This window comes from Kitasatospora albolonga (genome assembly GCF_039535905.1).
Lineage (GTDB): Bacteria > Actinomycetota > Actinomycetes > Streptomycetales > Streptomycetaceae > Kitasatospora > Kitasatospora albolonga.
The window spans coordinates 1-54,027 of the sequence record NZ_BAAAYB010000007.1 but is presented as its reverse complement, the minus strand read 5'-3'; the positions used below and the strand labels follow the sequence as shown (position 1 = coordinate 54,027).

Annotated in this window: 45 protein-coding genes and 4 pseudogenes; 28 read left to right on the top strand and 21 right to left on the bottom strand. The window is 73.2% G+C overall.

The annotated features are described in order from the left end of the window. A pseudogene (locus ABD946_RS02400) lies at positions 1 to 1,822 on the top strand (hypothetical protein); the annotation flags it as partial. On the opposite strand, the gene ABD946_RS02395 reads toward ABD946_RS02400, so the two are convergent. After that, positions 1,808 to 2,713, bottom strand: coding sequence for a LysR family transcriptional regulator (locus ABD946_RS02395; protein ID WP_345279569.1), 906 nt, complete (start codon positions 2,711 to 2,713; stop codon positions 1,808 to 1,810). The pseudogene ABD946_RS02400 and the gene ABD946_RS02395 overlap by 15 nt on opposite strands. Positions 2,714 to 2,778: 65 nt before the next feature. Between ABD946_RS02395 and ABD946_RS02390 the strand changes: the two genes are divergently transcribed. Beyond that, positions 2,779 to 3,585 (top strand): NAD(P)-dependent oxidoreductase, encoded by an 807-nt coding sequence (locus ABD946_RS02390; RefSeq protein WP_345279567.1) that lies wholly within the window; start codon positions 2,779 to 2,781, stop codon positions 3,583 to 3,585. A gap of 77 nt (positions 3,586 to 3,662) precedes the next feature. Here the strand turns inward: ABD946_RS02390 and ABD946_RS02385 are convergent, their stop codons facing one another. Both ABD946_RS02385 and ABD946_RS02380 read right to left on the bottom strand, forming a co-directional pair. After that, complete coding sequence (locus ABD946_RS02385) at positions 3,663 to 4,358, bottom strand: ABC transporter ATP-binding protein (protein ID WP_345279565.1); 696 nt, start codon at positions 4,356 to 4,358, stop codon at positions 3,663 to 3,665. After that, entirely contained in the window at positions 4,355 to 5,368 is a 1,014-nt protein-coding gene (locus ABD946_RS02380) for an ABC transporter permease (protein ID WP_345279563.1), read from the bottom strand. Before ABD946_RS02380 ends, ABD946_RS02385 begins: the two co-directional genes overlap by 4 nt. A 242-nt stretch (positions 5,369 to 5,610) precedes the next feature. Here ABD946_RS02380 and ABD946_RS02375 point away from each other — a divergent pair, with 242 nt between their 5' ends. The 3 genes from ABD946_RS02375 (at position 5,611) to ABD946_RS02365 (ending at position 8,593) form a co-directional block, all read left to right on the top strand. Then, positions 5,611 to 6,819, top strand: coding sequence for a sensor histidine kinase (locus ABD946_RS02375; protein ID WP_345279561.1), 1,209 nt, complete (start codon positions 5,611 to 5,613; stop codon positions 6,817 to 6,819). Further along, on the top strand, positions 6,816 to 7,445 hold the full coding sequence (locus tag ABD946_RS02370; RefSeq protein ID WP_345279559.1) for a response regulator: 630 nt from the start codon (positions 6,816 to 6,818) through the stop codon (positions 7,443 to 7,445). Before ABD946_RS02375 ends, ABD946_RS02370 begins: the two co-directional genes overlap by 4 nt. Positions 7,446 to 7,582: 137 nt before the next feature. Beyond that, positions 7,583 to 8,593: a nitronate monooxygenase gene (locus tag ABD946_RS02365; RefSeq protein ID WP_345279556.1), complete on the top strand. Its 1,011-nt coding sequence runs from the start codon at positions 7,583 to 7,585 to the stop codon at positions 8,591 to 8,593. Positions 8,594 to 8,600: 7 nt separating this feature from the next. Here the strand turns inward: ABD946_RS02365 and ABD946_RS02360 are convergent, their stop codons facing one another. Continuing rightward, entirely contained in the window at positions 8,601 to 8,972 is a 372-nt protein-coding gene (locus ABD946_RS02360) for a MerR family transcriptional regulator (RefSeq protein ID WP_345279554.1), read from the bottom strand. Between the two features lie 22 nt (positions 8,973 to 8,994). After that, complete coding sequence (locus tag ABD946_RS02355; protein WP_345279552.1) at positions 8,995 to 10,428, bottom strand: aminopeptidase P family protein; 1,434 nt, start codon at positions 10,426 to 10,428, stop codon at positions 8,995 to 8,997. A gap of 278 nt (positions 10,429 to 10,706) precedes the next feature. Between ABD946_RS02355 and ABD946_RS02350 the strand changes: the two genes are divergently transcribed. The 7 genes from ABD946_RS02350 (at position 10,707) to ABD946_RS02320 (ending at position 21,023) form a co-directional block, all read left to right on the top strand. Then, positions 10,707 to 12,440, top strand: coding sequence for an ABC transporter substrate-binding protein (locus tag ABD946_RS02350; protein ID WP_345279551.1), 1,734 nt, complete (start codon positions 10,707 to 10,709; stop codon positions 12,438 to 12,440). A 13-nt stretch (positions 12,441 to 12,453) separates the two neighbouring features. Beyond that, positions 12,454 to 13,461 carry an ABC transporter permease gene (locus ABD946_RS02345; protein ID WP_345279549.1) on the top strand — a complete coding sequence of 336 codons (1,008 nt, stop codon included), beginning with the start codon at positions 12,454 to 12,456 and terminating at the stop codon, positions 13,459 to 13,461. Continuing rightward, complete coding sequence (locus ABD946_RS02340; protein ID WP_345279547.1) at positions 13,458 to 14,447, top strand: ABC transporter permease; 990 nt, start codon at positions 13,458 to 13,460, stop codon at positions 14,445 to 14,447. Before ABD946_RS02345 ends, ABD946_RS02340 begins: the two co-directional genes overlap by 4 nt. Continuing rightward, complete coding sequence (locus ABD946_RS02335; protein ID WP_345279545.1) at positions 14,444 to 15,439, top strand: ABC transporter ATP-binding protein; 996 nt, start codon at positions 14,444 to 14,446, stop codon at positions 15,437 to 15,439. Before ABD946_RS02340 ends, ABD946_RS02335 begins: the two co-directional genes overlap by 4 nt. Next, a complete protein-coding gene (locus ABD946_RS02330; RefSeq protein WP_345279543.1) occupies positions 15,436 to 16,449 on the top strand; it encodes an ABC transporter ATP-binding protein in 1,014 nt (337 codons plus the stop codon). The genes ABD946_RS02335 and ABD946_RS02330 overlap by 4 nt, the downstream gene beginning before the upstream one ends. 250 nt (positions 16,450 to 16,699) lie before the next feature. Continuing rightward, on the top strand, positions 16,700 to 19,084 hold the full coding sequence (locus ABD946_RS02325) for a collagenase (RefSeq protein WP_345279541.1): 2,385 nt from the start codon (positions 16,700 to 16,702) through the stop codon (positions 19,082 to 19,084). A gap of 142 nt (positions 19,085 to 19,226) precedes the next feature. Beyond that, positions 19,227 to 21,023, top strand: coding sequence for a glycoside hydrolase family 36 protein (locus ABD946_RS02320; RefSeq protein WP_345279539.1), 1,797 nt, complete (start codon positions 19,227 to 19,229; stop codon positions 21,021 to 21,023). Positions 21,024 to 21,258: 235 nt separating this feature from the next. Here ABD946_RS02320 and ABD946_RS02315 read toward each other — a convergent pair whose 3' ends face one another. The 4 genes from ABD946_RS02315 to ABD946_RS02300 all read right to left on the bottom strand — a co-directional run bounded on the left by ABD946_RS02315 (position 21,259) and on the right by ABD946_RS02300 (position 28,645). Next, positions 21,259 to 23,037 (bottom strand): helix-turn-helix domain-containing protein, encoded by a 1,779-nt coding sequence (locus ABD946_RS02315; protein WP_345279537.1) that lies wholly within the window; start codon positions 23,035 to 23,037, stop codon positions 21,259 to 21,261. A gap of 274 nt (positions 23,038 to 23,311) precedes the next feature. Next, the gene (locus ABD946_RS02310; protein WP_345279577.1) at positions 23,312 to 25,681 is read right to left on the bottom strand and encodes an immune inhibitor A domain-containing protein; all 2,370 of its coding nucleotides are present in this window, start codon (positions 25,679 to 25,681) and stop codon (positions 23,312 to 23,314) included. A 167-nt stretch (positions 25,682 to 25,848) separates the two neighbouring features. Beyond that, on the bottom strand, positions 25,849 to 26,505 hold the full coding sequence (locus ABD946_RS02305; RefSeq protein WP_345279535.1) for an HAD family hydrolase: 657 nt from the start codon (positions 26,503 to 26,505) through the stop codon (positions 25,849 to 25,851). Positions 26,506 to 26,572: 67 nt separating this feature from the next. Continuing rightward, a complete protein-coding gene (locus ABD946_RS02300; protein ID WP_345279533.1) occupies positions 26,573 to 28,645 on the bottom strand; it encodes a S9 family peptidase in 2,073 nt (690 codons plus the stop codon). A gap of 83 nt (positions 28,646 to 28,728) precedes the next feature. Here ABD946_RS02300 and ABD946_RS02295 point away from each other — a divergent pair, with 83 nt between their 5' ends. Then, entirely contained in the window at positions 28,729 to 29,898 is a 1,170-nt protein-coding gene (locus ABD946_RS02295) for an aminotransferase class V-fold PLP-dependent enzyme (RefSeq protein WP_345279531.1), read from the top strand. Positions 29,899 to 30,040: 142 nt separating this feature from the next. Here the strand turns inward: ABD946_RS02295 and ABD946_RS02290 are convergent, their stop codons facing one another. The 4 genes from ABD946_RS02290 to ABD946_RS02275 form a co-directional block, all read right to left on the bottom strand. Then, positions 30,041 to 30,373: an ArsR/SmtB family transcription factor gene (locus tag ABD946_RS02290; protein ID WP_345279529.1), complete on the bottom strand. Its 333-nt coding sequence runs from the start codon at positions 30,371 to 30,373 to the stop codon at positions 30,041 to 30,043. Positions 30,374 to 30,398: 25 nt separating this feature from the next. Next, positions 30,399 to 30,743, bottom strand: a complete 345-nt coding sequence (locus ABD946_RS02285; protein WP_380150385.1) for a hypothetical protein — start codon at positions 30,741 to 30,743, stop codon at positions 30,399 to 30,401. 246 nt (positions 30,744 to 30,989) lie between these two features. Further along, a complete protein-coding gene (locus ABD946_RS02280) occupies positions 30,990 to 31,937 on the bottom strand; it encodes a hypothetical protein (protein ID WP_345279525.1) in 948 nt (315 codons plus the stop codon). 36 nt (positions 31,938 to 31,973) lie between these two features. Further along, positions 31,974 to 32,375: a peptidase inhibitor family I36 protein gene (locus ABD946_RS02275; protein WP_345279524.1), complete on the bottom strand. Its 402-nt coding sequence runs from the start codon at positions 32,373 to 32,375 to the stop codon at positions 31,974 to 31,976. 420 nt (positions 32,376 to 32,795) lie between these two features. Here ABD946_RS02275 and ABD946_RS02270 point away from each other — a divergent pair, with 420 nt between their 5' ends. Next, entirely contained in the window at positions 32,796 to 35,669 is a 2,874-nt protein-coding gene (locus tag ABD946_RS02270; protein WP_345279522.1) for a DEAD/DEAH box helicase, read from the top strand. Positions 35,670 to 35,729: 60 nt separating this feature from the next. On the opposite strand, the gene ABD946_RS02265 is transcribed toward ABD946_RS02270, so the two are convergent. Together ABD946_RS02265 and ABD946_RS02260 are read right to left on the bottom strand one after the other, a co-directional pair. Beyond that, entirely contained in the window at positions 35,730 to 36,647 is a 918-nt protein-coding gene (locus ABD946_RS02265) for a 5'-3' exonuclease (RefSeq protein WP_345279520.1), read from the bottom strand. Positions 36,648 to 36,695: 48 nt separating this feature from the next. Beyond that, positions 36,696 to 37,727, bottom strand: coding sequence for a cation diffusion facilitator family transporter (locus ABD946_RS02260; RefSeq protein ID WP_345279518.1), 1,032 nt, complete (start codon positions 37,725 to 37,727; stop codon positions 36,696 to 36,698). 116 nt (positions 37,728 to 37,843) lie between these two features. Here ABD946_RS02260 and ABD946_RS02255 point away from each other — a divergent pair, with 116 nt between their 5' ends. After that, the gene (locus ABD946_RS02255) at positions 37,844 to 39,001 is read left to right on the top strand and encodes a chromate transporter (RefSeq protein ID WP_345279516.1); all 1,158 of its coding nucleotides are present in this window, start codon (positions 37,844 to 37,846) and stop codon (positions 38,999 to 39,001) included. 37 nt (positions 39,002 to 39,038) lie between these two features. Here ABD946_RS02255 and ABD946_RS02250 read toward each other — a convergent pair whose 3' ends face one another. Further along, on the bottom strand, positions 39,039 to 39,746 hold the full coding sequence (locus ABD946_RS02250; protein ID WP_345279514.1) for a gamma-glutamyl-gamma-aminobutyrate hydrolase family protein: 708 nt from the start codon (positions 39,744 to 39,746) through the stop codon (positions 39,039 to 39,041). 189 nt (positions 39,747 to 39,935) lie between these two features. Between ABD946_RS02250 and ABD946_RS02245 the strand changes: the two genes are divergently transcribed. Continuing rightward, positions 39,936 to 41,009 carry a DUF2510 domain-containing protein gene (locus ABD946_RS02245; protein ID WP_345279512.1) on the top strand — a complete coding sequence of 358 codons (1,074 nt, stop codon included), beginning with the start codon at positions 39,936 to 39,938 and terminating at the stop codon, positions 41,007 to 41,009. A gap of 62 nt (positions 41,010 to 41,071) precedes the next feature. Here the strand turns inward: ABD946_RS02245 and ABD946_RS02240 are convergent, their stop codons facing one another. Genes ABD946_RS02240 through ABD946_RS02230 form a run of 3 tightly spaced genes read right to left on the bottom strand, consistent with a single transcriptional unit; the run spans position 41,072 to position 43,661 of the window. Continuing rightward, on the bottom strand, positions 41,072 to 41,437 hold the full coding sequence (locus ABD946_RS02240) for a hypothetical protein (RefSeq protein ID WP_345279510.1): 366 nt from the start codon (positions 41,435 to 41,437) through the stop codon (positions 41,072 to 41,074). Positions 41,438 to 41,497: 60 nt separating this feature from the next. Then, positions 41,498 to 42,709 carry an amino acid deaminase/aldolase gene (locus ABD946_RS02235; protein ID WP_345279508.1) on the bottom strand — a complete coding sequence of 404 codons (1,212 nt, stop codon included), beginning with the start codon at positions 42,707 to 42,709 and terminating at the stop codon, positions 41,498 to 41,500. Between the two features lie 43 nt (positions 42,710 to 42,752). Continuing rightward, positions 42,753 to 43,661, bottom strand: a complete 909-nt coding sequence (locus ABD946_RS02230) for a serine hydrolase (RefSeq protein ID WP_345279506.1) — start codon at positions 43,659 to 43,661, stop codon at positions 42,753 to 42,755. 95 nt (positions 43,662 to 43,756) lie between these two features. Between ABD946_RS02230 and ABD946_RS02225 the strand changes: the two genes are divergently transcribed. Next, positions 43,757 to 44,455, top strand: a complete 699-nt coding sequence (locus ABD946_RS02225; protein ID WP_345279504.1) for an SseB family protein — start codon at positions 43,757 to 43,759, stop codon at positions 44,453 to 44,455. Between the two features lie 161 nt (positions 44,456 to 44,616). Here ABD946_RS02225 and ABD946_RS02220 read toward each other — a convergent pair whose 3' ends face one another. Next, positions 44,617 to 44,982 (bottom strand): DUF1844 domain-containing protein, encoded by a 366-nt coding sequence (locus ABD946_RS02220; RefSeq protein ID WP_345279502.1) that lies wholly within the window; start codon positions 44,980 to 44,982, stop codon positions 44,617 to 44,619. A 468-nt stretch (positions 44,983 to 45,450) separates the two neighbouring features. On the opposite strand from ABD946_RS02220, the gene infC reads away from it, so the two are divergent. The 9 genes and pseudogenes from infC to ABD946_RS02175 form a co-directional block, all read left to right on the top strand. Then, positions 45,451 to 46,200, top strand: a complete 750-nt coding sequence (infC, locus tag ABD946_RS02215) for a translation initiation factor IF-3 (protein WP_345279575.1) — start codon at positions 45,451 to 45,453, stop codon at positions 46,198 to 46,200. A gap of 115 nt (positions 46,201 to 46,315) precedes the next feature. Continuing rightward, on the top strand, positions 46,316 to 46,510 hold the full coding sequence (rpmI, locus tag ABD946_RS02210; RefSeq protein ID WP_030286227.1) for a 50S ribosomal protein L35: 195 nt from the start codon (positions 46,316 to 46,318) through the stop codon (positions 46,508 to 46,510). A gap of 104 nt (positions 46,511 to 46,614) precedes the next feature. Next, positions 46,615 to 47,001: a 50S ribosomal protein L20 gene (gene rplT, locus ABD946_RS02205; RefSeq protein ID WP_345279500.1), complete on the top strand. Its 387-nt coding sequence runs from the start codon at positions 46,615 to 46,617 to the stop codon at positions 46,999 to 47,001. A 125-nt stretch (positions 47,002 to 47,126) separates the two neighbouring features. After that, on the top strand, positions 47,127 to 47,993 hold the full coding sequence (locus ABD946_RS02200; RefSeq protein WP_345279498.1) for a TrmH family RNA methyltransferase: 867 nt from the start codon (positions 47,127 to 47,129) through the stop codon (positions 47,991 to 47,993). Between the two features lie 58 nt (positions 47,994 to 48,051). Next, positions 48,052 to 49,137, top strand: a complete 1,086-nt coding sequence (locus ABD946_RS02195) for a sensor histidine kinase (protein ID WP_345279496.1) — start codon at positions 48,052 to 48,054, stop codon at positions 49,135 to 49,137. A 227-nt stretch (positions 49,138 to 49,364) separates the two neighbouring features. After that, complete coding sequence (gene pheS / locus ABD946_RS02190; protein ID WP_345279494.1) at positions 49,365 to 50,486, top strand: phenylalanine--tRNA ligase subunit alpha; 1,122 nt, start codon at positions 49,365 to 49,367, stop codon at positions 50,484 to 50,486. Then, positions 50,486 to 51,001, top strand: a pseudogene (locus ABD946_RS02185) (phenylalanine--tRNA ligase subunit beta); the annotation flags it as partial. The gene pheS and the pseudogene ABD946_RS02185, both read left to right, overlap by 1 nt. 338 nt (positions 51,002 to 51,339) lie before the next feature. Then, positions 51,340 to 51,522: a hypothetical protein gene (locus ABD946_RS02180; RefSeq protein WP_345279492.1), complete on the top strand. Its 183-nt coding sequence runs from the start codon at positions 51,340 to 51,342 to the stop codon at positions 51,520 to 51,522. A 42-nt stretch (positions 51,523 to 51,564) separates the two neighbouring features. Next, positions 51,565 to 51,750: pseudogene (locus ABD946_RS02175) on the top strand (DUF4267 domain-containing protein); the annotation flags it as partial. 16 nt (positions 51,751 to 51,766) lie between these two features. Here the strand turns inward: ABD946_RS02175 and ABD946_RS02170 are convergent. After that, complete coding sequence (locus ABD946_RS02170; RefSeq protein WP_345279490.1) at positions 51,767 to 52,984, bottom strand: MFS transporter; 1,218 nt, start codon at positions 52,982 to 52,984, stop codon at positions 51,767 to 51,769. Positions 52,985 to 53,185: 201 nt separating this feature from the next. Between ABD946_RS02170 and ABD946_RS02165 the strand changes: the two are divergent. Beyond that, a pseudogene (locus ABD946_RS02165) lies at positions 53,186 to 53,389 on the top strand (FAD-dependent oxidoreductase); the annotation flags it as partial. A 202-nt stretch (positions 53,390 to 53,591) separates the two neighbouring features. Further along, positions 53,592 to 54,027: FAD-dependent monooxygenase (locus ABD946_RS02160; RefSeq protein WP_345279573.1), on the top strand; the 436-nt coding region annotated here is incomplete at its 3' end.

Sequence of the window (54,027 nt, the reverse complement as noted above, 5' to 3'; positions counted from 1 at the left end):
CCTCTCGCTCACGGTCCAGGGCAACGCGGTCATCGACGCGCTGGTCCTGGCGGCCTTTCAACGCGAGTTCCGGACGACCGGTGAGACGGACGTCGCCCTCCGGTCGGTCAGCCGCTACTGGGGCGGGCGGGCACGGTACCTGAGGTGGTATCACGCCGTGGCCTGCGACACCGACCGTGACGGGAGCGACATGGCGGGCATCGCCAGCCTGCTCGCGCGAGACCTGGACGAACTCCGCTTCCAGACGAGCGTTCCGTGGGACTCTGCGCTCCGGGAGGCAGCCATCGGGCGGTTGGGTGACCAATGGCCGGACAGCGAAGACGTGTTCACCGATTTCCTTGCCGACGCCACCGACCGGACCCGTCCCGCCGGCACTCGGGAGGGTGCCCTCGCTGCTCTCGCGCGTGACTGGGCTGACCGGGATGAGGTGTTCGCCGTGATGCGCGAGGCCGCGATCGACTCCGAGCCCGGCGTCCACCGGACCGCGCTCTACTACCTTGCCTACCGGTGGAGGGCCCGCCCTGAGGCGTTCGACACCGTGATGGCAGCGGCGACCGACGAACGCAGTCCCGGCCGCCTGCTGGCGATCGGCGTACTGGCACTGGGCTGGACCCAGCACGAGGGCGTGTTCTCGGCGGTGATGAGGGCCGCAGAGGAGATGGATCCCGAGGTCCGTGGAGCCGCTGTCCTGGCTCTCGGGGCGGACTACCGCGACCGGGCGGCAGCGCGCGAAGTGCTCTGCGCCGCAGTCGTGGATGCGGACTTCTCGGTCCGGCGGCGGTCCATGGCAGTGTTCGACCGGGAATGGCCCGATCCTGCGGAGGCGTTCGGCGCTGTCCTGGCCGGTCTGCGGGACGAGCACGAGGCGGTCCGACTCGCGGCTCTCCACACCGTGGCCCTGCACTGGCCGGACAAGGAGGCCTCGCTCGGGGCTGTGCTCGATGCCATGGCGGATGAGGACCGGGAGGTGAGCAGGTCGGCCCTGCACCTGCTCGGCACCGGCTGGCCGTCCAGCGCGGAGGCCTTCGAGGCGGTGCGAGCCGTGGCAGCTGACGGGAGCTCCGAGGACCAGGGCGGGGCCCTCGCGGTACTGGCCCGCAGGTGGACGGACCGTCAGGAGTCCTTCGAGACCGTTCTCGCCGCTGCGACCGCAACAGGGGCTCAGGGACGGGAGACAGCGGTCGCGATCCTGGCCCAGTACTGGCGGGACCGGGAGGAGGTCCTCGCCGTGGCCCTGGCGGCGGCGGACGCCGCGGAGCCTTCGGTGCGGGTGGAGGGCCTGGTCGTCCTTGCGAACAGGTGGCCGGAGGAGACGTCGGTACTCCCTCTGCTGCTGGCCGCCACCACGGACCCTCACCACGAGGTCCGGGCCATCGCCCTCCAGCTGCTGGCGGTGTACTGGCCGGAGATCAGTGAGGTGGCGACCCTCGTGATGAACGCGGTCGCCGACGGGCATCCCGAGGTTCGTGGAGTGGCGATCTCCCTGCTCGGCGTGTGGCGGGCGGACGACTCCGCTCTGCGCACCGTCGCGGCCGCTGGGGTGGTGGACGAAAGCCCCAGGGTGCGCGAGGCCGCCCTCCAGGTCCTGGCGGCCGTTGAACCGGGGCAGTACCACGGCTTGATCCTGGATCATGCCCGAACCGATCCGGAAGCCGCCGTCCGCATTCTGGCGCTGAGGCTGGTGGCGAGCATCCTGCCGCAGGAACCCGGGACCAGGGAACTCCTCACCGAACTGGTCGAGGACGCCGACGTCGCGGTGGCGGCCGCAGTACGGGAGGCGCTGCCGTTGCTGGACCTGCCACGGCAGTCACTGCTGCCCTGACGCCCCGTCGGCCGCCGCCCGGAGGTGCGGCAGGAAGGCGGTGACGGCAGGGGGCAGGGCGTGGCAGCGGCGGGTGGCGGTGTGGACGTGGCGGGTGGGGGTGTCGTCGGGGTGGAGGGGGACGAGGGCGAGGTCGGGGCGGGTGGCGGGGGCCGAGAGGGACGGGACGAGGGTGACGCCGAGGCCGGCGGCCACCAGGCCCAGTTTGGCGGTCCATTCGGCGACGGCGTACTCGATGCGGGGGTGGAAGCCCTGGCGGAGGCAGGCGGCGAGGAGGGTGGAGCCGGGGTCGCGGGAGGCGGCGATCCAGGGGGCGTCGGCGAGGTCGGTGAGGTGGAGGGAGGGGCGGGAGGCCAGGGGGTGGTCGCGGGGGAGGGCGACCAGGAGGGTGTCGGTGATGAGGGGGGTGAGGTCGAAGAGGTCGGTGTCGTAGGGGTGGCCGGGGTAGGCGGTGACCACGGCGAGGTCGAGGAGGCCCTCGCGGAGTTGGTCGAGGAGGGTGGCGGAGAGGCCTTCGGTGACCGCGATGGAGAGGGAGGGGTGGGCGGCGCGGAAGCGGGCCAGGGCGGTGGGGACCAGGACGGCGTTGGCGCTGTCGAAGGAGCCGATGCGCAGGCGGCCGCCGGTGAGGGAGCTGAGGGCGGTGAGTTCGCGGGCGGCGGTGTCGAGGCGGTCGAGGACGGCTTCGGCGTGCGGGAGCAGGGTGCGGCCGTGTTCGGTGAGGCGGACGCCGCGCGGGAGGCGGTCGAACAGAGGGGCGCCGAACTCCGCCTCCAGGGTGGAGATCTGACGGGAGATCGCGGACTGGGTGTAGCCGAGGCGTTCGCCGGCGGCGGTGAAGGAGCCCAGGCGGGCGGCGGTGCGGAAGACTTCGAGCCAGGCCATGTCCATCGCGCATGGATAGCATGCGGGACATTCGTTTGTCGCCTGGGTGCGGGCTGCCTACGGTGAGGGGCATGGAGACGATCGCATTCCTCGGGCTGGGCCGGATGGGCCTGCCGATGGCCAAGCGCCTCACGGCAGTTGGGTTCGACGTGCGGGTGTGGAACCGCACGCCCGGCAAGGGGGCCGGGCTGGAGGAGGCCGGCGGCGCGGCGGAGGCGGTGCGCGGGGCCGGGGTGGTGGTGACGATGCTGGCCGACGGGGCTGCGCTGCGGGAGGTGGCGGGGCGGATCGTCGGGGAGCTGGCGCCGGGGACGCTCTGGGTGGAGATGTCCTCGGTGGGGCCGGTGGCGGTGGCGGAGCTGCGTGCCGAACTCCCGTATGGGGTGGGCCTGGTGGACGCCCCGGTGCTCGGCAGCGTGGGCCCGGCCGCGAGCGGCGGGCTGACCGTGCTGGCCGGTGGCCGGGCGGAGGACGTGGCGCGGGCCCGGCCGGTGCTGGCGGCGCTGGGCACGGTGGTGGACTGCGGCGGGCCGGGCACGGGTGCGGCGCTCAAGGTGGTGGTGATCAGCGCGATCGTCGGGGGAGTCGCGCTGGTCGGTGAGGCCTTGGCGGTGGCCGACGGCTACGGCCTGCCGGCGGAGTTGACGGCGGAGGTGCTGGGGGCAGGTCCGCTGGCGGGGCTGCTGGCGCGGGCCACCAGCACGGAGGCGGACTTCCCGGTCCGGCTGGCCGCCAAGGACGTCGCCCTGGCGGCCGGCACCGGCCCGGTGCTCGCGGCGGTGGCGGAGGGCCTCAACTCCCGCCCTGGGCTGGCGGAGCAGGACCTGGCCCGGTACGTGGACGCGCTCCGCGCCGAGGCGGCCGCCCCGGCGCGGTAGCACCGAGGCGCCGGAACCGACGCGGCGCCCGTTCCGGGCCGAACGGGGGTTGGCCCGGAACGGGGGCGCGCGATGCGTCAGCGCAGCCGGCCGTCGTGCATCTCCAGGACCCGGTCGACCCGGCCCAGCAGGTCGCGGTCGTGGGTGACCATGACCGTGGCGGTGCGGTGCTCGCGGGTGATCTCGGCGAGCAGCTCGACGATCTGGGCGCCGCGTTCGTGGTCCAGGGCCGAGGTGGGTTCGTCCACCAGCAGGACGGACGGGGAGCCGAAGAGCGCGCGGGCGATGTTGACCCGCTGGCGTTCGCCGCCGGAGAGCTGGTGCGGGCGGCGGCGCTGCTTGGCCGGGTCCAGGCCGACCGAGGCGAGCAGGGCCTCGGCCCGGGCCCGGGCGGCCCGGACGGACCCGCCGCGGACGGACTCCAGCACCAGCAGCTGCTCGACGGCGGTGAGCGAGGCCAGCAGGTTGGACTGCTGGAAGACGATGCCCAGGCGCTCCCGGCGCAGCGCGGCCCGGTCCTTCTCGCCGAGCGCGCCGACCTCCTGACCGTCTATCAGCACCCGCCCGGAGTCCGGCCGCAGCAGGGTGGCGGCCACCGCCAGCAGCGAGGACTTGCCGGAGCCGGACGGCCCGGCGACGGCGGTGAACTCGCCGGGGGCGACCGCCAGCGAGACGGCGTCCAGGGCGGTCAGCCGGGCCTCGCCGTCGGGGTAGGTGAGAGTGACGTCCTCCAGCGCGAGGCCGGTACGGACAGCGGTGGTGGTGGCGGTCATCGGTTGGCTCCCAGCGCGGCCAGCGGGTCGACGGAGGTGATGCGGCGGACGGCGAGCACGGCCCCGAGCAGGCCGAGCAGCACCATCGCGGTGACGGGCACGAAGACGCTCAGGAAGCTGACGTCGAAGGGCACGGCCGAGGCCGCGAACAGCCCGCCGACCCCGCCGAGCAGCCCGCCCAGCAACGCCCCGCCGAGCAGCACGGCGGCCGCCTGCGCGAGCGCGTCCCGCACCAGGTAGGCGCTGCTCGCGCCGACCGCCTTGAGCACCGCGATGTCGGGCTTGCGCTGCACCGTCCAGACCGTGAAGAAGGCCCCGACCACCAGCGCGCTGACCGCGAACAGGAAGCCCTGGATCATCTGGAGCGACCCCTGCTCGGCCGAGTAGCCGTTGATTCCCGCCAACGCGTCGGACAGCGCGACGGTCTCGGTGCCCTGGGCCGCGTCCAGCGTCGCGAGGTCGGTGCCGCCGGCCACGTCCAGGGCCAGCGCGGTGGGCTGGGTCTGGCTGCTGACCCGCTCCCAGGTCGCCACGGTGGTCCACACGGTGGGGGCGTGCCCGTACGAGCGGGGCGCGGTGATGCCGGAGATGGTGAGCTGGACGGGGCCCAGCTTCACCTGCTGACCGACCGTCAGGTGGTACTCCTCGGCCGCGTCCGAGCCGACCGCGACCTGCCCGTCCGCGGGCTGGGCGCCGGACTCCAACGGCGGCAGCAGCGCACCCGGCGCCCCGAACACGCTCACCGAGGCGGCGGCCGCGCTGCCCGTCAGCCTGGTCATCGAGATGCCCAGCGGCTGCGCCGACTTCACGCCCGGGGCGGCGGCCAGTGCGGCGGCCTGCTCGGGGGAGACGGTGGAGTTGCTGAACGAGACGGTGGGCGCGGCCCCGGCGGGGGCGCCGAAGACGATCCGGTCGGCCGGGAGCTCGGCGACGGTGGAGGAGGCGGCGGAGGCGAGCCCGCCGGTGAGGCCGTAGAGGAAGACGACCAGTGTGGTTATCAAGGTGACCACCGCGCCCATCAGGGCGAAGCGCCCTCTGGCGAAACGGATGTCCCGTAGTGCGACGAACACGGTGACCCTCTCGGGGAAGAACGGAGTGGTTCAGACTCCTCCACCCTGTCGGCGCGCGGGCTCCGTTCCATCAGGGAGAGGAAGGGGAGTCCACTCCTGCGGGGGATGCACTCCGGAATCCATCGAACGGTTGATGCCGTGGCGGCCTGAGCCGCCACCGCCACCCCGTACCCTCGGAAGGCGTGACCGCCACCGAACCCCACCCCGGAGCGACCCCCGCGCTGCGGCTGATGAACTTCGCCCTGCACGGGCTGTTCGCCGCCCTGCTCGTGGTGCTGCTCGCGCGCGGCCTGGCGGTCGGCAACCTCGGTCCCGGCGCGGTGATCACCGCGATGGTGCTGGCCGCCGTCTACCTGAGCGGCGGGGCGGTGGAGGCCATCCGTACTGACAGGCGCTGGGCCTGGGTCTGGTTCGGCGCGGTGCTGCTGCTCTGGATCGGGCTGACACTCCAGCACCCCGAGTTCTGCTACCTGGCCTTTCCGCTCTACTTCGTCTGCCTCCACCTGATGCCGGTCCGCTGGGCCGTGCTCTCGGTGGCCGGGCTGACCGCCGTGGTGGTCGCCGCCCAGGCCGGGACGGACGGTGGCCTGACCACGCCCAAGGTGCTCGGCCCGGTGGCCGGCGCCGTGGTCGCCCTGCTCACCGCCTACGGCTACGCCGCGCTCTACCGGGAGAGCCGGGAGAAGCAGCGCCTCATCGACGACCTGGTGCGCACCCGCGGCGAGCTCGCCGCCACCCAGCGGGAGGCCGGCCGGCTGGCAGAGCGTCAGCGGCTGGCCCGGGAGATCCACGACACCCTGGCGCAGGGGCTGTCCAGCATCGTGCTGCTGGCGCGGTCGGCGGAGTCCGCACTGCCGGACGGGGCCGCGACGGCCCGGGAGCGGATCGCCGAGGTCGGGGCCACCGCCTCGGCGAACCTGGCGGAGGCGCGCAGGTTCGTGCAGGCACTGACGCCGCCGGCCCTGGACGACGCCACCCTCTGCGAGGCGCTGCGCCGGCTGACGGCCGGTCAGGGCGCGGCGTTCCACCTTGACGGCGAGCCGTACCCGCTGCCGGTGGAGGCGGAGGTGGCGTTGCTGCGGCTCACCCAGGAGGCGCTGGCCAACGCCGTCCGGCACGCGCGGGCGAGGGCGGTCGCGGTGACCCTGACGTACCTGGACGACGAGGTGACGCTGGACGTGTTCGACGACGGGGTGGGCTTCGACCCGCAGGCCCTCCCGGAAGCGGGGCGGGCCCGGTTCGGGCTGCACGGGATGAGGGAGCGGATCGCGGCGCTGGGCGGCAGCCTGACGGTCGAGTCCGCACCGGGGGAGGGCACGGTGGTCGCGGTGTCGCTGCCGCTGCGGGCGATCGAGACGGCGGAGAGCGTGATGATGCGGGAGGCGTCGTGATCCGGGTGGTGCTGGTGGACGACCACCCGGTGGTGCGGCGCGGGCTGCGGGCCATGGTGGACGAGCTGCCCGAGCTGGAGGCGGTCGGCGAGGCGGCCGACGGGGCCGAGGCGCTGCGGGTGCTGGAGGGGCTGGCGGAGCGGCCGGACGTGGTGCTGATGGACCTTCAGATGGGGTCGGGCATGCACGGGGTCGAGGCGACCCGGCGGATCACCGCGCTGCCGGACCCGCCGGCGGTGCTGATCCTCACCACGTACAGCACGGACGCGGACATCCTGTCGGCGGTCGAGGCGGGAGCGACGGGCTACCTGCTGAAGGACGCCCCGCCGGAGGAGCTGGTGGCGGCGGTGAAGGCCGCCTCCCGCGGGGAGACGGTGCTGGCGCCGCCGGTCGCGGCGCGGCTGCTGGGGCGGGTGCGGGCGGGGCGGCCGACGCTGTCCCCGCGCGAGGCGGAGATCCTGCAGTTGCTGGCGGAGGGGCTGGCCAACCGGCAGATCGCCAAGCGGCTGTTCATCAGTGAGGCGACGGTGAAGACGCACCTGGTGCACATCTACGACAAGCTCGGCGTCGACAGCCGCACGGCGGCGATCGCCTCGGGGCTGGCCAGCGGGCTGATCAGGCCGTAATTGGCTACCCCGGGGGCGCGGGGAACTGCGCGAGTTCGGAAGGCGGACCAGTGTGAGGTCGGGGCAGGCGAGCCAGTTGCACGTGCTGCCGTTCCCCTGCGCGCAGTTCCTCGCGCCCCCGGGATAACGTGGTTGCCATGGTTGTTCCGTCGATCGTTGCCGCTCCGATGGCCGGGGGCGGGTCCACCCCGGAGTTGGTGGCCGCCGTGAATGACGGTGGCGGGCTGGGGTTCCTGGCGGCCGGGTACAAGAGCGCCACGGCCCTGGCCGACCAGATCGCCGTGACCAGGAAGCTGACGGGCCGTCCGTTCGGGGTGAACCTGTTCGTGCCGGACGTGCCCTCCGACCCGGCGGCGGTGGCCGCGTACCGGGAGGTGCTGCGGGCGGAGGCCGAGCGGTACGGGGTGGTGCTGCCGGAGGAGCTCGGGCCGGACCGGGACGGGTGGGAGGAGAAGACCGCGCTGCTGCTGGCGGATCCGGTGGCGGTGGTCTCGTACACCTTCGGGCTGCCGAGCGCCGCCGAAGCCGCGGCGTTCCGGGCGGCGGGCACGTACCAGGTGGCCACCGTCACCACCCTCGACGAGGCGCTCGCCGCGGCCGCGCGGGGGATGGACGCGCTCTGCGTGCAGGGCCCGGAGGCCGGCGGCCACCGCGGCACCCACCGGGCGGACGCGGTGCCGGGCACCACTCCGCTGCCCGCGCTCCTCCGCGAGATCGGAACGGCGGGCCTGCCGATGATCGCGGCGGGCGGCCTGGCCGACGGCCCGTCACTCGTCGCCGTCCGCGAGGCCGGAGCAGTGGCCGCGCAGATCGGCACCGCCTACCTGCGCACCGACGAGTCCGGGGCGAACGAGCCCTACAAGAAGGCCCTCGCCGGGCACCCCGGCCCGACCACCGTGACGCGGGCCTTCACCGGCCGCCCGGCCCGCGGCCTGCGCAACGCCTTCATCGACCGCTACGGCCCGCTCGCCCCGACCGGCTACCCGGAGGTGCACCACCTGACGGCTCCGCTGCGGGCCGCCGCCACCGCCCGGGGCGACCTGGAGGCGATGCACCTGTGGGCCGGCACCGCCCACCACCTGGCCCGCACCGGCCCGGCCGAGGCGCTCACCCGCGAGCTCACGGCCGCCTTCGAGCAGACGGCCTGACGGGGCCTCAGAGGACCTCGCGGTAGTAGGCGATCTTGTCGCGGATGGCCTGGCGCTGCCGCTGGAGTTCCCGGATCTGGGCCTCGACCTGTTCGTCGTGGGCCTCCAGGACCGCCAGCCGCGCGGCGACCGTGGAGTCCCCGGCCCGGACCAGCTCCGCGTAGTCGCGCATGTCGGCGATGGGCATCCCGGTGTCCCGCAGGCAGCGCAGCACGCCCAGCCAGGCCAGGTCGTGGGCGGTGAAGCGGCGGTGTCCGCTGGCCGAGCGGCGCACCTCACCGAGCAGGCCGATCTTCTCGTAGTACCGCAGGGTGTCAAGACTGAACCCCGACTCGGCGACTGCCTGAGCCGGGGTCAGTTCAACGTCGGTGTCCGTCATGGATCCATGATGGCAAGGAGGTTCAGCCCAGCAGGGTGCCCATCCACTCCTCGATACCGGCCACCGAGCGCGGGAGCGCGCCGGACATCAGACGGGCGCCGTCGGCGGTGATGACGAGGTCGTCCTCGATCCGGACGCCGATGCCGCGCAGCTCGGCCGGCAGGGTCTCGTCGTCGGGCTGGAGGTAGAGGCCGGGCTCGACGGTGAGGACCTGGCCCTCCTCCAGCTTGCCGTCGAGGTAGGTCTCGGCGCGGGCCTTGGCGCAGTCGTGGACGTCCAGGCCGAGCATGTGGCCGCTGGAGCAGAGGGTGTAGCGGCGGAACAGGCCGCTGTCCTCCCGCATGGCCTCGTCCGCGCTGATCTTCAGCACGCCCCAGTCGGCCAGGCCCTCGGCGATCACCCGCATGCCGGCCCGGTGGAAGTCGCGGAAGCTGGCGCCGGGCTTGAGGGTGGCGATTCCGGCGTCCTGGGCGGCGAGCACCAGCTCGTAGACCTGGCGCTGGACGGGGGAGAAGGTGCCGCTGAGCGGGAGGGTGCGGGTGATGTCGGCGGTGTAGAGGGAGTCGGTCTCCACGCCGGCGTCGAGCAGCAGCAGCTTGGAGGGGTCGAGGGCGCCGTCGTTGCGGATCCAGTGCAGCACGCAGGCGTGGGCGCCGGAGGCGACGATGGTGTCGTAGCCGGTGCCGTTGCCCTCGGCGCGGGCGCGGAGGTTGAAGGTGCCCTCCAGCCAGCGCTCGCCGCGGCCGTGCTTCAGCGCGAGCGGCAGGGCGCGGACGACGTCCTCGAAGCCGGTGGTGGTGAGGTCGACGGAGAGCTGGAGCTGCTCCACCTCCCAGCTGTCCTTGACCAGCCGGAGCTCGGAGAGCGTCGAGGCGAGCTGCGCGTCGGAGGGCAGCACCGCGTCCAGCAGCGGGTCGACGCCGCCGAGCAGGCGGGTGGGGGCCTGAGGACCCTTCAGCAGGTCCTCCAGCTCGTCCAGGTGGGCGGTGCGGATGCCGGTGAGCTGGGCGGCCTCGTCCAGGTCGGGGCGGCGGCCGACCCAGAACTCGCCGTAGCGGCGGTCGCGGTAGAACTCGGAGCCGTAGGGGCTGCCGCCGCCGCGGGGCGAGCGCGGGCGCAGGTAGAGGACCGGCTCGCCGCTCGGCTCGACCACCAGGACGTGGCCGACCTGCTCCTCGCCGGTGAGGCCGGTGAGCCAGGCGTAGGCGCTGTGCGGGCGGAAGCGGTAGTCGCAGTCGTTGCTGCGGACCTTCAACTGGCCGGCGGGGACGACCAGCCGCTCCCCGGGGAAGGCGGCGGCCAGCCTGGCCCGGCGGGCGGGCATGAACGCGTAGCCGTTCACCCGGTCGGTGGCGGGCAGCGGGGTGGCGGCCCAGCCGGTGCCCATGAAGGCGTCCAGCGCGGGGGAGACGGGCAGGTCGTGGCTGCCGGTGTTGAGGGGGCGGGGGTCGGACACGGCTGCGGCTCCTTCGCCGGACTGGACGGTGGTGGTGCTGTTACGCACGTACGGGTCTGACGTGCAGTGTTTCCTTGCGCGTGGCGGGAGTTGAGGGGCTGGAGGGACACAGGTCGGTAACGGCCCGCTCCATCTCTTGCCAGTGCAATTTCACATTACTATGTTACGGGTCACACCTTGGAGCGGCTAGACCCCGGCGGGCAGCACTCCTGGTGGCCCCGGATCAGCCCCGGGGCGGACCAAGGCCGCAACTGCGGCCTTCCACTGCGGAGTTGCACATGACCAGGCGCATCCACGCCGCGCTCGCGACCGCGATCACGGCAGCACTCACCCTCGGCCTCGGGGCCTGTTCGAGCACCGGCTCGTCCTCCGACGACACGGACAAGCCGGTCGTCACGGCCGGCGACGGCATCATCGGCGGCACCCCCGTCAAGGGCGGCACCCTGAACCTGCTGTCGAACACCGACTTCGACCAGCTGGACCCGACCCGCAACTGGACCATGCCGGTGATGGACTTCGGCGTGCGCGTCCTCTACCGGACCCTCACCACCTTCAAGGCGGCGCCCGGCGCCGAGGGTCTGAAGATCGAGCCGGACCTGGCCACCGACCTCGGCCAGTCCAGCGACGGCGGCAAGACCTGGACCTTCAAGCTGAAGGACGGCCTCAAGTACGAGGACGGCACCCCGATCGTCGCCGACGACATCAAGTACAACGTCGAGCGCTCCTACTCGCCGGAGCTCCCCGGCGGCCCGGACTACGCCCGGGTCTACCTGAACGCGCCCGAGGACTACAAGGGCCCGCTCACCGGCCAGCGCCTCGGCAAGGAGTCCATCGAGGTCCCGGACGAGAAGACCATCGTCTTCCACCTCAAGCGCCCGGTGGCCGAGTTCGGCTACACCGTGACACTGCCGACCTTCGCCCCGGTGCCGAAGGCCAAGGAGGCGGGCGCCAACTACAGCAACCACCCGGTCTCCTCCGGTCCGTACAAGATCGAGAGCTACGACCGCGGCAAGCGCATGGTGCTGGTCCGCAACACCTTCTGGGACGAGAAGACCGACACCGTCCGCAAGGCGTACCCGGACAAGATCGTGGTCGACCAGACCCTCAAGGGCACCGGTGTGGCCGAGCGCCTGATCGCCGACCAGGGCGAGGACAAGAACTCGCTCTCCTACGTCGACCTGGTCGCGTCGAAGATCAGCGAGGTGCTCACCAACCCGGAGCTGAAGGCCCGTCTGATCTCCGAGAACGCGGGCTGCACCACCTCGCTGCAGATGGACAACAGCAAGGCCCCGTTCAACGACCCCAAGGTCCGCCTCGCGATGCAGTACGCGGTGGACAAGGAGTCGTTCCAGGCGGCCCAGGGCGGTCCGGCCTTCGTCGACATCGCCACCACCTACCTGCCGCCGGTGCTCACCGACGGCAAGTCGGTCGACCACTTCAAGATCAAGCCGGGCGGCGACGTCGACAAGGCCAAGGCCCTGCTGGCCGAGGCGGGCCAGGCGGCCGGCTTCAAGACCGAGCTCACCACCTCCACCGGTGGCAAGCAGCAGGCCGAGGCCGTCCAGGCGGCGCTGAAGAAGGTCAACGTCGACGTCACCATTAACGTGGTGGACCCGACCGCCGTCAACTCGATCGTCGGTGACAAGACCAAGCAGACCGGTCTGTCGATCAGCGGCTGGTGCCCCGACTACCCGTCGGCCGCCACCTTCCTGCCGATGATCTACGACGGCAAGATCATCAAGGACAAGGGCAACTTCGGCAACGTCACCCGCTTCAACGACCCGGCCACCAACGCCGAGCTGGACCGGATCGCGGGCCTGAGCGACAAGGCCGAGGCCGACAAGGCGTGGCTCGCCCTGGACTCCTCGATCATGGACAAGTCGCCCGCCGTGCCGCTGGCCTGGGCCAAGAAGCCGCTGCTGGTCGGCTCCAACATCGCCGGCGCCTTCGCCCACCCCGTGTGGGCCGGCCAGGTCGACTACGCCGTCATCGGCCTGAAGTCCGTCAAGTAACCCGGGAGTCCGCATGACCGCCCCGCTCTCTCCGTCCCGGGCCGGTGCCGACGGCACCGACGGGACCGGGGGAGCGGGGGCGGCGGCCAGTCCCGCTGCCCCCGCCTCCACCACCGCTCAACCCCCCGCCTCCCCATGGCGGTTGGCCTGGCAGCGGCTGCGCCGCCAGAAGGCCGCGCTGACCGGCTTCGGCATCATCGCCTTCTTCGTCCTGGTCGCCCTGCTCGCCCCGCTGATCACCATGATCAGCGGCCACGGCCCGGCCGACACCGACAAGAAGGCCATCAACTCCTACCTCGGCGGCCTGCCCAAGGGCAGCTTCGGCGGGATGAGCCCCGACCACTGGCTGGGCGTCGAGCCCGGCCTCGGCCGGGACATCTTCGCCCGCCTGCTCTACGGTGCCCAGATCAGCCTGCTGGTGGCCTTCGCCTCGGCGGCCCTGATCACCGTGATCGGGGTGACCCTCGGCATCCTGGCCGGCTACTTCGGCGGCCGGGTGGACACCGTGATCAGCCGGTTCATGGACGTCATGATGTCCTTCCCCACCCTGATCTTCATGATCGCGCTGCTCTCGGTCGCCCGGGACGTCAACCGGGTGCTGCTGCTGATCATCGTGATGGGCGCCTTCAGCTGGCCCTACATCGCCCGCGTCATCCGGGCCCAGACGCTCTCGCTCAAGCACCGCGAGTACGTCGAGGCGGCCAGGGCCAGCGGCACCTCCTCGGGCCGGATCCTGCTCACCGAGATCCTCCCCAACCTCTCCGGCACCGTCATCGTCTACGTCACGCTGGCCATCCCCGGCCTGATCGGCACCGAGGCGGCCCTCACCTTCCTCGGCGTCGGCGTCCGGCCGCCGACCCCCTCGTGGGGCCAGATGATCGCGGACTCGGTGCAGTACTACAAGGTCGACCCGATGTTCTTCGTCCTGCCGAGCCTCTGCCTCTTCCTGGTGGTCCTCGGCTTCACCCTGATCGGTGACGCGCTCCGCGACGCCCTCGACCCGAAGGGCGGCAAGGCGTGATCTGGTTCCTGATCCGCCGTCTGGTCGGCATCGCCGCCACGCTGTTGGTGATCTGCGCGCTGACCTTCGCGGTGTTCTACCTCTTCCCGGCCGATCCGGCCGCCCAGTTCTGCGGCAAGGACTGCTCCACCGAGCGGATCGAGATGGTCCGTCAGCAGCTCGGCCTGAACGACCCGTTGATCGTCCAGTTCGGCCGCTACCTGGTCGGCATCTTCGCCGGCCAGACCCTGGGCAGCGGGCCGTACGCGGTCCAGTGCGACTTCCCCTGCTTCGGCTACTCCTTCCAGAGCGCCCAGCCGGTCTGGGACCTGATGATGGACCGCTTCCCGGTCAGCGCCTCGCTGGCGCTGGGCGCGGCGGTCTGCTGGCTGGCCCTGGGCATCTCGGCGGGCGTGGTCTCCGCCCTCAAGCGGAACACCTGGATCGACCGCACCGTGATGGTGGCCACCATCGGCATCGCCGCGCTGCCGGTCTACTTCACCGCGATGATCCTGCTCTACGTGGTGGTCTCGGTGCTCGGCCTGATGCCGCTGCCCCGGTACATCGCCTTCGGCGAGGACCCGGTCGGCTGGCTGCGCAACCTGATCCTGCCGTGGATCACGCTGGCGCTGCTCTCGGCCGCCCTCTACGCCCGGATGACCCGCAACTCGGTCATCGAGACGATGGAGGAGCCCTTCGTGCGCACCGCCCGGGCCAAGGGCCTGCGGGAGCGCCGGGTGGTCGGGCGGCACGGGCTGCGGCCCGCGCTCACCCCGGTGGCCACCATGCTCGGCCTGGACCTCGGCGGCCTGCTGGCCGGGGCCCTGATCACCGAGCAGCTGTTCAGCCTCCCGGGCGTCGGCAAGCTCTTCGCCGACTCGCTCAACAAGGCGGACCAGCCGGTCATCATGGGCGTCACCCTGCTGGCCTCGTTCTTCATCGTGACCTCCAACCTGGTGGTCGACCTGATGTACGCCTGGATCGACCCGAGGGCGAGGCTCTCATGACCGCACTGCTCGAAGTCACCAACCTCGAAGTCGAGTTCAACACCGCCGAGGGCGTCGTCAAGGCGATCAAGGGCGTCGACTTCACCGTCGAACGGGGGAGGACCCTCGGGATCGTCGGTGAGTCCGGCTCCGGCAAGTCCGTCACCTCGCTGGCCGTGATGGGCCTGCACCGGGGTGCCAAGGTCACCGGCTCGGTGAAGTTCGACGGCACCGAGCTGATCGGCGCCCCCGACGAGACCGTGCGCAAGCTGCGCGGCCGCCGGATGGCGATGGTCTTCCAGGACGCGCTCACCTCGCTGCACCCGTACTTCACCATCGGCGACCAGATCTCCGAGGCGTACCGGGAGCACTTCGGCGGCAGCAAGAAGGCCGCCTGGGCCCGGGCCGTCGAGGTGCTCGGCGACGTGGGCATCCCGGAGCCGGCCCGCCGGGCGGGGGAGCACCCGCACCAGTTCTCCGGCGGCATGCGCCAGCGCGCGATGATCGCGCTCGCGCTCTCCTGCGAGCCGGACCTGATCATCGCCGACGAGCCCACCACCGCACTGGACGTCACCGTGCAGGCCCAGGTGCTGGAGCTGCTGATGAAGCTCCAGCAGGAGCGCGGGCTCGGGGTCATGATGATCACCCACGACCTCGGCGTGATCGCCCGGGTCGCCGACGAGGTCCTGGTGATGTACGGCGGCGCCGCAGCCGAACAGGCCCCGGCCGACACGCTGTTCACCACCCCGCGGCACCCGTACACCCGGGGGCTGCTGGACTCGCTGCCGCGGCTGGACGCCCCGGAGGGGGAGGCCCTGCGCTCCATCCCGGGCTCCCCGCCCTCGCTGCTCAACCCGCCGCCCGGCTGCGCCTTCCAACCGCGCTGCCAGGTCTACGCGGCGGAGCCCAGCGAGCTCTGCACCGCCGGCCGCCCGCCGCTGCGCCTGGTCGCCCCGGAGCACCGCAACGCCTGCGTCCGTGACGCGGCCGACCTCGACGGGGTGACGGCATGACCACCACCGAAGTGACCACCGAGGCCGCCCGGGCCACCGGGACCATCCTGACGGCCGAGAACCTGGGCATGACCTTCCCCGGCCCGCGCTCCGGCCTGCGCCGCAGTGCCGGGATCAAGGCGGTGGACGGCGTCAGCTTCGACGTCCGGGCCGGCGAGACCCTGGGCCTGGTCGGCGAGTCCGGCTGCGGCAAGTCCACCACCGGGCGGATGCTGGTCCGGCTGCTGGACCCGACGGCCGGTCAGGTCTCGTTCCAGGGCAAGGACATCACCCGCACCGGGCAGCGCGAGCTGCGCCCGCTGCGCAGCAAGCTGCAGATGATCTTCCAGGACCCGTTCGCCTCGCTGAACCCGCGGCAGACCGTCCAGCAGATCATCTCGGCCCCGCTGCGCGCCCAGGGCCTGGCCACCGCGGCGATCCGCAGCGAGGTCCGTGACCTGGTCGACCTGGTCGGGCTGGCCCCCGAGCACCTGGAGCGCTACCCGCACCAGTTCTCCGGCGGCCAGGCCCAACGCATCGGCATCGCCCGGGCGTTGGCGACCCGCCCGGAGCTGGTGGTGGCGGACGAGCCGGTCTCCGCGCTGGACGTCTCGATCCAGGCGCAGATCGTCGGGCTGATGGAGCGGCTCCAGCGCGAGCTGGGCGTGGCCTACGTGTTCATCGCGCACGACCTGGCGGTGGTCAAGCACATCAGCCACCGGGTCGCGGTGATGTACCTCGGGCGGATCGTCGAGATCGGCGACAAGCAGGACGTCTACGACAACCCGGCCCACCCGTACACCAAGGCGCTGCTCTCCGCGGTGCCGCTGCCCGACCCGGCTGCCGAGCGGCGCCGGGAGCGGATCGTGCTGCTGGGCGACCCGCCCAGCCCGGCCAACCCGCCGAGCGGCTGCACCTTCCACCCGCGCTGCCCCAAGGCGCAGGAGATCTGCCGCACCGAGCGGCCGCTGCTCCAGATCACCGCCACCGGCGGCGGCCGGCAGGCCGCCTGCCACTTCCCCGAGGCCTGACCCCGCGTCAGCACCTCCGCTCCGGGGCCCGACGGCGCGTCGGGAGCCCCGGCCCCCGGCCCCGGCCGCCGTCCTCCTCCCCATGGGACGGCGGCCCGGGCCGGGCACCATCCGCACCACCCGCACCACCTGCTCCACCCACGACCTCCCCGGTCCTCCGGGAGACCGGGCCGACGGCCCCACCCGATCCGGCCCGCACTCACGTCCGAGCGGACACCGCCCCCACCTCCACCCCCCACTGGAGCCCCCCGTGCGAACCTCCCCCCGAACGGCGCGCAGAGCGCTGCTCGCGGCCGCCCTGGCCGCGACCCTCACCCTTCCGGCCGTGCAGACGGTGCAGGCGGCCACCCAGGCCACCCAGGCCACCCAGCCCGCCCCCACCGCCGCCGCCCCGGCCACCTTCCAGGGCGAGCCCCCGCTCCCCACCGGCTACGACGAACTCGCCCACCAGGGCGAGGCGGTGGCCCGTACCGGCGCCTCCGCGCCCGCTCCCGGCGGCGGTTCGCTGGGCGGCACGCCCTTCCCGGGCGCGATGCCCCAGCGGGTCGGCGCCCCCGCCCCGACCGCCGCCGAACTGGCCGCCCCCACGGCCGTGGTGCGGACCGCGGCCGGGGTGCCCTGCACCCTGGACGGCCTGACCGGCCTCGGCCCCGCCCAGCTGGCCGACTTCCTCACCGACCCCGCGGTCAAGGGCGACGACTGCCTCAAGTCCCTGCTCTGGACCTGGGACGCGCGCTTCGCCGTCACCATGGACGGCGCCCACGTCCGGGCGGTGGCCGACCGGATCGTCCAGCAGGTGCCCAGCGAGGACGGCAGCGGCCGGGCCCACCTGTACGAGCTGTTCTACTTCCTGCACGCGGCCGCGTACCACGACTTCACCCAGGCCGGGATCGACATCACCGAGACCGCCACGGCCGCCGCCGTCCGGCGCGCGGTGGACGCCTGGGCCGCCGCCCCGCTGGCCTTCGCCGACACCGACCAGGCCGGGCTGACCACCCGGGAGATGACCATCGCGGCCGGCTCCACCGGCCAGCGGCAGTACCAACTCGCCCTGGCGAAGCGGGTGCTGGCCAAGTTCGGCCCCGGCACCCGGGTCGCCGACAGCTGGGCCTGGGGCACCGCGGGCCTGGCCGCGCTGAACCTCAACTACCTGGGCGTCAACAACCGGGACGCCGCCTTCCTCGCGCAGGTCACCGCCGACGCCTCCTACCGGAGCGCGTTCCGCGACTTCGCCGGGTACGGCCACCTCAAGGGCACCCAGAACGAGTGGCTGGCCCGGGACGCGATGGCCGAGTACGGCCGCTTCGGCGAGCTCCCCGAGCTGAAGGCCGGGGTGGTCGGCGAGCTCGGGTGGCTGCTCTCCACCACCGCCCGGGTCTTCGGCGAGCTCTCCGGCCCCTGGGTGAAGGTGGTCGGCTGGGCCAACGCCTTCGGCGTCTGCCAGCAGTACGACGTCTGCGCGGCCAAGTACGACGCCCAGGTGTTCCCCTACACCTACAGCTACGACAACGGCGCCATCCAGGTCCGCACCTCGCTGGACCGGGCCACCGTCGACCGGATGTACTACGCGAGCAAGCAGGTCAAGACCCAGTTCCTGCGGGTGCTCGGCACCGACGCCCCGCTCGACGGCGACCCGAACGCCACCCTCAACATCCGGCTCTACCCGACCCGTTCGGCCTACGAGCTTTACCACCCGCTGCTCACCGGCATGGGCACCGCCAACGGCGGCATCTACATCGAACGCGGCGCCACCTTCTACACCTACCAGCGCACCACCGCCGAGTCGTACCTGACGCTGGAGGAGCTCTTCCGGCACGAGTACGTCCACTACCTGAACGGCCGCTGGGCCACCCCCGGCTACTTCGGCGACGCCCGCTGGTACGCCGGCGACCGGCTCACCGCGATGGACGAGGGCACCGCCGAGTTCTTCGACGGCTCCACCCGGGACGGCGGGGTGAAGGTCCGTCAGGCCCTGGTCGCCGCCCTGGCCCGGGACGAGGCGGCCGGCATCCCCCGGCTGAGCGTCGCGGAGCTGCTGCACGCCCGGTACGACGACGCCCCGGCCTTCCACTTCTACAACTACGCCGGGACCTTCTTCGAGTACCTCTGGGCCGAGCGCCCCGCCGAGCTGCGCGCCATGTACGCGCTGATGCGGGCCGACGACCCGGCGGGCTTCGACGCCTGGCGCGACCGGATGGGCGCCGACCGGGCGCTCCAGGCGGGCTACGACGCCTTCCTGACGGCGCAGAGCGCCCGGGTCCAGGACCTGTACGTGCCCAGCACCTCGTTCACCGCCAACGGCTACCTGCGCTACGCCTACGCCTCCGAGGTGCAGGCCGCGATCGCCTCGGCCACCGCCAACACGCCCACCTGCAAGGACAACGGCGACTGGGCCAACAAGCCGATGCGCTTCGTCTGCGAGGGCCGGATCACCGCCAACCTGGCGAACGCGGCCGATCCGGACCAGCTCTTCAAGGACATGTCCTCGACCGTGGACTACTTCATCCTCACCCGGACCAAGGGCGTCGCCAACAACCTGGACGACATGAACTGCTGGTTCGGCCCGGTCGAGGTATGGCCGGGCGGCAAGGCCGGCACCTCCAGCTACACCTGCGAGGGACCCCTGCGCAGGTGACCAGACCCCCGGTCGGACGTGGCGGGGAACCGTGACGGCGGGCCACGTCCGACCGGGTCCAACCCATCAACTCCCGCGCGGGGCGGCCGTCCTACCGCTTCCGCGGCCGCACCGCGCGGGTCCCACGAAAGGCACGACTGACGTGACTCAGGCACCCCAGCCGCTCAGCTGGGACGGCAGCGCCCACCCCTCCGGCCGGACCGAGACCGTGGCGGAGGTCGACCTCGGCCTGCCCGGGGTCCGGGCCAGAGCCGTGGCCGTCGGCGCCGCCCACCTGGCGGTCCGGGTCGTCCCGCAGGCCGAGCCCGGCGTGGTGGTCGTCGAGGCCGCGCCCGAACTCCCCACCGACGAGCAGCCGGTGCGCACCCGCATCGAGTGGCGGCTGCCCTGCACCGGCGCCACCGGCTACTGGACCCCGCTGAGCGGCACCCGCTGGCTGCCCCCGTCCTGGGCACTGCCCCGGACCGCCTCGCTGCCCAAGGGCGCCCCGGTCGGCAGCCTGGTCGGCACCGCCGACGCCGCGCTGTGCACCTTCGCGGCCGGTGAGACGGTGCTGCCGGTCTCGATCGGCGAGGGCGCGGTCGAGGAGACCGGGGACTTCAGCTTCTGGGTCGAGCACGAGGGCCCGCTGCGCCTGCGCCTGGACCTGAGCGGCCGTCACTTCGCCGACACCGTCCGGGACTGCGCCGCCTGGTGGGCCGAGTCGCTGCCCGCCTCCACCGTGCCGGACGCCGCCTTCGACCCGGTCTTCTGCACCTGGTACGCGCTGCACCTGACCATCACCGCCCCCGAGGTGGAGCGCCTGGCCGCGCTGGCCGCCCCGCTCGGGTTCGGCGCGCTGATCGTGGACGACGGCTGGCAGACCGACGAGGTGGGCCGCTCCTACGCCACCACCGGCGACTGGCAGCCCGCCCCGGTCGGCTTCCCGGACTTCGCCGACCACGTCGACCGGATCCGCAAGCTGGGGCTCAACTACCTGCTCTGGCACGCGCTCCCGTTCCTCGGCGACCGCAGCGCCGCCCAGGCCGAGCTGGCCCCGCACACCCTGGCCCACCTGCCGATGCTGGAGACCTCGGTGCTCGACCCGCGCAGCCCGCTGGTCCGGGCCCACCAGGTCGAGCGCCTCGCCGCGGCGGTGGAGCGGCACGGGGTGGACGGCCTGAAGATCGACTTCATCGACACCTTCCTGCGCGAGGCCACCACCGCCTCGCCCGACCCGGACTGCACCGAGGTCGCCGAGGGCGTCCGCCGCCTGCTGGAGGAGCTCGACACCCGGCTGCGGGCCACCCGGCCCGAGGTGCTGATCGAGCACCGCCAGCAGTACATGGGCCCCGGCCTGTGGCCGTACGCCACCATGGTCCGGGCCACCGACTGCCCGCACAACGCCACCGAGAACCGGGTCCGCTGCGCCGACCTGCGGCTCACCGCGGGCCCGCTGGCCGTGCACGCCGACCCGCTCACCTGGCACCCGGAGGAGGAGCCCGCGCAGATCGCGGTCTTCCTGATCTCGGTGCTGTTCGCCACCGCCCAGGTCTCGGTGGACCTGTCCGCGCAGAGCCCGGAGCAGCTGGCCGCCGTGCGGTTCTGGCTCTCCGTCATGCGTGAGCACCGCGACCTGCTGCAGCGCGCCGAGTTCCGCCCGCACCGCCCCGAGCTGGCCTACCCGCTGATCGAGGCCCGGGACGGCGGGGCGCTGGCCTTCGGCCGCTACGGCGCGCTGCCGGTGCGGGTCACCGGGGAGTGGGAGTCGCTGCTGCTGGCCAACGCCGAGGCGGACACCCTGGTCCGGCTGGTCTTCGACCGGGTGCCGGGACGCTTCTCGGTGCTGGTGCAGGACGCGCTGGGCGGCGAGGTGGCCGCGACCACGGCCTCGGTGGAGGGCGTGGAGTTCACCGTGCACGTGCCGCTGGGCGGTCTGCTGACGCTCCGTCGGGGCTGACACCGGCGCTTTCGTGGCCCGGTTCGGAGGGTGGGGGACCTCCGGACCGGGCCGCCCCCGTTGTCCACCGGGCGGGGTGGTGCCCCCGCCCGGTGAACACCTCTGTGCACCAGGCGGGTCCGACGGAGGGAACCGTAGCAGCGGGACCCGCCTGGTGAGCTCGTGTCCCCGACGGTACGCCCGCCGACACCTCGTCAGGTACCGCACGAGTGCACGGTCGCCGCCGCGGGAGCTGTCACCTGTGCACGGTCACCCCAGGCTCGGGCAGCGCCAGCTCCCCGAGCGCGGCGAAGGCCAGCACCACCTCGTACACCCCGCCGCCCCCGGCGAGCAGTTGACGCTGCAGCAGCCGCTCGGCCGCCCGCAGGTGCTCCCGGACGGTCTGCGCGTGCAGTCCGAGCTCCCGGGCGGCCCGCTCCACCCCGAGGTCGGCGCGGACCCAGGCCAGCAGGGTGGACCGCAGCTCGCGGCCGTCCTCAGCCAGCCGCCCGAACAGCCCGTCGGCCCAGTCCGCCACCGGGGCGGCAGCCAGCAGCTCGCCCAGGCCGGGCGCCGGGAGGCCCGCCCCGGCGGCCACCGCGCAGGCGGCCACCGAGGTGGAGGCCTGCAGCGCCAGGTGCAGCACCGTGCGGCCGGCCACCCCGGCCAGGTCCAGACCGAGCTGCGCGGCCGCCCGGTCCAGCCGGGCCTTCACGGTGTTGCGGCTGACCCCGAGGATGCGCCCGGCGCTCACGGCGGGGAACTCCAGGCCCAGGTGCAGGGTCCCGAGCAGCTGGTCCCGCCCGCTCAGCGGCAGCGCGTGCAGCGGGCGCAGCACCTCCTCCGCCCAGCGCGCCGCACCGCGCGGCTCCAGCACCTGGCCGAGCCGGCTCTCGGCGGCGTACAGCGCCGCCCGCCCCGGCCGCAGCCGGGCCACCGCCAGCGCCCGGGTGGCGTCCCCGTAGGAGCCGGCGGTCTGCGACAGCGGCAGCCGGCCGCTGCCGCCGAGCGAGCGGTCCGGGCGCCCGGCCACGAACTCGCGCAGCGTCAGGCCGACCCGGTCCCAGCCCTCCTGCTCCTCCTGCCGGGTGCCGTCCTCCCGCAGCGGCGCCACCACGATCAGGTGCTGCTCGTAGGCCGGGCAGCGGACCACCAGCGCGGTGGGGCCGAGCGCCTCCCGGCACCGCCGGGCCAGCTCGTCCCGCTCCGGCGCAGGACCCTCCAGTACGTAGACCCGCTGCTCCTCGGCGTCCAGCAGGCCGGGGGAGAGGCCCTCCCCGGTGCGCTGGGCGAGCGTCACCTCACCGCCCATCAGCAGCTGGAAGACCGCGACCCGCAGCGCCGCCTTGACCTCCTCCAGCCGCTCCCGGTCCGCCTCCGCCTGCCGCACCCGCACCAGCGGCGCGATCAGGTCGGCGGCGTGCGCGACCAGGGCGGCGGCCCGGGCGTCGAATGGCTCGCTGCGACCCACCGCCAGGACGGGGTACGGCCGGCTGCCGCCGACCGTGGTCAGCCGCACCCGGAGCGGGCCCGCGTCCAGGGCGGCCGCCCGCAGCCGTCCGTCCGTCAGCTCGCGCACCGTCGGCGCGGCGGCGGCGAGCAGGTGCTCCGTCCCGGCCGGGGCCGCCACGGCGGGCTCGCCGGGCCGGCCGGTGGTCAGCCGCACCGGGCCGCCGACCGCCCGGGCCAGCCACTCCACCAGGCGCTCCAGCCGCTGGTCGGCCCGCCCGCCGGGCTCCCGCAGGTGGGCCAACAGCTGGGCCAGCTCGGCCTGTTCGCCCTGCACCTCGCGCAGCCGGGCGTCGCCGATCCGGCGGGCCACCCGCAGCCAGCTCCGCTCGTCCTCGACCGCCAGCAGGGCCAGGCCGTGCCGCGCGGCCCCGGCCCGGTGCCCCTCGCTGGGCTCCGCCGCGGTGACCGCCACGGCCGCCGCCCGCCCCGCGGCCAGCCGGGCGAAGTCCCGCTCGGTCGCCTGCGGCGGCACCCGCACCAGGCGGTCCGCCACCTCCTCGTCGGGTTCGGCGACCCCGGTCACCGAACGTTCCGCTCCCGTCCCGCCGATCAGCCGCAATCCCGGCACATCGGTCAGTGACCCCACAGTGGGCAAGGCCCCTCCTCGGTACACGCGCTGCTACGTGGCCCCGGCCGTGCCTGCCGTCGCGATGACGTTCCCTCAGGCGCGCCGTCCCCCCGATCGACCCGCGCCGATCGTACGCACCACGGCCGGAGCCCCGGTCCGCAGGGTGTGCGGACCGGGGCTCCGGTTCGTGCTGCTGACGGGTGGTCAGCGAGAGTGGTGCAAGGGTGGGTCAGGAGGCGGGGCCGACCCGGACGGTGGTCAGCTTGCCGCCCTGGGTCTCCCGGACGACCTCGATCTTGGTGTTGGTGTTCGGGACGGCCACCGCGTGCTGCGGGAGCGCCGGGTCGCTGTAGACCCCGGTGCGGTCGTTGAAGACCGGCACGGCCGGCTTCGACGGGAAGGCGTTCAGCACACCGGCCTTGTGCAGGGTGAACTCGGTGGTGGGCTGGAGCGAGAAGGTCGCGTCGTAGGTCTGGGCGCGGCCGTTCACCAGGGTGCCGTCGGAGAACTTCATCGGCTGCGGGTGGGCGTCGATCGGGAGGATCAGGCCGCCGCCCGGGTGGTCCTTGGTGTTGTTGTCCAGGTAGCTGGTGTCCCAGAGCCAGATCAGGACGCCCTCCTGGTACGGGTAGGTGTCGATCACGTTGGTCTTGCCCGCGACCCCGGAGTACCCGAAGTTGTACGGGCCGGTCTTCAGGAAGGCGCCGTAGCCGACGTAGCGGCGGTTCTCCACCACGTAGGCGCGCGGGTGCTCCTTGACGGAGTCCTTGCCCTTGAGCGGGGTGAAGCCGTTCAGCACCCAGTCCTGGTTGCCGTTCTCCGCACCGTCGTTGAGGATCTCGACGCCACCGGCGGTGATCTTGACGGCGTCGACCAGCACGCCCTTGCCGTGGGTGTTGGAGTCCGAGGTGACGTGGAAGCGCAGCTGCACCTTCTGGCCCAGGTAGGCGGTGAGCGGGATGCCCACCTGCCGCCAGGCGTTCGACGTGCCGCTGAAGCCGGGGACGTTGGCCGCGGTGTTGGTGATCGGCGAGCCGTCCACCGTGCCGCCCAGGGCCTTCCAGGTCTTGCCGTTGTCGGTGCTGGCCTCGACGGTCAGGAAGTCGTAGTCCTGCTCGATGTCGTACCAGGTGGCCGCCGACAGGTTCGCGCTGCCGGTCTTCCCGGTCAGGTCGACCGTGCGGGAGAGCGAGTTGTCCAGGTAGTCGCCGGTGCCGCTGTACCACTGCGAGGCGCCCTCGAAGGGGTCGGCCAGCGTGGTGGTCTTGGTGACCGGGGGCAGGTGCACCAGCACCGCCTGCGCCTGGTCGGTGTTGTAGCCGCTGACGCCGAGCGCGTGGCTGGACCGGGTGGCGGCCTGCGCGTCGTCGTAGTTGAGCCAGCCGAACTGCAGCTTGCTCCAGGCGTCCAGGTCACCGGGGTACTCGCCGGTGGTGTTCTTGCCCTTGCCCAGGTACGAGGCCGAGGACATCAGGGACCAGAAGTTGACGCTGTTGTCGCCGCCGCTGGTCGGGTACAGGTCCGGCAGGCCGAGGTTGTGGCCGTACTCGTGCGAGAACAGGCCCACGCCCGAGTTCTCGCCGCCCTGCACGTAGTCGTAGGCGTAGAGGCCGGAGTCGCCGAGCGGCGCGCCGCCGATCTTGTTGCCCTCCGGGCCGACCTGGCCGGACGGGTCCGGCAGGGCCCAGGCGCGGTGCGCCCACATGGCGTCGCCGCCCTGCGCGCCGCCGCCCCAGGTCTCGTCGACGCCCGCGTGGACCACCACGAGGTTGTCGATGTACCCGTCGGGCTCGTTGAAGTTGCCGTCCTTGTCGAAGTCGTAGCGGTCGTAGACGTCGTACTGCTTGAGCTCGTCCTTGACCGACTGCGCGGTGCGGCCCTTGGCGATCTCGCCGTCGTACCAGGCCTTGGTGGCGTCCCGGATGAACTCGTGCGCCTGGGTCCACGCACCGCCGCCCTGCGGGCCCTTGTTGGACCCGTAGCGCGCCTCGTTCCACGGCAGCGTCACCCAGTCGGAGACGGTGCCCTCGATGTCGTACCGGCCCGAGGACTGGGTGCGGTAGTAGTTCCGCATCGAGTTGGCGCCGGCCGTGTCGTCGAAGAACATCTGCTGGTAGTACGACTTGGAGAAGTCGTTCTTCCAGAAGGTGTGGGTGTCGCTCTTGTCCGGCTTCGGGATCGCGTTGTGGCGCGGGCCCGGGGTGCCGGCGTAGCGGGGGACGCCGTTGTACAGCGTGGTGTTGTCGACCTGGTCGCCGAACTGGGCCAGGATGACGAAGACCTTGTCCTTGCGCTCCTGCGCGAGCTGGACGAAGTCGTTGCCGATCTTCACCTGCTTCGGCGCGGTCTTCGCCGAAGTCTTCGCCACGGCGCCCTTGTTGAGCTGCTCCAGCGCCTTGGTGCGCAGCGCCTGCCGGACCTTCTCCTGCGGGGCGAGCGGGGCCTGCGGGGCCTCCTTGGCCTCCAGTCCGCCGCCGGCCTGGGCGTCCTGCGACTGGACGGGGGGAGTGGGGAGCGGGGCGGCGGCAGCGATGCCGCTGCCGATCAGCGAGGCCGCTATCGCGCTGGTGGTCAGTGCAGCGAGGGCCGCTGCGGTCATTCTGCGCAACTGACCGGTCCTTTCCGGACGGGGGTGGTCGGGTGAGCGAGGGTAATATTTCACATGTCATCCATCACACGGAACCCCTCTGACTACCCGAATTTCCCACCGGAAACACGGAGGACCCCGCCGCACCCTCCCGGGGGCGGCGGGGTCCTGACGGGCCGTCAGGCCGTCAGCCGGTCGAGGAGTTCCGGCAGCCGCCCGATCAGGGCGGTCGCCCCGGCCCCGGTCAGCTTCGGCCCGGGCGTGAGCGCGGTGTAGCCGAGCACGTCCATCCCCGCGGCCCGGGCGGCCAACACGCCGTTCGGGCTGTCCTCGACCACCAGGCAGTCGGCGGGTGCGACCCCCAGGGCGGCCGCCGCGTGCAGGAAGAGGTCCGGGGCCGGCTTGCCCACGCCGCCCACGTCCTGGGCGCTGAACACCGACCCCGCCGGCAGCAGCGGCCGCAGGCCGGTCCGCTCCAGGGTGAGCTCGATCCAGGCGTGGTCGGAGGAGGAGGCCAGGCAGTACGGCACCCCGCGCCGGCCGAGCTCCGCGAGCACCTCGGCCGCGTCCGGGGTCGGGGCGAGCTCCTCGCGGAACGCGGCGAACACCCGCTCGTGGCAGCGTCGTTCGAAGTCCTCCGGCAGGGTGCCCCCGTACCGCCGGGCCACCACCTCGTGGACGTTGCGCCCCGCGTTGCCGAGGAAGTCCCGGAGCGAGTCCTCCAGGGTGGTCGGGTAGCCGAGCTCGGTCAGGTACCCGGACAGGATCCGGTGCGCGGTCGGCTCGCTGTCCACGAGCACGCCGTCGTTGTCGAAGATCACCAATTGGTAGGCCATCGGCGAAGGCTAACCGGAGCGGGGCGGTCCGGTGGAGTGCTTTTCCATCGGACCGCCCCGCCGTCCCTCAGCCCAAGTGCGAGCGGATGAAGGCCAGTTCGGCCTCGGTGACGAGCTCGTTCATGCCGTCCGGGGTCATGTGCGAGACGCCCGGGAGCGGGAGCACCGCGTGCGCGCGGCCGGCCGCGTGCAGGGCCTCGGAGAGCAGCAGGGTGTGCGAGGGGTGGACGTTGTCGTCGGCCAGGCCGTGGATCAGCAGCAGCGGGCGGGTGAGCGCGGGGGCGTCGTCGACCAGGCAGTCGGCGGCGTAGCCCTCGGGGTTCTCCTGGGGGAGGCCCAGGTAGCGCTCGGTGTAGGCGGTGTCGTACTGGCGGAAGTCGGTGGGCGGGGCGCCCGCCGCGGCGGCGTGGAAGACGTCCGGGCGGCGCAGCACCGCGAGGGCCGCGAAGTACCCGCCGTAGGACCAGCCGCGGACGCCGACCCTGCTCAGGTCGAGGTCGGGGTGGGTCTCGGCGAGCGCCTGCAGCGCGGCCACCTGGTCCTCGATCGCGACCGCGGAGAAGCGCCGGAAGATCGCCTTCACGAAGGCGGGCGAGACGAACGGGGTGCCCCGGTTGTCGGTGGTGACCACGGCGAAGCCCTGGTCGGCCCACCACTGGCGGGCCTGCCAGCGGCGCGGCTCGTTGGCCACGGCCTGGTAGCCGGGGCCGCCGTAGACGTCGAGCAGCACCGGCAGGCGGGTGCCGGCCACGTGGTCGCGCGGGTAGACCACCGCGGTGGGCAGGCCCAGCTCGGTCACCCGGGCGAGCTTCGGGGTGACCACGTAGGGCAGCGCGGCCGCGCGGTCCGGGAGGTCGAACTCCTCGCCGGAGAAGTGCAGTCGGCGCCGGATGCCGGTGGGCGTGGCGTGGGTGAGGAGCAGGGTGTCGCCCGCGGCGAGGACGGAGTGCACGCCGGTGCCCTCGGTCAGCCGGGAGAGCGCGCCGCTGTCCGGGTCGAGCAGGAAGACGTGCTGGTCGGCCGGGTCGTCCTGGCCGGCCTCGATCAGCAGGCCGTCCCCGTGCTGTCCGATCACCCGGCGGACCTGGGTCCGCTCGTCGGTGAGGATCTTGCCGTCCAGAGCCACCGCGCGGGCCTCGCCGCCGGGGGTGTCGGCGGAGGTGAGCAGCCGCCCGTCGGACAGCCGGGCCGGGGTGCCGGGCAGGTCGTCCACCCAGAACTCGTCGACGGTGCGCGAGAGTTCGCGGGTCGCGCCGGTGGCCGGGTCGGCGCTGAGCAGCAGCACGTTCTGCTGGAGGCGGTCGGCCACGGTGAGCAGCAGCTCGCCGTCGCCCTCCCAGCCGGCCGCGCAGACGTACGGGTACGCCGCGCGGTCCCAGGCGACCTCGGTGCGGGTGCCGTCCAGGCCGAGCACCCAGAGCCGCAGGTCGACGTTGGGCCCGCCGGCCTGCGGGTAGGCGAAGCTCTCGGGGGCCCGCTCGGGGTGCGACGGGTCGGCGAACCAGCGCAGCGGGAGGGCGGATTCGTCGATCCGGGTGGCCAGCACGGCCCGGCCGTCGGGTGACCACCAGTGGCCCCGGGTGCGGCCGAGCTCCTCGGCGGCGGCGAACTCGGCGACGCCCCAGACGGCGCCGTCGGCCGGGCTGAGCGGCTCGGCGCGGTCGGTCAGGTGCAGCGCGCCGCCGGTCACGTACGCGACCACCGAGCCGTCGGCGTTCGGGCGGGGGTCGAAGGCCGGTCCGGCGACCGGGAGTTCGGTGGTCGAGCCGTCGGCCACGGCGGTGCGGAAGATCCGGCCGTCGAGGGCGAAGACGGCCTGGGCGAGGTCGGAGGTGGCGGCGAAGGAGCCGATGCCGGGGGCCCAGAGCCGGATCCGCTCGCGCAGGCGGCGCTCCAGCACGGGCAGGTCGGCGGGGGCGCCGGTGCGGCCGGGCAGCAGGACGGCGGGGTCGGCGACCAGGTGCTCCTGACGGGTGGTCAGGTCGAACAGCCAGAGTCGGTCCACCGGGTCCTCCGGGCCGGTGGAGCGGAGGAGGAGCAGCCGGGTGCCGTCGGCGGAGAAGGTGACCGCGCGCGGGGCGCCGTAGGTGAAACGGCCGGTGCGGGAGCTGAGGGCGAGGAACTGGTCGGTGTGCGTCACGGCCCGATGGTTGCCCTGGAGGGGGGATTTCGGCTAGAAGTATGCAGTGTGAAATGTCACACATCATCACTCGAGGGAGCCCCATGAGCGACGAACTGCCCCGCCAGATCCAGGGGGCGGCCTCGCTGTTCACCCTCGACCCGGCCGTGGCGCACCTCAACCACGGCTCGTACGGGGCGGTACCGCTACCCGTCCAGCGCGCCCAGGCCAAGCTGCGGGCCGAGGAGGAGCAGGACCCGGACGGCTGGTTCCTGGAACTGCCCGACCGGATCGCCCGGGCCCGTGCCCGGGTGGCCACCGCCCTGAACGCCCGCCCCGACCGGATCTCGCTGGTCACCAACGTCACCGAGGGCGTGGCGGTGGTGCTCGACTCGATCCCGCTCGCCGAGGGGGACGAGGTGCTGGTCACCGACCACGGCTACGGCGTGGTCACCCGCGCCGCCGAGCGCCGGGCCGACGAGAGCGGCGCCCGGGTCCGCACCGTCCGGCTCTCGGTCCACACCCCCGACCAGGAGGCCGTCCGCGAGCGGATCCTGGCGGCCGTGGACGAGCGCACCAAGGTCGCCGTGCTCGACCTGGTCACCTCGCCGACGGCCCGTCAGATCGCCGACCCGGTACTGCTGGCGGAGCTGCGCGCCCGCGGCGTGATCACCGTGGTGGACGCCGCGCACGCGCCCGGCATGCTCCCGGTGGACCTCGGCGAGCAGGCCGGCGGCGCCGACTTCTGGGTCGGCAACCTGCACAAGTGGGCCTTCACACCGCGGGCCGCCGCGGTCCTCGCGGTGGCGGGCGGCTGGCGCTCGCGGATCCGGCCGCTGATGTTCTCCTGGGAGCACGACCGCGGCTTCCCCGGCCGGGTGGAGTGGCGCGGCACCGCCGACTACACCCCCTGGCTGGCCGCGCCCACCGGCTTCGCCCTGCTCGACCAGCTCGGTGCCGAGCGGGTCCGCGCCCACAACGAGGCCCTCGCGGTGTACGGGCAGCGGCAGTTGGTGGAGCGCACCGGGCTGCGCTTCCTGCCCGGCCTGCCCGGCGCGGCGATGCGGGCGGTCCGGCTGCCCCCGGGCTGCGCGGAGAGCGACCACACCGCCAAGGCGCTGATGGTGGCGATCCGGCGGCGGTTGAACGCCCGGGTGGCGATCCGCCCGTGGTCCGGCGGCGGGGTGCTCCGGGTGAGCGCCCAGGTCTACAACCGCCCGGAGGAGTACCGGAACCTGGCGTCCGGTCTGGTGGAGCTGCTGGACGGCCGCTGAGCGGCTGCCCGTCGAGCCCTCGGGTTCCCCCGCTCCTGGGAGCCCGAGCCGCGGTGGGAGGGGATCGTGGCCCCCTCCCACCGCCCCCGTCGGAGGCCCGCTGTGCGGCCGGGCCTCCGACGGGACACCGCGTGACCCGCCGTCAGTTCCCGGCCGCCCGCAGCTCGGCGAGCAGCGCGTCCCGGTCGGAGATCAGCTCGGTGAGGATGCGCCGGGCCGCCCGCATCAGGTCGGCCACGTCGCCGCCCGCCAGGGCGTAGACCACCGTGGGGCCCTCCCGGGTGGCGGTGACGATCCCCGCCCGTCGCAGCACGGCGAGCTGCTGGGAGAGGCTGGACGGCTCGATCTCCAGGTCGGCGAGCAGGTCGCGGACCGGGGTCGGCCCGGCCTGGAGGAGTTCCAGGACCCGGATGCGGACCGGGTGCCCGAGCATCCGGAAGAGCTCCGCCTTGGCCTGGTACAGCTGGACCGGCATGAGTCGTGACCCCCCTGGCGCACCGTCAGAGTTCCAGGCCTGCCTCGATCAGGCGCAGTTGGTGTCGCGCCATCGCCATGTTGGCCCGGGCCCGGTTGAGGGCCAGGTAGAGGAAGAGGCCGCGCCCGTTGGGCATGGTGAGCGGGCGGATCAGGTGGTACTGGGTGGTGAGCGAGATCAGCATGTCCTCGATCTCGTTGTCGTGCAGGTTGAGCATCTGCATGGTGCGCATCTTGGCGCGGACCAGGTCGGTGTTGGCGGCGGCGGCCACGTTCAGGTCCAGGTCGCTGCTGCCGTCGCTCAGGGTGCCGAGCGCCATCCCGCTGTCGTAGTCGACCAGTGCCACACCGATCGCACCGTCGATGCTCATGGCGTCCTTGAGCGCGCTGTCGAGACTTGCCACGGTGCCCTCCCGCTGTCGGCGGGGGCCGCGCCCCTGTGGGCGGCCCCGGTGCACCGACTGTAGGAAGCGGACCCCGCGCCGCAGGCGCTCTGCCCGGAACCGACCGAAGAAGGACCGGGCCCGACCGGGTGTTGACGGGATGAAGGATTGTGCAACTGACAAGCTGATCCGAAGGTGATCGACGGACGCCCCGGGACGCCCGCCGGAGCCGGGTCACCCGATCGGGGTGACCAGCCCGGCCGCCAGCCTCAGCGAGTCGTCCAACTGCCGCCGGGAGGCCCGCAGCAGCTCGCCGTTGTGCTCGATCAGGTCCCGCTGGTACGCGGACTCCACCGCGAACCAGATGCCGACCAGGTTGGTCTCGCGCTTGCAGGCCACGTCCGCGGTGGCCGCCGTGATCCCCTCGGGACCGGTGAACGCCTCGGGCCGCAGGCCGAGTTCGGGCTGCGGGCTGACCGGGTTCTCGGCCCGGTAGCCCTTGCCGGCCATGCACCTGGCCCAGGCCTCGCGGGCGGCGTCCACCCGGGCGTCCCGGCGGGAGCGGTCGTAGCCGTCGGCGTCCAGGTCCTGCACCTTGAGCGGGTCGGGCGCCCCGGCGGTCGGCACCCAGAGCTTGAGGTAGCCCTCCCGCACGCAGCCCCCCGGCGGCACCGCCAGCCCGTTCACCCGGCCCGCGCTGCGGCCGGACTTCTCCGCGTCCGCCTGGTTGGCCGGCAGCGAGGCCGGATCGGCGCCGTCCTCACCGCCGAGCACCAGCCGCTCGGTCGGGTCCATCGAGGGCTGCGGGGGCTTGGCCCGGCCCTCGGCGCCCAGCGTCCCGTAGCCGCTGCCGGCCGCCTCGGCCGGATCGGCCAGTCCGTACCGCCGGGTGTTGCCCGGCGCGCCGGCCGGCGGCAGCTCGGGCACCCGGTAGCGGAAGCCGTACCTGGCCATGCACTGGTCCGTCAGGATCCGCTGCGCCCGGTCGAGCCGGTCCAGCTCGCCCTCACTCGGCAGGTACTCCTGGAGCGGCAGCCGCAGCGCCCCGGCGTCCGCCGGGGTCGGCACCGGGCCCGGGAGCGCGGGCCCGGTGCCGGGTGCGCTCCCCGTCCCGCCGTCGGAACAGCCCGCCAACAGCAGGACGGCGGCGGCGAGGGCGGCGGGCAGCACGGAGGAACGCAAGGGGGAGCTCCCGGAGGTGACGACCCTGACGAGGGGTCAGTTGTAGTAGGCGGAGGAGATCTGGTGCCAGAAGGTGCTGGTGGCGTTGGAGGCCACGCCGGCGTTGATCCAGCCGTGCCGGCCGCCCCGGTAGACGTCGCTGTAGACGTGCCAGGTGTAGCTGTCCCGGTTCCAGTAGGACTCGTTCTGGTCGTTCACCGCGCCGCCGTAGCGGGGCCAGGCGAGCTGGGTGAAGTCGCCCCGCGAGAGGTAGAGGTCCAGCACCTCGTAGGTGGTGTTCGGCCCGCCGTAGATGGCGAACTCCCCGGGCTCGCTCACCCCGTCCAGTTCGGCCGCGCCGGCCGGGGCGGCCCCGGCCAGGACGAGGCAGGCGGCGGCGGTGAGCCCGGTCGCAAGGGTGGTCAGGCGGTGCAGGAGCCGTGGTCGCTGAGCCGGCATGGCTGGGGCCTCTCTGGAAGGGGGAACGGGACGCGGTACCCGGTGCCTGGTGCTGATGGGTAAGTGGAGCACTGCCGTGACTCCTTGCACAGGCGTGATTGCGCCACGTTGTCATGGCCCGCTCCGGCCCGGTACGCCCCGGTCCGGGCACCCGCCGCCCCCGCTCCCCGCCCCTCCCCGCTCCCGTCCGGGATCCCGCGAAAAGGGTGCTGTTGATGTCGGTCCTGGCGGGTAATGTCTGGCTGAGATGCACGATCACCACACCAACCGCACCCGCTGCGCCCCCGTCCGTGCCGAGGCCCTCCGCGCCCCGGCCGCGCGGGCCCCGCAGCCGCAGGCGTCGCCGTCTGCGCACCCGTCCCGCCCGGCCCTTCCCCGGCCCGGCATCCAGCAGTCCCACGGGAAGAAGAGGTGACGCCGATGAACAGCGCCGTGCCCGAGCGCCCCGAGAACCCGGCCGCTCCGGACACCGAGGAGCTCAGCCCCGCCGAGGCGTACGCCGCCTTCCGGCGCCGGGCCAAGGAGCAGGCCACCGTCCTGCACGGCTTCCGTCAGCTCTACGACTTCGAGCTGGACGACTTCCAGCTGGAGGCCTGCCGCTCCCTGGAGGCCGGCGAGGGCGTGCTGGTCGCCGCGCCGACCGGCTCCGGCAAGACCATCGTCGGCGAGTTCGCCGTCCACCTGGCCCTGCAGTCCGGCCGCAAGTGCTTCTACACCACGCCCATCAAGGCGCTCTCCAACCAGAAGTTCGGCGACCTGGTGAAGCGCTACGGGGCCGACAAGGTCGGCCTGCTGACCGGCGACAACAGCGTCAACGGCGACGCCCCGGTGGTCGTGATGACCACCGAGGTGCTGCGCAACATGCTCTACGCGGGCTCCTCCGCGCTGGACGGCCTCGGCTACGTGGTGATGGACGAGGTGCACTACCTCGCCGACCGCTTCCGCGGCGCGGTCTGGGAGGAGGTCATCATCCACCTCCCCGAGTCCGTGGTGCTGGCCTCGCTCTCCGCCACCGTCTCCAACGCCGAGGAGTTCGGCGACTGGCTGGACACCGTGCGCGGCGGCACCAAGGTGATCGTCTCCGAGCACCGTCCCGTGCCGCTCTGGCAGCACGTGATGGCCGGAAACCGCATGTACGACCTGTTCGCCGACCCGGACCGGGACGGCCGCCCCAAGGGTTCGCTCACCAACCCCGCCAAGGCGGTCAACCCCGAGCTGGTCCGCCTCTCCCGCTCCGAGGGCGACCGCAACCCGCGCGGCGACCGCTTCGGCCGCGGCCGCGGCCGCTCGATGCCCAACGGCCGCCCCAGCCGGGTCTGGACCCCGGGCCGGGTCGACGTCATCGACCGCCTCGACGCCGAGGGCCTGCTGCCCGCCATCACCTTCATCTTCAGCCGGGCCGGCTGCGAGGCCGCCGTCCAGCAGTGCCTCACCTCCGGCCTGCGGCTCAACCGCGAGGCCGACCGGGCCACCGTCCGCGAGATCGTCCAGGAGCGCTGCGCCGACATCCCGGACGAGGACCTGCACGTCCTGGGCTACTTCGAGTGGCTGGACGGGCTGGAGCGCGGCATCGCCGCCCACCACGCCGGGATGCTGCCCCGCTTCAAGGAGGTGGTCGAGGAGCTCTTCGTGAAGGGCCTGGTCAAGGCCGTCTTCGCGACCGAGACCCTCGCCCTGGGCATCAACATGCCCGCCCGCTCCGTGGTCCTGGAGAAGCTGGTCAAGTGGAACGGCGAGACCCACGCCGACATCACCCCCGGCGAGTACACCCAGCTCACCGGCCGGGCCGGCCGCCGCGGCATCGACGTCGAGGGCCACGCCGTCGTGCTCTGGCAGCGCGGCCTCGACCCGGAGGCGCTGGCCGGCCTGGCCGGCACCCGCACCTACCCGCTGCGCTCCTCCTTCCGCCCCTCCTACAACATGGCCGTCAACCTGGTCGGCCAGTTCGGGCGGCACCGCTCCCGGGAGCTGCTGGAGACCTCCTTCGCGCAGTTCCAGGCGGACCGCGCGGTGGTCGGCATCGCCCGCCAGGTGCAGAAGAACGAGGACGGGTTGGCGGGCTACCGCGAGTCGATGACCTGTCACCTCGGCGACTTCGAGGAGTACATGGGCCTGCGGCGGCAGCTGAAGGACCGTGAGAACGAACTCGCCCGCGAGGGCAGCGGCCAGCGCCGAGCCTCCGCCATCGAGGCCATCGAGGCCCTCAAGCCCGGCGACGTCATCCACGTCCCCACCGGCAAGTTCGCCGGGCTCGCCCTGGTCCTCGACCCGGGCCTGCCACCGGTCTCCCGCTCGCCGCGCCACCAGCGCCACCCCGACTACCAGGACGGCCCGCGCCCGGTGGTGCTCACCGCCGAGCGGCAGGTCAAGCGGCTCGCGATGATCGACTTCCCGTACCCGGTGACCGCGGTCGACCGGCTGCGGATCCCCAAGTCCTTCAACCCGCGCAGCCCGCAGTCCCGCCGCGACCTGGCCTCCGCCCTGCGCACCAAGGCCGGCCACCTCGAGCCCGAGCGCTTCCGCAAGGGCCGGGCCGCCGCGGCCGACGACGCGGAGATCACCCGGCTGCGCACCGAGCTGCGCCAGCACCCCTGCCACGGCTGCTCCGACCGCGAGGACCACGCCCGCTGGTCCGAGCGCTACCACCGGCTCCAGCGCGACACCCAGGTGCTGGACCGCAAGATGCGCTCCCGCACCCACACCATCGCCCGCACCTTCGACCGCGTCTGCGGCCTGCTCACCGACCTCGGCTACCTCAGCGGGGACACCGTCACCGACGACGGCAAGCGCCTCGGCCGGCTCTACGGCGAGCTCGACCTGCTCGCCTCGGAGTGCATCCGCGAGGGCGTCTGGGCCGAGCTCGCCCCGGCCGAACTCGCCGCCTGCGCCTCGGCCCTGGTCTACGAGTCGCGCCAGTCCGACGACGCCGCCACCCCGCGGGTCCCGGAGGGCGCCGCCAAGGAGGCCCTCGCCAGCATGATCCGCATCTGGGGCCACCTCGACGCCCTGGAGGAGCAGCACCGCATCAACACCGCCGAGGGCGTCGGCCAGCGCGAGCCCGACCTCGGCTTCGCCTGGGTCGCCTACCGCTGGTCCCTCGGCCACAACCTCGACCAGGTCCTCCGCGACGCCGACCTCCCGGCCGGCGACTTCGTCCGCTGGACCAAGCAGCTGATCGACGTCCTCAGCCAGATCCAGGACGCCGCGGGCGACGACACCAAGCTCCGCACCACCGCCCGCAAGGCCGTGGACAGCCTCCGCCGCGGCATCATCGCCTACAGCTCGGTCGGCTGACCGACAGCGCCGGCGCCCGTACCCGACTGACCGTCAGTCCGGGTACGGGCGCCGCCGTGTTCACGCACCCAGCGTCTCCACCAGGCGCTCCAGGGAGCTGCCGAGGCCCCAGCGGGTGGAGAGTTCCTCCAGGGTCATGGGGTCGAGCGGCTCCTTGGGGAGGGCGGGGTCGAAGTCGGGGAGCGGCGCGTCGGTGGCGACCCGGACGACGGTGGGGGCGACGTCGAGGTAGGGGGCGCCGTCGAGGAGGTTCTTGCGGCGGGCCGGGGTGAGCTTGGAGAGCGGGTCGGCGGCGGCGGCCCGGATGCCGGCCAGGTCGCCGTACTCGCGGATGAGCTGGGCGGCGGTCTTCTCGCCGATGCCCTTGACGCCCGGCAGGCCGTCGCTCGGGTCGCCGCGCAGGGCGGCCATGTCGGCGTACTCGGCCCCGGTGACGCCGTACTTCTCCACCAGGGCGGCCTCGTCGATCAGTTGGGCGTTGCCGACGCCCTTGACCGGGTAGACGACCTGGATGCCCCGGGCGTCGTCGACGAGCTGGAAGAGGTCGCGGTCGCCGGTGACGATCTGGACGGGGCCGGTCGCCCGGGCCGTCAGGGTGCCGATCACGTCGTCGGCCTCGTAGCCGGGGGAGCCGAGGCGGGCGATGCCGAGGGCGTCGAGGACCTGCTCGATGACCGGGACCTGGGGGGCGAGGGTGTCGGGGACCTCCTCCTCGCCGTCCACGGCGGCCTCGGCGACCCGGTGGGTCTTGTACGTGGGGATCAGCTCGACCCGCCAGGCGGGGCGCCAGTCGGCGTCCATGCAGGCGACCAGCTGGTCGGGCCGGTGGTCCTGGACGAGGCGGGTGATGAAGTCGAGCAGGCCGCGCACGGCGTTCACCGGCTGCCCGTCGGGCGACTTGATGGACTCCGGCACGCCGAAGTAGGCACGGAAGTAGAGGCTCGCCGAGTCGAGCAGCATCAGCCTGGGTGCGGTCATGCCTCCGATCATGCCGCAACGGGCTGACGGAGCCTCACAAGCGCGGGGTCAGTGCTCGTGCGGCCCGCCGCGGTGCACCGGTCCGTGCACGTCGTCGCAGTGCTCGTCGCGGGGGCGGTCCCGGGCCTCGACGGCCGAACGACCCAGGGTGAGCAGGTCCTGGCCGAGCTGTTCGCCGACGTGGTCGACCTGGAGGGTGGTGTGGGTGATCCGGTACTCCTCCCGCAGGGTGCGCTGGAGGTCGCGGCGGACGGCGTGGCAGTCGCCGCCGGGAGCGACCAGGACGTGGGCGGAGAGGGCGGGTTCGCCGGAGGTGATCTCCCAGATGTGCAGGTCGTGGATCTCCTTGACCTCCGAGCCGGAGATCAGCCGGTCGGCCACCGCGTCCGGGTCGATGCCGGCGGGCGCGGCCTCCAGGAAGATCCGCCCCGAGGCCCGGACCAGGCCGAGGCCGGCCTTGAGCATCAGGGCGACCACGATCAGCGAGGCGATGGGGTCGGCCCGGGTGAAGCCGGTGGTCACGATGACCAGACCGGCCACCGCCGTGGCGACGAAGGCGTAGAGGTCGGTCAGCACGTGCTGGAAGGCGCCCTCGACGTTCAGCGAGCTGCGGTTGGCCCGGGACAGGCACCAGGTGGCCGCGACGTTCACCACGATGCCGACCAGTGCGGTGACCAGCACCAGCGAGCCGGTCACCTCCGGCGGTTCGAGCAGCCGGACCACCGCCTCGTAGCCGAGCCAGGCGGAGAGCAGCAGCAGGGTGATCCCGTTGGCCTGGGCGGAGAGGATCTCGGCCCGCTTCAGCCCGTAGGTGTAGCCGCCCCGGGCGGGCCTCCGGGCGAGGGCCATCGCGATCAGCGCGAGCACGATGGAGACCGCGTCGGTGAGCATGTGCGCGGCGTCCGAGAGCAGGGCCAGCGACCGTGCGGCGAGGCCGACCACCACCTCGCCGGCCATGAAGAGCACGATCAGCGCCAGCGCGCCCAGCAGCCAGCGCCGGTCGGCGTCGGCGGAGACCCCGTGGGAGTGGCTGCCGTGGGAGTGCCCGTCCGGTCCGTGTGCGTGTCGGTGGTTCGCCATGGTGGTCCCCTTCCCGCCCGGCGCGCCGCGCACCGGTTCCGGGCCGTTCATCAGCCGGTCGGCCGTCTGCGCTAGGGTTCCGCCGCCCAACAGTGATCACCGGGGAGGGGCGGGACGTGCCGGAGCGTCAGGAACGGGTGTCGCTGGGCACCATCGCCGTCGAGTGGGGCCGGATCGGCTGCACCGGCTTCGGCGGGCCGCCGACCCACATCCTGCTGCTGCGCCGGCTCTGCGTGGAGCGGCGCGGCTGGTTGAGCGCCGAGGAGTTCGAGGACGGCATCGCGGCGACCAACCTGCTGCCGGGCCCGGCCTCCACCCAGCTGGCGGTCTTCACCGCCTGGCGGCTGCGCGGCGCCCCGGGCGCGCTGGTCGGCGGGGCCTGCTTCATCGTGCCCGGGCTGTTGCTGATCCTGGCCCTCTCGGTGCTCTTCCTGTCCGACGCCCCGCCCGCCTGGGTGCTGGGCGCGGCGGCCGGTGCGGGGGCGGCCGTCCCGGCGGTGGCGGTGCACGCAGCGGCCGCGCTGGTGCCGGGCAGCTGGGCCCGGGCCGGGGGCACGGACGGGGGCACGGACGGGGACCGCGCGGGCCGGGCCCGGTGGATCGGCTACGCGGTGGCCGGGGCGGTGGCCGCGCTGCTCACCGGGCCGTGGCTGGTGCTGGTACTGCTGGCCGCCGGGCTGGCCGAAGTCGCCGTCCGGCAGCGGAGCCTGACACTTCCCCTGGTGCTCGGGGCGCTCCCCGCCACGGGCGGGCTGGGGGCGCTGGCCTGGGTGGCGTTCAAGGTCGGTGCGCTCTCGTACGGCGGCGGCTTCGTGATCATCCCGCTGATGCGGGCCGACGCGGTGGAGCGGTACGGCTGGATGACGGACGGTCAGTTCCTGAACGCGGTGGCGCTCGGCCAGATCACCCCGGGCCCGGTGGTGCAGACCGTCGCCGTGGTCGGGTACGCGGCCGCCGGCCTCGGCGGCGGGCTGCTGGCGGCGGCGGTGGCCTTCGCCCCGTCGTTCCTCTTCGTGCTGTTCGGCGCGCGCCACTTCGACCGGCTGCGGGCCGACCGCCGGGTGCAGTCCTTCCTGACCGGGGCCGGCCCGGCCGTGGTCGGCGCCATCGCCGGGTCGTCCGTCCCGCTCGCCCTCGGGCTGGAGTACGGCTGGCAGACCGCCGTCCTCGCCCTGGCGCTGGCCTGGCTCCTGGCGGCCCGCCGCTCCGTGGTGGCCTGCCTACTGCTGGCCGGAACGGCGGGCGCGCTGATCGGCCCCTGGTACGGACTCTGACCGGCCGTTACGTCCAGCCGGGGTCAGCGGGCCTGCGTCAGCCGACCGGGGTCGGGACCATCGCCGCCGTCACCAGGGACCGCATCACCCGCAGGTCGGTGCCCTGCTCCGGGTGCCACTGCACGCCGAGCACGAAGCCCTCTCCCTCGACCGCCTCCACGGTGCCGTCCTCGGCCCGGGCGCTGACCGTCAGGCCCTCGCCGACCCGGTCCACCGCTTGATGGTGGAAGGTCGGCACCACCACCTCGGCCTCCGGCAACAGCTCCGCCAGCCGGGTGCCCGGCAGCGGCCGGATCGGATGGGAGCCGTAGTGGTTGGGCGAGCCCAGGTGGGCGGCGCCCTCCTCCAGGTGCTGGATCAGCGTGCCGCCGCAGACCACGTTGAGCAGCTGCATGCCCCGGCAGATGCCGAGCACCGGCAGGCCGGAGGCGAGGGCGGCGCGCAGCAGCGCGGCCTCCCAGTGGTCGCGCTCGGGGGCGAAGGCGCGGGTCCTGGGGTGGGGCTGCTCGCCGTAGAGCGAGGGGTTGACGTCCGGGCCGCCGGCGATGACCAGCCCGTCCACCCGGGCGAGCAGGTCGGGGGCGTGCTCCGCGGGCTGCGGGGGCAGCAGCAGCGGGATGCCGCCGGCCTCCTGCACCAGCAGGGGGTAGCGGTGCGGGAGCAGGACGGCGCGCTGGGCGTCCCAGTGGTCCCACTTGGCCTCGGTGAGGTAGGTGCTGATGCCGATCACTGGTCTGTTGGTCATGGCCGGGATTCTGCCGCGTCCGGCCCCTCCCGTACGCAGGATTCGCGCGGGCCCCACCCGTACGCCCGAGGCTCCGTCAGGTGGCCGGACCGCCTCCCGGAGGGTTCTCAGCGGAATCTCATCGAAAAACGGGCGGAAAGGGCCGTCAACTGATACCGCGTTTATCCGGGGCGCCTTACATTTTCTGGCGTGAGCGAGCAGATTCCCGCCGGGTGGTACCCGGACCCGCAGGACACCACGAGCGACCCGAGGCCGCAGCGCTGGTGGGACGGGCAGGGCTGGACGGCCTCCACCCGGCCCGCGCCCGCGGACGCCCCCGCCGCGGCCCCGGCCGATGAGGCCGCCCCGGCCGCCCCGGCCGCTCCGGCCGAGGACGCGCCGACGGTGCTGTCGGCGCCGGTCGCCGAACCCACGCCCACGGTGCTGACGGGGGAGGTGCTGGAGAACGGCGCCGCGTACCGCTACCCGGAGCCGCCGCTGCTCCCCTCGGCGCAGCCCCGTCCGAAGTCCGGTCCCGGCAAGCCGGTGCTGATCGCCGCCGCCGTGGCGGCGCTGGCCGGTCTGCTGGTCGGATCCGGCGTCACCTACCTGGCGATGGACGGCCGGGCCGACCGCCGCGCCTCCGACCGGGTCCGCCCCGACTTCCGTCCGGGCGGGGACGGTGCCGAGGGCCGCCGGGATGTCCCCGACGCGCCGGGCTCCTCGGCCTCCCCGAAGAGCCCGGACGGCAAGGGCCCCGACGGCAAGGGCGGCCGCAACGCCGGCCTGGCCGTGGACGTGGTCAACAAGCTGAGCCTCTCCGTCCCCTCCGGCTGGACGGCCGGCACCACCAAGGACGGCTTCGCCGCCATGTCGGTCGGCTCCTACACCTGCGCCAGTGGCGAGGGCGAGTGCTCCCTGGGCGGTGCCAACACCGGTCAGCTCCAGGGCAGCGACCCCAAGCAGGCCGCCGAGCAGGACATCAACGCGGCCGCCGAGCAGTCGTACGGCAAGGTCAAGTCCCACGAGCAGCTCAAGTCCGAGCCGATCGCGGTGGACGGCCGGGACGGCTGGCTGGTCCGCTGGAAGGTGGACGCGCCCGAGGGCAACGACGGCTACGTCCAGACGGTGGTCTTCCCGGCCGCCGACGGCAAGGGCCTGGCCACCATCCACCTCGGCTTCGACATCGCCGACAAGGCGCCCACGCTCAGCCAGATGGACAAGATCGTGGAGTCGGTCAAGGCCTTCAACGGCAAGATCGGCGAGGGCGGCACCGGCACCTGACGCCCCCTCACCCCGGACCCGGACGGCCCCGCACTCCTCCCCGCGGGGCCGTCCGCACGTGCTCAGCCGTTGATGATCCCGATGCTGTTCGCCTGGATCACCTTGCCGTGGAAGGTCCCGCCGGTGATCACGTTCTCCGCGCCCTGGTGGACCTTCACCGTGGTGCCGCCGTGCTCCGAGACCAGCGCCCGGAGCTCCTCCGCGAAGGCCGGGTTCTCCTCCACCGCGCGGCGCAGCCACTCGGTCAGCGAGGTCTGGTCCCCGTACTGCTCGAACTCCTCGCGGGCGATCTCCAGTTCGGCCGTGACCACCTCCTCGCGGTCCCGCCCGAAGTACGCGGCCACCCGGTTGCGGACGGCCTGCCACGCGCTGGTGGTCATCGCACCCGTCAAGGTGGTGGCCACCGCGGTGATCAGCTCGGCTTCCATGTCCCCTGCCCCCTGGCCTCGGTGATGTCCCGTCAGACTAGGACAGGGCACGGACGGCCGTCAGAGGAACGTCCGACCCTCGCCCCGGTACGTCGGGACGGTGGCCGTCACCCGGTCGCCCTCGATCAGGTGCAGCTCGGCGAAGCGCTCGCACAGCTCGCCCGCCTTGGCGTGCCGGAACCACACCTTGTCCCCGATCCGCAGGTCGTCCGCGGCCGCGCCGAGCAGCGGCGTCTGCACCTCCCCGGCACCCTCCTGCGGGTCGTAGCGCAGCCCGGCCGGCAGATACGGCACGGGGGAGCGGTCGGCGCCCGCCGCGCCCGAGGCGGGGTACCCGCCGCCGAGCACGGTGACCACCCCGAGCCCGGGCCGCCGCACCACCGGCTGCGCGAACAGTGCGGCCGGGCGCCCTTGGAACGAACGGTAGTTGTCGAACAGCCGGGGCACGTACAGCCCCGAACCGGCGGCCACCTCGGTCACCGCCCGCTCCGCCACGGTGGACTCCACGCTGCCGGTGCCGCCGCCGTTCACGAACTCCAGCTCGGCCACCTCGCGCAGCCGCCGCACCACCGCCGCCCGCCGCACGGCCAGCTCGCGCCGCGCCTTGGCCTGCATCGCCTGGATCACCCTGGAGCGCACCGGCCGCCCGGCCAGCGAGTCGCCCACCCCGGCCACGTGGCCCTCGTACGCCATCAGCCCGACCACCCGGAAGCCAGGGCGGCGCTGCACCAGCTCGGCGAAGGCGCCCAGCGCCTCCGGGGTGCGCAGCGGCGCCCGCCGGGCCCCGATCCGGACCTTGCCGCCCAGCAGCTGCAGCGAGGTGTCCAGCTCCAGGCAGACCCGGACCTCCTCGGTGCCCTCGCGGGCCGCGTCGATCAGCTCCAGCTGCGCCGGGTCGTCCACCAGCACGGTGACCTCGGCGGCCAGCTTCGGATCCGCCGTCAGCTCCGCGTACCCGGCCCGGTCGGCCGAGGGATAGGCCAGCAGCACGTCCTTGAAGCCCTCGCGGGCCAGCCAGAGCGACTCGGCCAGGGTGAAGCTCATCACCCCCGCGAAGCCCTCCACCGCCAACGCCCGCTCCAGCAGTGCCCGGCAGCGCACCGACTTGCTCGCCACCCGCACCGGCTTGCCGTTCGCCCGGCGGACCAGATCGGCGGCGTTGGCGTCGAAGGCCGCCAGGTCCACCACCGCCAGCGGCGCGTCCAGGTGCGCGGTGGCCCGGTCGTACCGGGCCCGGTCGGCGGCGAGGCCGGGAGCCGTGAGCTTGGTCATGGCCGCAGACTGCCACAGCTCCGTACTCATGGGTAGGGGGTTGTCAGTACGTCAACTCCCCGGTCAGCGCGCCCGCGGCGGCCTTCGCCAACCCCTCGACGGTGGCGATCCCGGCCCCCTCGTCCGCCGACCCCTCGGTCAGCACCGCCACCAGCAGCTCCCGGCCGTCGTACGTCACCCGGCCGATGCTGTTCACCGCCCACAGGCCGGTGGCGCTGCGCGGCAGCCAGCCGTTCTTCAGCGTGTACGCGCCGTCCTGGTCGGCCGCCGAGACGCCCCAGTCCTGGTCCGCCTCGACCTGCCCCATCAGGGACTGCAGGTAGGCCTGCGAGCCGGCGGTCAGCGGGGAGCCCTGGCCGAACACCACCTGAAGGAGCCTCAGCTGGTCGGCAGCCGTGGTGGTGGTCAGGCCCCAGTAGCCGTCCGTCCCGGCGGTGGTGGCGGTCAGGCCGAAGGCCGCGTTGGCCTCGTCCAGCCCGGCCGCCCCGCCGACGGCGCTCCACAGGGCGTCGGCCGCGTCGTTGTCGCTCTGCTCGATCATCAGGGTCGCGGTGGCCTTCTCGTCCGCGCTCAACTCCCGCCCGGCGCGCTGGCGTTGCCAGAGCAGGGCGGCCAGCAGATCGGCCTTGACGATGCTCGCGGTGACGAACGACCCGTCCCCGTAGACCGCGCTCGCCCCGCTCGCGGTGTCCAGCACCGCGACGGAGGCCCCGCCCTCGGCGGGGACCTGCGCGGCGGCCGCGGCCAGCACGGCGTTCAGGTCCACCGGCGTCGGTGTGGGCGTTGGCGTGGGTGTCGGCGTCGGTGTCGCGGCCACCGCCTGGGCGTTGACCACTGCCGCCCTCGGCTGCCCGCCGCCGTCCGCCTGTGCCACCCACACCCCGCCCGCCGTCAGGGCCAGCACCGGCAGCAGCAGCGCACCCCCGATCCTGCTCCTACGCGTTCCCGTCATGCCGTCGACCCTCCGCCGCGCCCATGGACGTGGCCTGAGCCGCCGATGAGCACCGGCTGAGAATGCGACCGCCCGGTTGGCATACCCTCAAGCGGGTGGAGCAGCAGAAGAACATCCCGAACCCCGGATTCGCCGACGACGACGGCACCGCCGACCCCCGCCTGACCGCCGCGCTGGCCGCCTGGCAGCAGAGCGGGACCGGCGAGCCGGAGGTGCTGGCCGCCCTGACGGGCAGTCGGCTGATGGTTCCGATCGTCGCCCTGCTCGGCGAGGTCGAGGTCGACGCCCACGGCCACAAGCACGAGAAGACCAGCGACATGGCCGTCCCCGTGATCGAGGCCCCCGACGGCCGCCGCGCGCTGCCGGCCTTCACCTCGCTGGCGTCCATGGCCGCCTGGCGCGCCGACGCCCGCCCGGCCCCGGTGGCGGCCCCGCAGGCCGCGATGGTCGCCTACTCCGAGCGCGCCGACACCCTGCTGGTCGACCCGGCCGGGCCCGTCACCTACACCCTCACCGGCGCCCGGCTGCGCGCCGTCGCCGAGAACCGCCCCTACCTGCCGCCCGCCGAGGACCCGGACGTCCGGGCCGCCGTGCAGGCGCTGGTCGAGGCCGAGCCGGCCGTGCTCCGCGCCGAGCTGCGCCCGGGCACCGAGACCGACGCCGTGCTCGCCCTCTCCCTCGCCGAGGGCACCGCGGTCCAGGAGCTGGCCCAGCGCCTGGCCACCGCCCTGGCCGCCGACGACACCCTCCGCGTCCGCCTCGACCGCGGCCTCGACCTCGCCCTGCTCGGCTAATTGCGGTGGTGGTCACACCTCTGGGGGCGCGGGGAACTGCGCGAGTCCGGAAGGCGGACCAGCGCTAGGTCGGGGCAGGTGAGCCAGTTGCGGCACCTGCCGTTCCCCTGCGCGCAGTTCCCCGCGCCCCCAAAGGCGTAGCCACCTGGCCTGACGGCGGGTCAGCTGTAGACCGGGCCGGTGAACTTCTCGCCCGGGCCGGAGCCCGGGGCGTCCGGCACCAGCGAGGCCTCGCGGAAGGCGAGCTGGAGCGAGCGCAGCCCGTCGCGGAGCGGGGCGGCGTGGAAGTTGGAGATCTCCGGGGCGCCGGCGGTGACCAGCCCGGCCAGGGCGGTGATCAGCTTGCGGGCCTCGTCCAGGTCCTTGTCCTTCTCGCCGCCCTCGGCGAGGCCGCACTTCACCGCGGCGGCGCTCATCAGGTGCACCGCGACGGTGGTGATCACCTCGACGGCGGGGACCTCGGCGATGTCGCGGGTGAGGTCGTCGAAGCCGATCTCGTCGTCGTGGGGAGTGGTGTCGTCGCTCACGGGTGCTCACTTCTTCTGATGGAGGCGTACACCAGGGAGCGTACCGAGCACCCGCCCGGTGACCGCCCGCCGGAGGCGGAATACCGCACCCTCCGGAAACGCTGGTATGCTTCGAGACTGACCGGCCAGGAGATCTTCGGATCGCCCGGCCAGCAAGTGGAGGCTCCACTCACAGGAGGCCCGAGAGGGCAACCGCGAAAGTCTCCCACCTGATCGGCCTAGCAGTCGACGGGTCCGGTCCGCGACACCTGAGCCGCAAGGCTCCAGCGAGTCGCCGCAGCGCCCCTCCGAGGGTGCAGCCCCGGTCTGTGGAGCCCCGCTTGTATACCGAGCGGGGCTTTTTTCGTGCCGCGGTGCGTACGCCAGTGGGCAGCGCAGCACGAATGAAGCCCCGCCCAGTGGTCGAGTCCACTACGTGCGACCGCCGTCCGACGGCCGCATCGCAGAAGGTGCAACCGAGGAGGCCCCATCAGCACCGAGCCCCGCATCAACGACCGGATTCGCGTCCCCGAGGTGCGACTCGTCGGTCCCAGCGGCGAGCAGGTCGGCATCGTGCCGCTTGCCAAGGCGCTGGAGCTCGCGCAGGAGTACGACCTCGACCTGGTCGAGGTCGCGGCGACCGCCCGGCCGCCGGTGTGCAAGCTCATGGACTACGGCAAGTTCAAGTACGAGTCGGCCATGAAGGCCCGTGAGGCGCGCAAGAACCAGGCGCACACGGTCATCAAGGAGATGAAGCTCCGGCCGAAGATCGACCCGCACGACTATGACACCAAGAAGGGTCACGTCGTTCGGTTCCTCAAGCAGGGCGACAAGGTCAAGATCACGATCATGTTCCGCGGTCGTGAGCAGTCCCGCCCCGAGCTGGGCTTCCGACTGCTCCAGCGGCTCGCCTCCGACGTCGAGGACCTCGGCTTCGTCGAGTCGTCGGCCAAGCAGGACGGCCGGAACATGATCATGGTTCTCGGCCCGCACAAGAAGAAGACCGAGGCGATGGCCGAGGCCCGTGCGCTGGCCGACGCCCGCAAGGCCGAGCGTCAGGGCCGCACCGCCGGCTCCGACGCCGCCGCGGACGACGACGCCGCGCTCGAGGCGGAGAACGCCGCCCTCGAGGCCGAGGCCGACGAGGTGGAGGACGACGAGGTGGAGGCCGAGGCCGCCGCCGAGGAGACCGCCGCCGCGGAGGTCGAGCAGCCGGCCGCGACCGCCCAGGACGCCTGAGCGGTCCGGTCACCCAGGTAGTGGGGCGTCCCGCCCCGCTCACCCGATCAATCCGGCCCCGCCCGCGCGGAAACGCGCGGGCGGGAGCCCGGACCGACGAGGAAGAGACGGCGATATGCCGAAGCAAAAGACGCACAGCGGCGCCAGCAAGCGCTTCAAGATCAGCGGCTCCGGGAAGGTGCTGCGCGAGCGTGCCGGCCGTCGCCACCTGCTCGAGCACAAGCCCTCGACGCTGACCCGCAAGCTGGCCGGCACCGTCGAGATGGCCCCGGCTGACGCGAAGAAGATCAAGAAGCTTCTCGGCAAGTGATCGCCCGCCCGCGGCTGAGGCCGCGGGAGTCCGGCTGATCCTTCCGACCCCATCGTTAACGGACCACGTGAAGTAGTCCGTGGTCCAACCCAAGGAGTAATGAAGTGGCACGCGTCAAGCGGGCAGTCAACGCCCACAAGAAGCGCCGGGTCATCCTCGAGCGGGCCAGCGGTTACCGCGGCCAGCGCTCGCGCCTGTACCGCAAGGCCAAGGAGCAGGTCACCCACTCGCTCGTTTACAACTACAACGACCGCAAGAAGCGCAAGGGTGACTTCCGCCAGCTCTGGATCCAGCGCATCAACGCTGCGGCCCGTGCCAACGGCATCACCTACAACCGCTTCGTGCAGGGCCTGAAGATCGCGAACGTCGAGATCGACCGCAAGATGCTGGCCGAGCTCGCCGTGAACGACCCGGGTGCCTTCGCCGCCCTCGTCGAGGTCGCCCAGAAGGCGCTCCCCGAGGACGTCAACGCCCCGCGCGTCGCCGCCTGAGGCAGATCCCCAGAGGATCCTTCAGCCGTGTAGCTGATCCACCCAGACCCGCAGGTTCGCCTGCGGGTCTGCGTGCTTCCGGGCCCCGCCCGGGAAATCTGACACCGTGTCACAGAGACGAGACCATGCAGAGCACCGAGACCCCCCTGCTCACCTCCCTGCGCTCGCCGCGGGTGATCGCCGCGCGCAAGCTCGCCCGGCGCAACCAGCGGAGCAAGGAGCGGCGCTTCCTGGCCGAGGGCCCGCAGGCGGTCCGTGAGGCGGTGGCGTACGGCCGCCCGGCCGGGTCCGACGAGCACGTGGTGGTCGAGGTGTACGTCACGTTCGAGGCGGCCGAGCGGCACGCCGAGATCGTGGCCGCCGCCGAGGACGCGGGCCTGCCGGTGCTCACCGCGACCGACGAGGTGATCGCCGAGATCTGCGACACCGTCACCCCGCAGGGCATCGTGGCGCTCTGCCGCTTCCTGGACACCCCCTTCGAGGAGGTGCTCAAGGCCCGCCCGCAGCTGGTCGCCGTGCTGGCGCACGTGCGCGACCCCGGGAACGCCGGGACGGTGCTGCGCACCGCCGACGCGGCCGGGGCGGACGCGGTGGTCCTCACCGACGCCTCGGTGGACCCGTACAACCCGAAGGCCGTCCGGGCCTCGGTGGGCAGCCTGTTCCACCTGCCGTTCGCGGTCGGGGTGCCGGTGGAGGAGGCGGTGGCGCGGCTGCGCGAGGCCGGGGTGCGGGTGCTGGCCGCGGACGGGGCCGGCGACCGGGACCTGGACCAGGAGCTGGACGAGGGCACCCTGGGCGCCCCCGGCGCGTGGGTCTTCGGCAACGAGGCCTGGGGCCTGCCGGAGGAGACCCGCGCACTCGCCGACGAGGTGGTGCGGGTGCCCATCCACGGCCACGCCGAGAGCCTCAACCTCGCCACGGCCGCCGCCGTGTGCCTGTACGCCTCCGCGCGCGCCCAGCGGTCCCCGGGAGGGTGTCGCGCGAAGGGGTAGGGGCGCTAGGGTTCGGACGGTGGGGGAACGGACACGGTGGGTGATCGGGGAGGGACCCATGGCCGGTGACGGCGCCGAGCTGGACTTGGACGAGCTGCCGGACGGGGTGGTGGTCGCCGACGCGTCCGGTGTCGTGGTGCGCTTCAACCGGGCGGCCGCCCGGCTGACCGGCATCCGGCCGGAGGCGGCGCTCGGGCTGCCGCTGGAGCAGGCGCTCCCGCTGGAGGACCTGGACGGGCGCCGCTGGTGGCAACTGACCGACCCGTACGGCGGCCTGACGATCCGTACGGGGCAGCCGGAGCGGTACCTGCTGCTGCCCGGCAGCCGCGAGCTGCTGGTCTCCGCCCGCTACGTGCGGGAGCACCGCGGCGGGCCGGTCCGGCGGGTGGTGGTGGCGCTGCGCGGCACCGAGGCGCGCCGCCGCACCGAGCGCAGCCACGCCGAGCTGATCGCCACCGTCGCGCACGAGCTGCGCTCGCCGCTGACCAGCGTCAAGGGCTTCACCCGGACCCTGCTGGCCAAGTGGGAGCGGTTCACCGACGGCCAGAAGCGGGTGATGCTGGAGACCGTCGACGCCGACGCGGACCGGGTCACCCGGCTGATCGCCGAGCTGCTGGACATCTCCCGGATCGACGCCGGCCGGCTGGAGCTCTGCAAGCAGGTGGTCGACCTGCCCGCGGCCGTGCGCCGGCACGTGGAGGGCAAGGTGGCGGCCGGGATCCCCGAGGACCGCTTCGACATCCGGATCGAGCAGCCGCTCACCCAGCTCTGGGCCGACCCGGACAAGCTGGACCAGGTGCTGGCCAACCTGCTGGAAAATGCGGTGCGCCACGGCGAGGGGACTGTCACGATCGAGGTGGCGCCCGCCAAGGAACTGGTGGAGAGCGCCGGGCGCGAATGGGTCCTGGAGGGGACGGCGGTGACGGTCAGCGACGAGGGCAGCGGGATCCCCGAGGAGTCCATGCCGCGCGTCTTCACCCGCTTCTGGCGCGGCTCCAAGCGCGGCGGCACCGGCCTCGGCCTCTACATCGTCAAGGGCATCGTCGAGGCCCACGGCGGCACCATCCGGGTGAGCCGCGCGCCGTCCGGCGGCGCCCGCTTCCGATTTATCCTGCCCGCCGGGGTGCCCGACTTCATGCTCTGAAAGAGCATGACCGACAACACAGCATGCTGTAGGAGTCGAGAGCCCGGCGGGCGGTTCGCAGGCTGCGACTACACTCGACCATTGCGTTGTGTGACGCCCTGCGCGGCTGTGCCGCGGACACCCTTCTCGACTCGTACGGGAGCGGCTGCCCGTGCCCCGGCCACGCAGTGCGTAATGCAATGGGCGAGGCACCCCCCTTCACGAGCAGGAGCACGGGAAAGATAGCGATGTCGGCACCCAACAAGGACTACGACCCGGTCGAGGTCGAGGCACTCAAGCCCGAAGCGGTCGAGCAGGCCCGGGACGAGGCCGTCGCGGCCTTCGCCGCGGCCGGCTCGCTCGAGGAGCTCAAGCAGGCGAAGGTGGCCCACACCGGCGACCGCTCGCCGCTCTCCCTCGCCAACCGCGAGATCGGCGCACTGCCCCCGCAGGCCAAGGCCGCGGCAGGAAAGCTGATCGGCCAGGCCCGCGGCGCGGTGAACCAGGCGCTGGCGAAGCGTCAGGTCGAGCTGGAGGCGGAGCGGGACGCCCGCGTGCTGGTCGAGGAGGCGGTGGACGTCACGCTGCCGTTCGACCGCACCCCGCGCGGCGCCCGGCACCCGCTGACCACGCTGGCCGAGCGGATCGAGGACACCTTCGTGGCCATGGGCTACGAGGTCGCCTCCGGCCCCGAGGTCGAGGCGGAGTGGCTCAACTTCGACGCCCTCAACCTGCACGAGGACCACCCGGCCCGCTCGATGCAGGACACCTTCTTCGTGCAGGCCCCGGACGGCTCCGCCGACTCCGGCGTGGTGCTGCGCACCCAGACCTCGCCGGTGCAGATCCGCACCATGCTCGACCGCGAGCCGCCGCTGTACGCGGTGAGCCCGGGCCGGGTGTACCGGACCGACGAGCTGGACGCCACCCACACCCCGGTGTTCCGCCAGGTCGAGGCGATCGCGGTGGACGAGGGCATCACCTTCGCCGACCTCAAGGGCACCATCGAGGTGCTGGTCGAGAAGCTGATCGGCAGCGGTCTCGAACTGCGCTGGCGCCCCTCGTACTTCCCGTTCACCGAGCCGAGCGCGGAGATCGACCTCCAGTGCTTCGTCTGCCGGGGCGAGAGCGTCGGCAACCCGGACCGCCCCTGCCGGACCTGCTCCTCCGAGGGCTGGATCGAGCTCGGCGGCTGCGGCGTGGTCAACCCGCGCGTGCTGGTCGCCTGCGGCGTGGACCCGCAGCGCTACAGCGGTTTCGCCTTCGGCCTCGGCCTGGAGCGGATCCTGATGAACCGTCACAACGTCGCCGACATGCGCGACATGGTCGAGGGCGACGTCCGCTTCACCCTCCCGTTCGGAATGGAGATCTGATGCGCGTCCCGCTTTCCTGGCTGCGCGAGTACGTCGACCTTCCGGCCGGTGAGACCGGCCGCGACGTGGCCGCCCGCCTGGTCCGGGCCGGTCTGGAGGTCGAGACGGTCGAGCAGCTCGGCGGTGACCTCAAGGGCCCGCTGGTGGTCGGTCAGGTGCTCTCCATCGAGGAGCTCACCGGCTTCAAGAAGCCGATCCGGCACTGCTACGTGAACGTCGGCGACGCCAACGGCACCGGCGAGCCGCAGGAGATCGTCTGCGGCGCCCGCAACTTCGCGGTCGGCGACAAGGTGGTCGTGGTGCTCCCCGGCGCCGTGCTGCCCGGCCCGTTCCCGATCGCCGCGCGGCAGACCTACGGCCACACCTCGGCCGGCATGATCTGCTCCGCCCGCGAGCTCGGCATGGGCGACGACCACGACGGCATCATCGTGCTCCCGCCGGAGTACGAGCCCGGCACCGACGCGATCGAGCTGCTCCAGCTGGTCGACGAGGTGCTGGACATCGCCGTCACCCCCGGCTGGCCGCCGTGCTCGCGGAGCACCGCGCCGTCCTGGTGGAGCACCTGGACGACGAGGAGAGGCCGAGCTCCTGCCGCTCGCCGAGCGCCACCTCACCGTGGCCGAGTGGAACCGGCTCGGCGAGCACTTCCTGGCCGCGACGCCCAAGCCGAAGCTGCTGCTCTTCTCGGCATCGCCCTGGAGGACGCCGACGCCGAGGAGCGGGCCGCCTTCCTGGCCGAACTCCCGCTCCCCGCCGCCTCCTGTGGCACACCGTCGGCCGCTCGCTGTACGCCCGCTCCGTCCGCCGCGTCCGCGGCTGAACCGCTCGCCCGTCACCGAAGGAGATCCCCGTCATGAAGAAGCACCTCGCCACCGTCCTCGCCGCCCTCGGCATCGCCTTCGTCCTCTGGTTCGGCAGTGGCTTCCTGCTCACCCCGCAGACCATGGCCTCGGGCTTCGGCCTGCCCGACTGGCCCACCGAGCAGGGCACGGTTTCTCGCGGTTCAAGGGCATCCGCGACCTGGGCCTCGCGCTGATCCTCCTCGTCCTGCTGCTCACGGGCCGGCGGACGCTCGCTCGGCTGGGCGATGCTCGCGGCCGCGACCATCCCGATCGGCGACATGTCCCTGATCCTCGCCCGGCACGGTGACACCACCACGGCTCTGACCGTGCACGGCCTCACCGCCCTCGGCGTGCTCCTCACCGCGGCCCTGCTGCTCACGGAGCCGCGTGGGGCCACGGCGGCTGCCCGGCGGGCGGGTTGAGCTACGCGGAGCCGCCTCAGACGGCGCCGACGGTCCATTCGGACGGGGCGTCGGCGACGGAGGCCGGCGCGGGCCGGTGGCGGAGGGCGCCGGCGGTGCACACCAGGGCGCCGGTGAGGGCGGCGACCAGGACGAACGACGCCCTGAGCGAGACGGTCTGGGCGATCAGGCCGACGGCGGCGGGGGCGCTCAGACCGGCGGTGTAGGTGATGGTGGCCACGCCGGCGATCGCCCGGCTCGGTTCGGCCGTGCGTCCGGCGGCGGCGAAGGCCAGCGGGACGACGGTGGCGACGCCGATGCCGATCAGGCCGAAACCGGGAACGGCGGTGGCGGGCGAGCCGGAGCAGACCACCAGCAGACCGCCCAGCGTGGCGAGCCCGCCGCCGAGGCGGACGGTACGGACCGGGCCGAGGCGGCGGACGGCGAGGTCACCGGTGAGGCGGGCGGCCGTCATCGTTGCGGCGAAGGCGGTGAAGCTCGCCGCCGCGACGGCGGGCGAGGCCCCGGTCACGTCGCGCAGGTAGACCCCGGCCCAGTCCATGCCGGCGCCCTCGGCGAAGACGGCGCAGAAGCCGACCAGGCCGATCGCGAGTGCCGACCGGGGCGGGAGCGCGAGGCGCGGCGGTGCCTTCCGGGAGGTCTGCGGGCCGTCGGTGGGGTGGGCCTCGGCGCGCAGGTCGGGGAGTCCGTTGCAGGCGGGCACGGCGAGCGCGGTGAGCAGCACGGCGGTGACGGCCAGGTGGATCCGGGCGTCGAGGTGCTGCCCGGCCGCGAGCACCCCGAAGCCCGAGGCGATCAGGCCGCCGGCGCTCCAGAGGCCGTGCAGACCGGACATGACGGAGCGTCCGAGGTCGCGTTCGACCTCCACGCCCCGGGCGTTCAACTGCACCGAGGCCATGCCCGAGGTCGCGCCGTAGACGAAGAGCGCCGCCCAGAGGGCGGGCAGGTTCGGTGCGAGGGCGGGCAGCGCCGGCGACAGGCACCACAGGACCATCAGCAGCCGCATCGCCGACCGGGGTCCGTAGCGGTCCACCACCCGGGCGGACAGCGGCATCGCCAGGAAGGCGCCGATCGCCGGGGCGAGCAGCGCGAGGCCGAGCTGGCCGGCGTTCAGGCCCAGGTGGTGCTGGAGCCAGGGGATCCTGGTGACGAAGGTGCCGGTCACGGCGCCGTGGACGGCGAAGACCACGCCGAACCGGATCCTGGCCCGGCGGGCGTCCTGATAGCTGCCCATGGGATCTGGGCCCTCCCCTGGTGAGTGAACGGCTGCGCTCTGACGGAGCAGAATTTATCAGGCAGGGTTCCTGATGAATAGTGGCGGTCGCCGTCCGGGGCGGGGTGCGCTCTTGACAGGTTGTCAGCTGAGGGGCGCTGATGTGTACCCACCGGTAATCGGCCGGTGGGACGGAACGGCACCGAAGGGGGCGGACGGCTCATGGCACGGTCCGGAAGCACGGGGCACGGTACGCGGAGTCCGAAGCAGTACGACGTCGTGATCAGCGGGGCCAGCCTGGCGGGGTGCGCCGCGGCGATCCTGCTGGCCCGCCAGGGAGTCCGGGTGGCGCTGCTGGAGCGCCGGGCCGACCCGCAGGCGTACAAGGTGCTCTGCACCCACTCCCTGGTGGCCAGCTCCTACCCGGTCCTGGTGGAGCTCGGGCTGACGGAGGCCATCGAGGCGGCCGGCGCCCTGCACAACGACGCCCGCTGGTGGACCCGTTGGGGCTGGATCGAGCCCCAGGCCGCCCCCGGCGGGCCCGCCCTGCCGTACGCCTACAACCTCCGGCGCAGCAGGCTCGACCCGCTGATCCGCTCCCGCGCCGCCGCCACCCCCGGGGGTCGACCTGCTGCTCGGCCACCAGGTCACCGGCCTGCTGCGGGAGGACGGGCGGACGGTCGGCGTCCGGGTGAGCACCCACGAGGGCGAGCGGGAGCTGCGCGCCCGGCTGGTGGTCGGCGCCGACGGCAAGGACTCGGCGGTCGCCAAGGGGGCGGGCATCGCCACCAAGCAGTACGAGAACGGCCGCTTCGGCTACCTCGCGCAGTACCGCGACCTGCCGCTGGCCGGGGGGATCGGCCAGACCTGGTTCCTGGAGCCCGACATGGCCTACGCCTTCCCCAACGAGGACGGCGTCACCGTGCTCGCGGTGCTGGTGGAGAAGAAGAAGCACCTGGCCGCCTTCAAGGCGGACCCGGAGGGCAGCTTCCTCGCATTCGTCCGCGCCCTCCCCGAGGCACCGCCGGTCGACGGCGCCCGGCGGATCTCCAAGCTGATCGGCA

Bases quoted from the DNA above. Each gene is read 5' to 3' on its own strand.
- ABD946_RS02395 (WP_345279569.1), bottom strand. From the start codon at position 2,713: ATGGACATGGCCTGGCTCGAAGTCTTCCGCACCGCCGCCCGCCTGGGC.
- ABD946_RS02390 (WP_345279567.1), top strand. From the start codon at position 2,779: ATGGAGACGATCGCATTCCTCGGGCTGGGCCGGATGGGCCTGCCGATG.
- ABD946_RS02385 (WP_345279565.1), bottom strand. From the start codon at position 4,358: ATGACCGCCACCACCACCGCTGTCCGTACCGGCCTCGCGCTGGAGGAC.
- ABD946_RS02365 (WP_345279556.1), top strand. From the start codon at position 7,583: ATGGTTGTTCCGTCGATCGTTGCCGCTCCGATGGCCGGGGGCGGGTCC.
- ABD946_RS02360 (WP_345279554.1), bottom strand. From the start codon at position 8,972: ATGACGGACACCGACGTTGAACTGACCCCGGCTCAGGCAGTCGCCGAG.
- ABD946_RS02350 (WP_345279551.1), top strand. From the start codon at position 10,707: ATGACCAGGCGCATCCACGCCGCGCTCGCGACCGCGATCACGGCAGCA.
- ABD946_RS02345 (WP_345279549.1), top strand. From the start codon at position 12,454: ATGACCGCCCCGCTCTCTCCGTCCCGGGCCGGTGCCGACGGCACCGAC.
- ABD946_RS02335 (WP_345279545.1), top strand. From the start codon at position 14,444: ATGACCGCACTGCTCGAAGTCACCAACCTCGAAGTCGAGTTCAACACC.
- ABD946_RS02330 (WP_345279543.1), top strand. From the start codon at position 15,436: ATGACCACCACCGAAGTGACCACCGAGGCCGCCCGGGCCACCGGGACC.
- ABD946_RS02310 (WP_345279577.1), bottom strand. From the start codon at position 25,681: ATGACCGCAGCGGCCCTCGCTGCACTGACCACCAGCGCGATAGCGGCC.
- ABD946_RS02305 (WP_345279535.1), bottom strand. From the start codon at position 26,505: ATGGCCTACCAATTGGTGATCTTCGACAACGACGGCGTGCTCGTGGAC.
- ABD946_RS02295 (WP_345279531.1), top strand. From the start codon at position 28,729: ATGAGCGACGAACTGCCCCGCCAGATCCAGGGGGCGGCCTCGCTGTTC.
- ABD946_RS02290 (WP_345279529.1), bottom strand. From the start codon at position 30,373: ATGCCGGTCCAGCTGTACCAGGCCAAGGCGGAGCTCTTCCGGATGCTC.
- ABD946_RS02285 (WP_380150385.1), bottom strand. From the start codon at position 30,743: ATGAGCATCGACGGTGCGATCGGTGTGGCACTGGTCGACTACGACAGC.
- ABD946_RS02275 (WP_345279524.1), bottom strand. From the start codon at position 32,375: ATGCCGGCTCAGCGACCACGGCTCCTGCACCGCCTGACCACCCTTGCG.
- ABD946_RS02270 (WP_345279522.1), top strand. From the start codon at position 32,796: ATGAACAGCGCCGTGCCCGAGCGCCCCGAGAACCCGGCCGCTCCGGAC.
- ABD946_RS02265 (WP_345279520.1), bottom strand. From the start codon at position 36,647: ATGACCGCACCCAGGCTGATGCTGCTCGACTCGGCGAGCCTCTACTTC.
- ABD946_RS02260 (WP_345279518.1), bottom strand. From the start codon at position 37,727: ATGGCGAACCACCGACACGCACACGGACCGGACGGGCACTCCCACGGC.
- ABD946_RS02250 (WP_345279514.1), bottom strand. From the start codon at position 39,746: ATGACCAACAGACCAGTGATCGGCATCAGCACCTACCTCACCGAGGCC.
- ABD946_RS02240 (WP_345279510.1), bottom strand. From the start codon at position 41,437: ATGGAAGCCGAGCTGATCACCGCGGTGGCCACCACCTTGACGGGTGCG.
- ABD946_RS02235 (WP_345279508.1), bottom strand. From the start codon at position 42,709: ATGACCAAGCTCACGGCTCCCGGCCTCGCCGCCGACCGGGCCCGGTAC.
- ABD946_RS02230 (WP_345279506.1), bottom strand. From the start codon at position 43,661: ATGACGGGAACGCGTAGGAGCAGGATCGGGGGTGCGCTGCTGCTGCCG.
- rpmI (WP_030286227.1), top strand. From the start codon at position 46,316: ATGCCGAAGCAAAAGACGCACAGCGGCGCCAGCAAGCGCTTCAAGATC.
- ABD946_RS02200 (WP_345279498.1), top strand. From the start codon at position 47,127: ATGCAGAGCACCGAGACCCCCCTGCTCACCTCCCTGCGCTCGCCGCGG.
- ABD946_RS02195 (WP_345279496.1), top strand. From the start codon at position 48,052: ATGGCCGGTGACGGCGCCGAGCTGGACTTGGACGAGCTGCCGGACGGG.
- pheS (WP_345279494.1), top strand. From the start codon at position 49,365: ATGTCGGCACCCAACAAGGACTACGACCCGGTCGAGGTCGAGGCACTC.
- ABD946_RS02180 (WP_345279492.1), top strand. From the start codon at position 51,340: ATGAAGAAGCACCTCGCCACCGTCCTCGCCGCCCTCGGCATCGCCTTC.
- ABD946_RS02170 (WP_345279490.1), bottom strand. From the start codon at position 52,984: ATGGGCAGCTATCAGGACGCCCGCCGGGCCAGGATCCGGTTCGGCGTG.